This is a genomic window from Halomonas sp. TH-94, from assembly GCF_057473365.1.
Window position 1 is genome coordinate 1 of sequence record NZ_JBYCKL010000060.1, and the last position, 44,396, is coordinate 44,396.

The following is a 44,396-nucleotide window of genomic DNA, read 5'->3' on the forward strand; positions in this document are numbered from 1 at the left end:
ACAGGCGAAAAACAGGAGCTCTTGCGAAGGGCTTTTCTTGGCAGCAGCCATCATCACACAACTTGTTGACCCAAAGCCAACGACGCAACGCACGCTACAGTGTAAACTCGACTTGCAAAGGGTTTGGTAACTTCTTGTGATAAGCGGCAGGAGGAAAGGTGTCGGAGAGGAAAAGGCAAAGCTTGTCAGAGCGCCTAAAAGAGATTACATATCAGGATGTTGTGGATTTTTTTAATGACAGCCAGGTTGACCCAAGCTGTTCCGTCTGTGGCTCAGATCTCACACCCTTTCCGGCTATGGCATTCGAAGAAAATGGTGAAGGTGAGAGCACCATGCCCGTGCCTGACACAACCCATCCAGCCATAAAGGAATTGCTAGTGCATAGGTCGGCAGCACCCGCTGCCCAGTACACAGTTCCAGTGATCACTGTCTCATGTGTCAAATGCGGTCACATTATGCATTTTCTTGCCGATCGGATAACGACCTGGAAGACGCAGCATGGCAATAACGAAGAGTAAGCCAGCCGAGCCGCAAGGCCATAGCTTCATAGGCCATGAGCTCAGCTTGGTTGACCATGCTGGTAGGCCTTTGGGCATCGCTATGGTATCGAGCCATGTCGATGTCGCGTATATTGACGGTATGCAAGTAGAGGTCAATGGCAGCACCGTGAATATGAAGAAGGTGCCCAATCCTACAAGCGAAACCGAGACCATCAGCATGAGCAGTACCCAGGACCGCTACATCGACGCACGCCTAGCCGGGATCGAGAGCAAGCTCGATGCCCGTATGGAAGCTATACAGCGGTTCCAGGAGCAAGCTGAAAGCCGGTTTGAACGGGTTACTGAGCAGCTTCACACAGATTTCAAGGAAGCTCGAGCCGAGCTGGCGAAGGAATCGGAAGCTACTCGCCGCCATTCCACTCATGTAGCTATCGGCACTGTCGCCGGCGTTCTCGCTGCTGTGGGCTTGGTAATGGCTGTTGCGGTCAGCTGGATAGGTGATCAGAGCGCTTGGCTGCGCGACAGCGTGAACCGCATCGAGCAGAGAATCGAAGTGCCTCAAGCGGCACCGGCTACCACCAATACGCCTACACAGCAGCAGCCGGCCGAAACTGAGCAGCAGACGCCGGCTGAATAGCGGATCCATTGCCATATCCCCTAACCCGCCTTCATGGCGGGTTTTTTGCGTGCCCACCTTATGTGGCGGACGCATAATCCGCCCATATCCTTTGTATCATAAGGTCTCATCCCATATTGGCTATGCCAATCCTTCTATCTACCCATCAAAAAAGACGCTAATTAGCCCTTATCTCGGTAGTCTGTAACCAAATCCAGTGCCGAGACCCTTGCAATGATCGAGCAAGCTTTGGACCTGTTAGCCCGCAATGACTTGCCTACTTGGGAGCAGGATTGCGCAACCAGGCGTGAGCTTGAGCGGCTCAGAGAGGAAGTGTCCCGCTATCGAGTTGCCGCAGCTCACGACATCCAGAAGGCGAGGCGGGTCGCAGCTCAGGTTGAAGAGAGAGCCGAACGGATATCTGGATTCCTTCAGGGGCGCCGGTTTGGTGGCCGAGAAGCAAACAGCCGGGGGTTCGTGATCGGAGGTTACCGCTATGAAATCTGACCAGGAGAAACGGCTCAGGGGAAAGCAGGTGAAGCCGACCCAGCGACAGATCAAGGGCTATATGCGCCTGCTGCAAGATCGCGCTGAACAAGGGGACGTGAACGCCGCCGGCTGGCTTCTCCAATTGCACAACGCCGAGCAACTTTCGCTGAGGGGGTCGAGTAATGGGTGAGAAGATTCAGGAGCTCATGGTCGAGCTGGGTCTCGAGAGCGATGCCAAGGCTTTCCGAGAGGCCGAGGGGCTGTTCAACAGCTTGCGCTCCTCTGCCCTGCAGTTCGGTGCCGCGCTGGGTGGCGGCCTGAGCCTGCAGCAGCTCACCTTTGGCTTTGCTCAGAGCAAAGATGAGATGGCCCGCTTCGCCGACCAGATGGGCGTCAGCATCCAGCTTGTCGATGAGCTGGGGTTTGCGGCTCAGCGCAGCGGCGGTCGTGCCCGGGACGCCTTCGGCATCATCCAGCAGATGAACGAGCTGATGGATGGCGTAACGAAGGGTGATATCCCCGGTCTGGACGATGCGGCCTTCTGGGGGCTGGACCCCGCCGCCATCACTGAGGCCCGGGACGTTGCTGACCTAATCGAGCGGATCGCTGATGAAACGGCACGAATGGAAGACGACGCTCGCCGCGGAGCGCTCGGAGCCTTGGGTCTGGGATCGATTGCCGAGCATTCGCTGTTCACCGCCGGCGCCGACGCTATCCGGGCATACCGCCAGGAAGCCCGCGAGCTCTCTCAGATCACTGGCGAGATGGTAACCGTCAGCCAAGAATTTCTGGACGAGATGGCTCGAATGACTCGCCTGATGGGGCGCTTCACCAACGAGATCAGCACCGAGATACTGCCCAACCTTACCGCTGCCTCTCAGCAGTTCCGCGCCTTCCTGATGAACAACAGTGACGACATCATTACGCTGATGACACAGGGGCCGGAAGGCCTGGGCGCCAAGTACGGCGAGCAGGCGCGAGAGTGGCTTTCAGAGTATCTCGGCCAGATGCTGGATGGCATTGAGGTCAGGGGTGCAGAAGGCCCTATGTCATTGCGAGACGCTCTCCAGTCCCTGCCGAGCATGCCTCAGCTTCGCCCCGAGGATGTCGAGTGGCTGAATCAATTGCGCTTGATCCTTGGGGCGCGCCCCACCCAGATGTCGGCGCTTGATGTCCTAGTGGGCGGGGGCGATATCGGCGGCGATGATAGCAGCCCTGCCTCTCGACCCTCGCCAGCAGCACGTCTGCCGTGGTCCGACCTCTCCCGGTCCGGCATCGACCTGGGTGCCGATACCTGGATACCCGACGTTCACCCCGAGACCCTCGATACTATCCAGCAGATGCTGCGTAACGAGATCCCGGGTGGTATCGGCGGCGACCTTACGCCCGAGGAGCTCTACTACCAGCCTTCATCCGCCGAGCTGTTCCCGCAGGGCAATCGGACGGAGCTGCGTGAAGGCAACCGCCGGCAGCTGGAGCACCACTTCCCCGAGCAGTACCAGGGCAGCGTCACCTTCCACATTAACGGAGCGACTGACCCTGAGGCCGTGGCAGCCGCCGTAGATCGCCGGCTGAGCCAGCACGCGAGAACGGCCGCGCGCAGCTTCACCTGGCCCGAGGGTTCGGCATGAGCTTCATGGAAGAGCTCGATACCGGCGGGCAGCTGTTCGGCAGAGTCTACCGCCTCGAGATCGGCGACGAGGGCGAGACGCTGACCATCGACGGCTTTGACCCGGGGCGATTCGGTGGCGGCGTGGCCAGCGGCCCGGCACAGATCCGCTTTCGCGTGGCCAATACCATCTCCAGCAACTATGCAGTAGCTGAGATTACGGTCTATGGACTGGGCTACGCCAGCCGCATGAAGGCTTACACCCGCTACGACAAGGTGAGGCTTTACGCTGGGTACCGCTCCCGCCATGGCCTGATCTTCGCCGGCACGATCTACAACGTCGGGATCGGCAAGGAAGGCCCAGACAACTACATCACCCTGCTATGCACGACCACTGGCCGCGAATTCGACAGTGCCTTCCTCAATCGAGCTTTCGGCGTCGGCACGCCGCAGAAGGAGCTCATCCAGGCTGCCGCTGATTCCATGGGCCTGCCGGTAGAGTTCGTCGGCGACTTCGACGGACTGCCCAAGACAATGGGCGGTCGCACCATCAGCATGCCGCCCAAGCTGCTGCTGAACCAGATGGCTTTCACCTACGGCTTTACCTGGCACGTTGAGGACGGTCGGATCATCGCCGCCATCAACGGCGCAACCCGCGACGTCGAGCATCGATTCAGCGCCGAGACGGGCATGGTTGGCTCGCCTGTCATCCATGAGCGCGGCCTCGATGTCCGCGTGCTCATGGCCCCGAATGTTCGCCCACTGGACGAGGTGGTCATTGAAAACGCCACCGGCGACCTGGCCTTCGCCAGCCGGGTGGTTCGCTACCAGGGAACCATCGGCATCGGGCGCTACGACGCTCACGCCGTGATTCATACCGGCGACTACCACGGCGACAACTGGGCCACCACCATCGTCTGCTTCCGGCCTCGGATGCCCGAACGACAAGGGGGTGCCGCATGAGCAAGCGGGACGCCAAGGGAAGATTCCAGAAGGGAGCCACCGGTAACCCTGGGGGGCGGCCCCGCGAAGCCGACGAGCTGCGCCGGCTCCTCGCCGGGAGCGCCGAGAAGGTGGCCAAGAAAGTGCTGGAAGCAGCGGCCGAAGGCGACATGCAGGCGGCCCGCATCGTACTGGAGCGGCTGGTGCCGGCCATCAAGCCCGCTTCTGAGCCTGTCAGCTTCGAGCTCAAGGGCGACAGCCTGACTGAGCAGGCACAGAGCGTGCTCGCCTCGGTTGCTGCCGGCGAGCTGCCACCGGACCAGGGCAAGGCTCTGATCGATGCGATCGGCAGCCTAGTGAAGGTGGTGGAGCAAGACGAGATCCGTCGCCGCCTGGAACTACTGGAGGGAAAACGCGATGCCCAACCATAAGGCCCGGCTCCACGCCGACCAACACCGCTACCTCGGTACCGCCCTCGCCATTACCAAACCCCACCGCCTCGAGGTGGTAACTGGTAACCAGGTGATGGCCACGCTTTGCGGACAGTGCCCCGAGGCCCTGCAGACGAGAGCCCGGCGCTTTGCCGATGTGCTCCGCCTGCCGGCCGCAACCGTGAGGGCGCCCTCGTGAGAGTCACTTCCCGTATTCGTGGCGGACAAGGCTTCAGCCGCAAGATTCGCCAGCTGCAGGAGCGCCTGACCGAGAAGCACCGCGTCTATGTCGGTATCCCCCGGGACGCGGGCAACAGCGAGGACGGCACGCCCCTGGTGCAGATCGGGGCCATCCATGAGTTCGGCGGCAAGCACATTCCCGAGCGAAGCTTCCTGCGGGAGCCGCTGCTGGCCAAGCGGAAAGACCTGGCAATGGTCTTCAGGCAGCTGATGTCGAAGGTCGCCCGCGGTGAGCTGACCCTGCTGCAGGCTCTGGACCAAGTGGGCGCAAAAGCCGCCTCGATCAGCCAGGAAGCCATCAGCGCCGGCATCTCCCCTGCCAACGACCCGAAAACAGTGAAGCGCAAGGGCTCAAGCAAGCCGCTGATTGATACCGGCAGGCTCCGCCAGGCGATCACCTGGGAGATTCGCAACCCGAGGGACGTGGAATGAGAGCCGACCTGAAGCGCCGCCTGGAAGCGCTGGAGAAGGCTCGAGGGGCTGCCCTGGCCGACCAGAAAGCAGAGCTCACCGGTGATGAGGCCCAAGCCTTCATAGCCTTGTTCGCCTACGGCGCCGAGCGCCTGACTTGGAGCCGCTACGACAGCGACAACCCGCACCTGCCTGACGCGGTGAAGCGAGCGACCTACCTGATGGCCTATGAGTGCCGCGGCGGCATTCCTGGCCTGGAGGATCTCGATCTCGAGCCGGCGCCGTGGAGCCTGGCCGCCAAGAGGGTCGACGAAGAGGACCGCCACGATGAGACGTGACCTGATCAAGCGCCTGGAGCTGCTCGAAGCTGCTCGAGAGGCCTCCCGAAATATCTCAGAGATGGGCCAGGGGCTTGGCCACTTCTACAGCCTGGACAACGAAGAACGGGAGCAGCGTGTAGCCCACCTGTACCCCACCAACCGGCCCAGCCAGGGCCACCACTGAAACGAGGTACTAACCGTGAAGAACCAGACACCTGCCGAGATCGAAACCCGTATTGCCGAGATCGAAGCCGAAGAGAGCCGCCTGGCCGACATCGACCACGAGGCCCTGATGACACAGGCCGTCCTCGACGGCGACGACCTGGACGCCATCGAGCAGCAGCAGGCCGACGACGAGCGCCGCTTGAAGCGCCTGCGGGCCGAGCGCAGCGCCCTGATGAAGGTACTGCCGGAAGCCAAGAAGCGCGCGGCACAGCCCGAACTGGAGCGCCTCAAGGCTGAGCACGCCGTGCTGATGCAGGCGGCGGGCAAGCACGCCGCGTTCATGCTGGAGATCCTCGAGCGCCTGCCGGCCGAGATCGACGCCTTCGCCGACTTGGTCAGCCAGGCCAGCAACCTCACCGCTCAGGCAGTGCATATCGCAAAGGAAGCCGGTACCACGTGCCCCATCATGGGCGCGCCCCGCAGCCTTGCAATTCGCCGCGTCCTATCGGGTAGCCCGGCCTTCCATAACCAGCTCAGCCGACTTGAGCGGATCTCGAATATCAACGACTACCAGGGCCATCCCGGGGAGATCGTGGACGCACAGAAGGAGCAGGCAGCATGACCAGTACCTATGATGCCAAGGTCCAAGCGACCCGGGACGAGATCTACCAGGCGTACAAGGACCGTCGCTATGGCAGAACTACCGACGAGCACCCGCTTGAGCCTAAGCCAGGCGAAGCCCTGGCCGATGCCACGAAGCGCCAGATCCAAGAGGTGGGGACTGGAGAGCAGTCTGTCGAACGCTTCCAGGGAGAGGATGAGGCTTCCGCCATCAAGCGGCGAATGGGAGAGCTGCGCAATCAACTGCGCGAGCTAGGCGAGGAAGAAACCGACGACGAACCTGAGACCGACAAGACCGACAAGACCGACAAGACCGAGAAGGCTCAGGCGGCACGTGACTCCGCCTACGAGGCATTCATGAAGCGCCGTCACAGCCAGGTGCCCACGATGGACCGGGGGCGTGTCGAAGGCGCCCGGCTGGATATGGCCAAGGCGCAACGCATCGACGCCTTCGGGAAACCGATGGAGTGGAAATCATGAGCCACGGACGAGTGCGTGAGGTGCAGGCTGCCGCCATTACCCGCCAGCAAGCACGCCAGCGGCAGCTCCACCAAGGCCGCCGTCACCCGAACGACAGACGTGAGCCCAGCGAAGCCTTGAAGCGTCACGCTGCCAGGATGCAAAAGATCTGCAGTTGATCCGGCAGGGTCAGGGGGATCAGTCGGCGAGTGCCCTATCCAAAACCCCGACAGCCCGCGCGTCTCCGGCCTCACGGCAGTCTCCTGGCGGTGGCGGGTATCTTTACCAAAGAAGTCTAGAAGACTGGACATGGCGAAACGCTCTCACCTCCCTTATGATTCCCCCATTGGAAATAAAATCGCGTGGGGGGGATATGAGTAAAGCAACCAAACAGAGCGACAATGAGGTCAACTCGACTGAAGAGCAAAAAGAGAAATGCGGCATTGTCATGCCAATATCCGAAATAGATGGATGTGGTGAAAGCCACTGGCAGGAAGTTCTAAACATAGTCAAAGACTCTGTTTCCTTGGCAGGGTTTGAGGGCGATCTTGTAAGTTTGTCGGCGGACGTGGGAGTTATACAGCGGCGAATAGTAAAAAACCTGTACGAGAACCCTGTTGTAGTTTGTGATGTCAGCGGAAAGAACCCGAACGTAATGTTCGAACTGGGTTTAAGGCTGGCTTTCGACAAGCCCACTATTATAATAAAAGATGACATGACCGCTTATTCCTTCGACACTTCGCCGATCGAGCACCTAGAATACCCAAGAAGCCTTCGCCACCCTAGCATAGTGGAATTCAAGGCACAGCTTGCCAGCAAAATCATTGCAACCTATCAAAAGTCAATCGATGATCGTGATTACTCACCTTTCTTGAAGCACTTTGGCGATTTCACAGTAGCCAAGATTAATAACACGGAAGTAACACCGCAGGAGTTCCTTATAAAAGAGCTTCGAGAAATTAAGGAGTTCATGTTTCGTCAGGAGTTCCTTAATAATAAGGTAAGCTCTTTTTTAAGTTCAAGCAACCATTCAAAGATTACGCTTATTCACACCGAAGAGTTTGACGACTTGGAGCAGGCAAAATATTTTGTCGATACGATAACTGGGCTTCGAGGGGTTCGTGACATCGACATAAACTCTGATGGCTCAAAATTCTCTGTCAATATAAAGCATTCAACAGAGGTAAAGTCCATGGAACTACGCAGACTCAGAGAGTTGACTATAAAAAAGTATGAGAAAGAAACTGGTGAATGATGGTTCAATGTTACGGCCTGAGTGGGCGATTTAACCCGCCTATGGACACCGAATGAAGGCGTTCTTGTTCGTCGTATGTACGCTGGCCTTCAGTCTGGTCATGGCCGATGCAGGCGAGCGTTATTTTCAGTTTGGAACGATTCACTTCCCTCGCCAGGCTGACCCACACACTCTCTGAAGAGTGCCAGAGAAACATGGGCTCAGGCCCCGAATACCCAGCCTGCCAACGGATGGAGACGGCCCTGGTGGAAGCTAAGCGGCTGCTGGAAGAGAACTTGGGGGAGTTCGTGGACAACCAAGAGCTGCAGCAAGCCTTCCACGAGGATCCTGAAGCGATCGGTCGCATTCGTGAGCGGCTGGTGGCCGGCATCCAGCTGCTGGCCCACGCTGAGGCAACAGTGGAGCTGCTCGACCAGCACCGGGCCACATTCGGCGAGAGGTGAGATACCTGCCATGACCGATCGGCTGATGACTGCAAAGGATGTCGCTGAGCTGCTGGCCATCAGCCCTCGCAAGGTCTACGCCATCAAGAGCGAGATCGGTTATGTCGAGCTGGGTGGCAATGTCAGGTTCGAGCGCGCGGCTGTTGAAGCCTACATCGCCAAATGCCGGCGAGAGTCGGTCATCAGATCCCACGCTGTGCAGGTGCACGGCAATGATCGGTGGAGTGAGTCGCAGCGAAAGATCACTGCCGCAGACATCGCCCAGCTGCTTGAGAAGAAGCGCCGGGACAGGAATTGAGGCGGGTTCTTGGTAGCCAAGGCCAAACCGATTTGGTTCCCCCCCTTTCCCTCAATGGGAGTAAAAGCTATCAACTCTCAACCATGCCATCCTGATTGCACTCGGCATGCCGCCAGGGGTGGTCAATTTGGCCACCCTTCCATTCGCCTGAGCATCCACTCCTCGACCTCATGTTCCACCCAGTAGATGGGCGCCTGGCGAGTGTCGCCGTCCTTGCGGGGCCGTGGAAAGGTGTCGTCCTGGTCAAGCAGCTCATAAAGCCGTGATCTTGAGCAGGCGATCTTCTCGCAGACGTCTTTTGTTCGTAGGAACTTCAGCGGGCGCTGCTCTGTGCGGCCCTGTAGGTAGGCCTCGACAGCCTGGCGTGCCAGTAGGCGAATGATGGCCTGGTGTCCCTCGGAGAGGCCGCTGTAATCGTCAGAATCCGTCATGCTATGACCACGAGCTGGTGGGGTAGAGGAAGAGTATTGCTGGTCACAGCCAAAAAAACCGCCTCATCTATACCGTTTCCGGATCGATGGGCGGTTCGTTGGGTAGCTTAGCTAAGCGCTGCTAAGTTACTGAAAAATAAGGGTGAGTGGCGGAGGGACAGGGACTATCCGATTCGCCACCCAAGCCTTTGAAATCCTTGACATACAGCGGATTTCTGCTATTTTGGGACAAATCTTTGGGACAAATTAGCGGGAATCGCATGGCTGACAATCTGGTTTTGAAAGGTTCCACTTGGCATGTTCGCCTCGAACTGCCTGCTGATGTGCGACATGCATTTGGAAATCGTAGGAAGCTAACGAAATCGCTCAAGACTGGAAACAAAGTAGAAGCACACATCAGAAAGCTACCTGTCCTGAGTGAGTGGAAGGCACGGGTCCGCCAAGCCAGACGAGGTGTTGAGCAAGACATTCTTGATAATGAGTTGTATTCGTATCACTCGGCAGGTCTGGGGCTGAGAAGAATATATCAAGATATTCTTATGAATCACATTTATGGCAAGATCGACTTTAACAAGAAAATTGTCAAAAACAACAACGAGCTGAATAAAAAACATCTTGTATATATTTTTGAAAATGATGCGGATGGTCTTAAAAAGTGGAATGATAAGCTAGATGATATAGAAAACCGCTTCCCTGAAAATGAGCGGGCTAGTGCTGAGCTTGTGCTTGAATATCAGCAGATCAGCCAAGATATCCGCAACCTCATTAACCACTGGGGCTTCAAAGATAAGGGATTCAGTGAAAAGCAGGCTGACGAGTTAATCAGCACAATAAACAATCCTGAAGACTTTAAGCCGAAATCCCCTTTCACTTCGCAACGGCTCGATGCTTTCGCTAAACATCAAGTCGAAATTAAAGGGCTGGCTCAAAAAACTGTTGACACTTTTAGATCCAAACTGAAAGTGCTTAAAAATTATCTTGAAAAAGAAGGGATTGAATTATCATTTGAAAGCTACCAGCAGTTTTTAGACAGCTTGAATGTAAGCACAAGCACAAAGAAAAACCACATCCATGCTGGCTCAAGCTTTCACAAGTGGGCTTCAAAATACGACAAAGACTATAAAAGTCGATATGACACAAGAGACAACCCGTTCTTAGGGCACGAGTTGCCAAATGATAAGAAGAAAGGCAAAAAGAAGGAAGAGAAACGACTAGCCTTCAAAACTGAAGAGGTCAAGAAATTGTATGAGTTCGCTATATCGAAGCGAAAGCATCAGGTCGCTTATGCTATAAAAATCGCCGGTTTAACAGGTTGTCGTATCGAAGAAATATGTAGGCTAACAAAAAACCATATTGTGGCTGAAAATGGGGTTTTAAGCCTGTATATTGAGGAAGGCAAGACAGATGCGAGCATCAGAAAAATTCCAATCCATCCAAGCCTTAAATCGCTGATTGATCAGTTAGTTAAAAATGCCGACGATGGTGGTTATTTAATCCATAGCTCTGGGGGTAATCAATACGGCATCCGCTCGGACTCAATCAGTAAGGCATTTGGACGAATCAAGCGAGACCTTGGCTATGATACTCGCTATGTATTTCACAGTATCCGAAAAACTGTCATCACGTCATTACAGCATAACGACGTTAAGCCCCTTGTTATTGCATCAATAGTTGGTCACGAAACGGGCACTGTCACATTTGATATATATAGCGAAGGGGCGAGTGCCAAACAAAAGCGGGATGCAATAGAAACTCTACCAAACCTATAACTCGCCCATTGTATAATCTGGTCGGCTTTTAACTTTTTTCATTTTCAATCATATGAAGAGAAAGCTCGTCAAATAGTAATCGTGATTTTTCATCAAGGCTTCTGTATTTATTTAACAGTGGTATGGTTTTGTAATTAAACAGGTAGCGGTCAAGCCAGCCGGCAGGGATGAGCAATCTCTTTTCTATCTCCCTCGTAATTTTATTAGAAAAGCTTTTCTGGCCACAGACCACATAGCTTATATAACGTTGGTCTATGCCAGGGATGTCGATTTTTTTAGCTAGGCACTCTTGGGTGGGAACGGCTAATTTATTTATGTTTTTCTGCAAAGTGGTTGTATTCATAATATTGACTCGGTTATTTTTTATTTTCCGCATTATCTTTTGAGAACTTAGGGTATTTTACTAGGCCCTTATAGACGAGAGCCCCATAGCACATACAACAAAGCGAGAGAAGTATCATATACTTTGCTTTTACGATTAAAGAAAAACAGTCAGGGCGAAAGCTTGAAGTGTCGCATAGAAAAGTTTCATGGAAAAAAGGGCGATCAAAGTTAATCGAAAGCAAGTCCATACCATAATAAAGGCTAGCTAACAATCCAATGTCAGGATAATAATTTGAAGAAAGAAGCAACCAAGCAAAAATCGAAAAACCTGAAACAATAATTATTATCAAGCCCACTCTTTTGTTATCTGACATTGGCCACACCCTCCAGTTTTGATTAGTAAATATACCATTGACCAAACCTCAAGTCCACTGAGAGATACTTAACAGGCTTATAATTAAGTTGTATGTTATAATGTAGTTATTGGTGAGTGGTTTTAAGCCAGCACACCGCTCCGTCCCCTCCGGGGACTACACTGCTGGTGAGGGGGCAAGCCCCCTTCAATCCCCCAAAACCAAAAAAATAATAAAGGAGAAATGACATGGACGTTATTGATAAAAACAAAAACCAACTAAAGCGAACCATTGAAATGAAGGTTCGTGTGAATGATATTGAGTATAAAAAAATTAAAGAACTGGCTTACCTATACGGTAAACCTATGGCTGACATTTTTAGGGAGTCAGCCTTAACTGTTTCAAAATCACATAAGGGTGGTCGAAAAACTCAAAGAGCGGACCCTGCTTTAATAAGGGGTATAGCAAGAATCGGCAACAACTTAAATCAAATTGCCAAACAAGTTAATAGCACAGCTAAAGCTGGAGATGCTATTAACGTATTGGAATTGATTGATGTTCTTCACGGCATAAGAGCAGAAACAGAAAAACTCAAGGAGCAACAGCAACACAAGGAAGTGTCAAATGATAGTTAAGTTTAGAAAACAAAAGCGAGGTGTCCCTAAAAACCCGCTCAGGGCGGCGAAAGGTGCCACAGGCTATCTGCTAGGCAACAAAGACCATAAAGGCCGTGAGCGAGCTTTTAAGCCCCTTCTGCTAGCTGGTTCGCCCGATGAATTCGAGCAGATTGTGGGTTTTGGCAATAGAGCCGGTCAGTATACGAGCGGTGGCTTGTATTTCGAGGAAACGAGAGAACAGCTAGTTGAGAAGCACGGAAGTAATCAAGCAGTAGATAAAATACTTAAAGATATAATGGAAAGATTTGAAGAAACCCTTTTCCCAGGTCTCGACAAGGACCAGTATTGCGGTGTTTGGATTCTTCATGAAGACAAAAGCAATATTGAATTAAACTTCATATTTGCAAAAGAAGAACTTAGAAGCGGAAAGCGATTAAATCCTTATTTTCATAAAGACGACCTACAGCGAGTCAATGCTTTTAAAAACATAATCAACCACGAGTATGATTTAAGCGACCCTGGGACCCCAGACAAGAAAAGGGCATCAACACCTGAGTTTTTTAATGAATACAAGCCAGTTGATGGAGCCAGCCCAGAGAGTAGCAGAAGGCATTTCAAAAAGGCTTTGACTGAATATATTTCCCAACTTGTTGAAGACGGATTTTACAAAAACAGGGACGAACTTATCGACTCGCTAAACACGACAGAATATAAAGTTTCAAGAGCCACAAAGAAGTCTATTTCAGTTATAAATCCCGAAACTGGCAAACCTGCAAGACTTGCAGGGGCTATCTTCGAAGAGGGAGCGGACTACAAGCACTTTTCAAGCGAAGATTACAGAAATGAACTCATGAGAAGATACGAAGAAGAGCGACTTGAAAAAATAAACAAACAAAAAGAAATATACGAAGAGAAAATGGATGAAAAAAGAAAATACCTTATAAGCAAATATAACAAGGAGAATGGCTATGGAACAGCACATCAAAGAAATGATTTCAAACTTCATAATGAATCAAGAAGCGAGAATGAAGAAACTAGAAGAAGAGAATCAAGCATTGAGTCAAGAATTGACAGAAACGAACGAGCTTTTCTCGAAAGCCACAATGCTTTACGAGAACAAGCTGAACGACTTCAAAATGGCAGTTTCAAAAGATTTGAACGAAATGTCGAGAAGTTTAGAAGCACATCTAACCCATTCAACCTATTTGTTGAACTAATTAGAGAGATTAACGACTCGCTTAAAATAAAGGCCAAGAAGAAAAGCCTAAAAAACGACAAAGGCTTTTCAATGTAAAAGGGGCATTATTCGCCCCTTATGTTAAGTATTTCCGCTTTCAATAACTCATTTTTGCTTTCAAGAATGGCTTGCTTGTTGTAATACACGAAGCCATTACCTTCCACCTTCAGCACTATACCGCCCTCTATGACTTTGGCGGTATCGCTTGGATTTCCACTGAATAAATCGCAAAGCATATTTTCCATATCGCCCTCCTATGCTGCTTTCTTTTTTTCAGGTGGCTTCAAATAGTCTGAATCAACATCAAACGGGTCTTTTCTAAAATTAGCATTCCCGCCAAAGTTGTCTAATTCCCCAATCACTTTTCTGTGGAAATTAACATCCTTCTTCCACAAAATGCGAGGAGAAATTTCAATTCTTTCAAAAGCTGAACCAGATTTTTTAAAGTCTATTATATGTAATTCCTTTAGTTTTTTGAAAGACTTTGAAACCACTGTTGCATCAAGCCCCAACTCTTCAGCTATTGCTTTTTGTGTTTTTTTAACTCTATTCATATTAACTACATTATGCTTGCTTACCCTATTTGTTAAGTAGTTATAAACTGCATTATCAGTATTGTTGATGAGCTTTGTTTTTAAAAACAAAATCTCTTTTTCAATTCTGTTTTTTTGCTTATCGTCTTCTGTGCTTTTCTTTTCAGATTTTAGTTGAAGTATTCTTTTTCTGATTTTTGTCTCATATTGTTCTAATCCCATAGTGTAACTCCCCTTGTTCTGTCCGTGAAGAAAAAAGCCACGGTAAAAACCACCTATTTTATTGTTGCTTTCATCTTCACTATTGTTATTTTCTAGTTCTGTGTTATAATTGTCCATATAAAAGGATCTCCTTTTTACTCAGATTAAAGTTAAAAGCACTCTTGCAGGAGTGCTTTTTTATTATAACACAAAAAGGTTTATATTGAAAGACTTTCAAGATATATTGAAAGTCTTTCAAGTAATGATTTTCATATGTCCCGCAAAAATGCTTGAAGAATGACTTTTTTTAAAAACGACCTATTTATATGGTCTTCTATGCTGTGATTATCCTGTAAATCTTTCAAGAGAACTTGAAAGTCTTTCAAGCCTTGATTTTCATATTTCCTATAGAAGTGCTCAAAGAATGACTTTTTTCAAAAACGACCTATTTATATAGTCTTTTATGAGCCATTTTTTTTATTGAAAACCACACCAAGCCCGCTCTCGCGGGCATCTCTTTGTTTTCGACCCTACCGCCCTATCGGGCTCTCGTTCGCTTCGCTCACTCACCTCCCGCCCTTCGGTTGGGGCTATTGAGTAAGGAGGAATTGGCTTTCTCTATCGTTAGCCTTCCGGTTTCGTGGTGGTAGCGACCAAGCCGGGCTTCGGCTAGAAGCCTCCAGAAGCTCGCCTGAGCGGTTTTGTGTGTGAAGGTATGGAAGAAGCGGGCAGGGTTGGGTTAGGAAACGGCTCAGAACCGCTTTTAGACGGGGGAGATTTTGGGACAAAAGGTTGGGACAAATCGAAAAAGAAAAAGCCCCGCAACCTGTTGATTTGCGGGGCTTTTTCAGATCTGGCGGAGGGACAGGGATTCGAACCCTGGGTAGGCTCTCACCTACGCCGGTTTTCAAGACCGGTGCATTCAACCGCTCTGCCATCCCTCCGGCTCACGGGGGCGAATATTACCAGTTATGCGCATAAGGTCAAGGGTAACGGCGAGGTACCTGCCGGGTAATCGCGACCCGCAACGTTGCAGCCCCAAATGTCGAAAGTTTTCACGCTTTCTTCGCGGGGGTGGCAGGGGAGCAACTGGAACCGAACGGTGCGTTGCGCTAGCCCGGCTAGAGGCCGGTCGGCCGGAAGCAACCGGCAATGTCGCGATGAAGCTTCGTTGAGCCTTGCAGAACTAAGGACTTGCGTCGGGAACCAACCGACGGCATCCTTGGTCCACTGCTGAGATCAACCAAGATCAACTACAGGGAGCTCTGGATCAATGGCCTATCACGATACACATGTGGCCCAGCATTCGACCCAAGCCGTCAGTGCCAACAAGGTACTGCGCAATACTTATGCGCTGCTGGCGATGACCCTGCTGTTCTCCGCCGTGACGGCGGGTGCCGCCATGGCCATGGGCGTCGAACGGATGAACATCTTCGTGTTCTTCATCGGCGCGTACGGCTTGATGTTCCTGGTCCACAAGACTGCCAACTCGGCTACCGGTCTGCTGGCGACGTTTGCCTTCACCGGATTCATGGGCTTCACTCTCGGGCCTATTCTCAGTGCCTATCTGGCTCTGCCCAACGGCGCCGCACTGATCATGAACGCTCTGGCCATGACCGGCCTGACCTTCATCGGTCTCTCTGCTGTGGCACTGGTAACCAAGAAGGACTTCAGCTTCCTGGGCAACTTCCTGATGGCAGGCGCCATTGTGCTGATCCTTGCCATGGTCGCGGGACTGATCTTCCAGATCCCGGCGCTGATGCTGATGGTGTCGGCCGGCTTCGTGCTGTTCGCCTCGGCCGCCATCCTGTATCAAACCAGCGAGATCGTTCATCGCGCCGGCGAGACCAACTACATTCTTGCCACCATCACGCTGTATGTCTCAATCTACAACCTGTTCGTCAGTCTTCTGGCACTGCTTGGTATCATGAGCAACGACTGATAACCGAACACGAGGGTATCGCCAGGCCCCGCTCATGCGGGGCCTGTGCGTTTGCATAGCAGGAACCGTTACATGCGCTATGGTCTACTCGTCAACGGGGCGCCCTACAGTAGCCAGGCCGCCCACTCCGCCCTGCGCTTCGCCTCGGCGCTGCTGGCTCGGGGGCACCGCCTCGAGCGTGTCTTCTTCTATCATGATGGTGTCTTCAATGCGGCACGCCTCGCCGCGCCGCCTCAGGACGAGCCACACCTTTACGATGCCTGGTGCGCGCTGAATGCCGAGCACGGCACGCAGTTGCAGGTTTGCATTGCCGCAGCCCTGCGGCGGGGGATGCTCGATGCCCGCGAGGCCGACCGGCATGGCAAGTCCGGTCACTGCGTGGAGCCGCCATTCGAGCTCACCGGCCTCGGCCAGCTGATCGACCTGGGGCAGGAGGTCGACCGCCTCGTGACTTTTGCGCCATGATCGTTGCATCTGGAGGAGAGCGAGCGATGACGACACCTGTCCCTGTAGAAGGCGACCTGCTGGTCATCCTGCGCCATTCGCCTCACGGCAGCAGCTGGTTGCGTGAGGGACTCGACGCGGCGCTGGTGGCTGCCGCCTTCGGTCAGTCGGTGACGCTGTTGTTCATGGCCAATGGAGTCCTGGCTCTGGCCAAGGGGCAGCAGGCCGGTCCGTTGGGACAGAAGGGTACGGCGGCAACCATGGACATGCTGGCCATGTACGATATCGAGTCGCTGTTCGTGGCCAACGACGCCCTCGCGGAATTCGGGCTCGCCCAGCAAGACCTCATGCTTGCCGCCGCTGGGCTCGAGGCCGAGGCGATTGCCGAGCTGATGGCCGGACATCGGCAGATACTGACGTTCTGAAGGCTTCGATACCACTGCGAGAGTGCTCATGATACTGCATATTCTCAACCGACCGCCCAGTACGAGCCTGGTGTACCGCGAGGCTCTCGCGGCCATGGGAAGTACCGACCGGCTGTTGCTGATCGAGGATGGCGTGCTCGGGGCGCTGACGTCTCAGGTGCGCCATTTCCAGCAGGTGGGTGGCCGTCTTTTCGCCCTGCGCGAAGACCTGGTCGCCCGCGGTCTCGACGGTCAATGCGATGCCTCTGTTCAGGTCGTCGATGTGGATGGCTTCGTGACTCTTACCGAAGAGGCAGACAAGACGGTGAGCTGGTTCTGATGGCTTCTGCCGAAATTGCGCGTTACATGAGCATCGGCGACAGGCGTATCGCTCTGGATCCCGAAGGCTATCTCATTGAGCTCTCCGACTGGACGCCGGGCGTGGCCGAGGCCCTGGCTGCTGAAGAGGGCCGGGAGCTGGGTGAAGAGCATTGGGAAGTGATCGAGGTGCTTCGCGACTTCTATGCTCGCTATCAGGCCTCGCCGGCCATGCGTCCGCTGGTCAAGGCGGTGGGGCAGAGATTGGGATCGGAGAAGGGGCGCTCGTTGCATCTGATGCGCCTTTTTCCCGACAGTCCCGCCAAGGTGGCGGCGCGCCTGGCGGGCCTGCCAAAGCCCGCCAATTGTCTGTGAAGGGGTCGGCATGAACTTCCTGGCTCATGCCTGGCTTGCCCGTGGCGGCAGCGACGAATTCTTGTACGGCAATCTGATCGCCGATGGCGTGAAGGGCAGCGACCTCTCTGCCTGGCCTGCCGAGGTGGCGCTGGGCATTCGCCATCATCGCCGGGTCGATGCCTTCGTCGACGCTCACCCGGTCGTGCTGTCGGCACGCAGACGTGCGCCTGCCGAGCATCGCCGCTACGCCGGCATTGCGCTTGATCTGGTGTGGGATCACTTCGTTGCGCGAGAACTCGACCTGGGGCGACAGCAATCTCTTCTGGTACTGCGTAGCTACGAGGTGCTCAGCCACAGGCCTGCCCCAGCCCGCCTGGAAAGCATGATACCGGCCCTGGTCGCCCAGGACTGGCTGCATCGCTATGCCGACTTTTCCTTCACCTGCGATGCAATATCCGGCATTGGTCGGCGGTTGTCGGGCCCCAATCGTCTGGCGGCATCGGTGCCCTGGCTCAAGGCGGACTATGCCGGCCTGGAAGCGGACTTCCACCGACTGTGGCCGGCCGTCGTGCATGCCCTGGAAGTCCCTCGCATGGAGTGACTCCGCTGCCTCAATCGGCCCTGAGCCACAGGCAGTCGATCCAGTCGCCCTCGCTGACTTGCGTATCGGCCGGTATCACCGCCAGCGCATCAGCATATACGCAGGATGAGAGAACGCCGGAGCCCTGATTGGCAAAAGCGTGTGCGCGCAAGCCGTCTTGCTGCATGGCGAGCGAGACTCGCATGTAGTGCCGCCGCGGCCCGGTGCTGGTAGCGAAGCAGGCCCGTGCCCTCAACTTCGGCAGGCTCGCCAGGCCGGGGCAGGCGAGCAGGGCGCCCATCAGCGGGCGCAGGAAAAGCCAGGCGGCAACGAAACTGGAAACGGGATTGCCGGGCAAGCCGACGAAGCGCACCTCGCGTCCGCCACTGGCAAGGAGTCGGCCCAGGGCCAGCGGCTTGCCCGGTTTGAGCGCCAGGCGCCAGACATCCAGTTGACCTATGGCCTCGATGGCGGCTTTGACGTGGTCCTCTTCGCCGACGCTGACACCGCCCGTTGTCACCACCACATCGACCTGCTCAGCGGCACGTGCCAGCACGTCCCGGGTGCTGCCGGCATCGTCGGGCAGCGAGGCGATGAAGGAAACCTCGGCGCCGAATCTTTCCAGCAGCTCCTTCAGCATGGGGCGGTTGCTGTTGTAGATCTGCCCAGCCGCCAGCGGCTGGCCCGGTTCGACGATTTCATCGCCACTGGTCAGCAAAGCAACCCTTGGCCGCCGACGTACCGCTACGTCGACGATTCCCTGGCTGGCCAGATGCCCCAGCGCAGCACCATCCAGGCGGTGGCCGGCGTTGAGCAGCACTGCGCCTGCGGTAACGTCGTCGCCACGGTGGCGCACGTTGTCGTGTACCGTCACTTGCCCCGGAATCTCGGCCTCGTCACCGCAGACCTCGACTTTCTCCTGCATGACGACGCAGTCGGCGCCTTCCGGCAGTTCGGCACCGGTGAAAATGCGAGCGCAGGTACCACGCGCGAGCGGTCGCGCCTTGACCCCGGCGGCGATACGCTGGGCGATCGGCAGGCGTCGGCCGGCATCCTCGTGATGCAAGGCGTAACCGTCCATGGCGCTGTTGTCGAAGGGGGGCACATCGAGCCGCGCGATGATGTCGTCGGCCAATACCCGGCCCCCGGCCTCGCTGCAGCTGACGAGGTGTGCTTCGACGGCATCGACGCCCTGGAGCAGAGCGGTCAGCGCGGATTCGACGGACTGCAGCTCAGCCATGCTGGCCTCTTCCGGGGATGACCAGGTTGGCGAAATTGCACGGTTTGTGGCGACTGTCGAGCTGCTCGGCAAGCAGGCCGTCCCAGGCGGTGCGGCAGGCGCCGCTCGACCCGGGCAGGCAGAAGATCGCAGTGGCATTGGCAAGGCCGGCCAAGCAACGGCTCTGGATGGTCGAGCTGCCTATCTCCTGCCAGGAGAGCTGGCGAAATTGCTCGCCGAATCCCTCTATCCGCTTGTCCAGCAGCACCGATACCGCCTCTGGGGTGGAATCTCGGCCGGTGAAGCCGGTCCCGCCGGTGGTCAGAATCACCTGCACATCGGAAGCGGCGATCCACTCGGAAACCGCGGCACGAATGCGGTATATATCGTCGACCACGATGCGGCGCTCGGCCAGCTCATGCCCGGACTCGGTAAGTCGCTCGGCGAGCAGGGCGCCGCTGCGGTCGCTGTTGAAGTCACGGGTATCGGAAATGGTCAGCACCGCGATTTTCAGCGGGATCATCGACTCACTCATGAGCCCGACTCCCGCTTGCGGGCCTGGCGCTGCTCGAAGGCGGCAAGCTGCTCCGGCGTAGCCTTGGCCTGGTACTTGTCCTTCCACTCCCCGTAAGGCATGCCATAGACGTATTCGCGTGCCGCCTCGTAATCGAGCTCGGCCCCGTGCTCGTCGGCAGCGGATACAAGCCACTTGGAAAGACAGTTACGGCAGAAGTCGGCAAGAATCATCAGGTCGATGTTCTGCACTTCCTTGTGGGCATCCAGATGCTGAAGCAGGCGACGGAAGGCGGCGGCCTCGAGCTGGGTGCGTGTGGCGTCGTCGAGATGCTGCATACGTTGGCTCCTGGTTGTGTCGCCTCAGGATAACAAAAAAGACATAACTGGTTGACGGCTCAGACGACTTCGCCACGGGTGCAGACCGATAATACGACCGCGTCGTCATCGCTGATGGAGACGAGCGCATGCCCCATGTCGCTGTCGAAATAGATACTGTCGCCGCGTGACAGCTGCAACGGCTCGTAAAACTCGGTATAGAGACGAATCTCGCCCTCCAGCACCATCAGGAACTCTTCGCCATCGTGGCGTACCCACTCGCTGAATTCATCGAAGCTGCGGGCACGAACGATGGTCTTGAACGGGATCATGCGCTTCTGAGCCAGCTCGCAGCTGAGCAATTCGTGTTCGTAGGTGGGTGTCGGGTGACGCTGGCCTTCGCCTTGGCGAGTCAGGTCGCGGCGACCCATGGTGCGCGGCTGGATCTTGGGTGGCGTCAGCAATTGAGGCAGGTCGATGCCAAGGCCGTTGATCAGTTTCTGCACGGCGGTGAACGTCGGTGATATCTGATCGTTCTCGATCTTGGAGAGCGTGGAGCGCGCCAATCCCGTACGTTGGCTGACATCCTCGAGCGTCCACTGGTTGGAGAGGCGAATCTCCTTGAGTCGTTCGCCGAGACGCAGGGGCTCGACGAACGGCTTGCGTCCCGAGGCGATGCGCAGCGCGGCCTGCTGATCGGTGTTGGCGGGCATTGATGAGTTCACTATCGGAAACAGAGTTTCCAAAGCGTACCACAGAAGGCGCTCCCTGCATTGCTTGGGGCGCCTCTGACGTGCGCGACGACGACGACCTTTTCAGCCTTCGAAAGGCAGTCCGAGAAGTGCCTTGATATGGGCCTCGGCGCTACGCCCCAGGGAATCCAGGTCGTAGCCGCCCTCCAGCACCGACACCAGGCGGTTGTCGGCATAGAGTGTGGCAATGTCCAGCGCCAGGCGTGTGACCCAGTAATAATCCTCGTCTTCCAGGCACAGCTCGGCCATGGGGTCTTCGCGATGGGCATCGAAACCGGCCGAAATCAGCACCAGCTCGGGCTTGAAGGCGTGCAGGGCGGGTAGCCAGTCGTCCTCGATCGCCTTGCGAAACGCAACGCTGTCGGTGCCGGCTTCCAGCGGGGTATTGACCACGTTTTGCCACTCGCTGCGCAGGTAGCGCCACGGGTAGAAGGGGAACTGAAAGCTGGTGCAGATCAGAATGTTCGGGTCGTCCTTGAAGATATCGATGGTGCCATTGCACTGGTGTACGTCGAAATCGAGGATGGCGATGCGTTTGACGCCATGGCGGGAGCGGGCGTGAGCGGCCCCTACGGCGACGTTGTTGTAGAAGCAGAATCCCATGGCATCGGTGGCTTCCGCGTGATGGCCGGGGGGGCGAACGGCACAGAACACGTTGTCTGCCTGGCCGCGATACACCTGGTCGACCCCACGGATCACGGCACCAGCCGCCACGCGAGCGGCGCTCAGGCTGTCCGGATTCATCATGGTGTCACTGTCCAGCGTGACGATACCGGCCTCGGGGACGCATTTGTCCAAGGCACGCAGGTGTCGCAGTGGATGGACCCTTGCCAACTCCTCTTCACTGGCGGGGCGTGCTTCCGACTGCATCGTCTGCTGCAGGAGGCCGCTGAGGGCGAGACGAGCTTTGATGGCTTCAAGGCGCAGGGGGCTTTCTGGATGCTCCGGACCCATATGGTGAAGATCGCAGTCAGGATGCGAGATGAATGACGTGATCATACGGATCTCCAGAGTGACTGGGGTCACCTTAATGCGCCTAAGCCCTTGCACAACAGTGTCAATAAGTCGTACACAGGGAAGCATATTCTTCTGGTGGAGGTAACGCTTTGAGTACCCGGTTCCTGCGCCACTTCTTCGAACCGCGCACCATCGCGGTGATAGGCGCCTCCGAAAAGCCCCACTCCATTGGCGGCATCGTGATTCGCAACCTGCAGGAGGCGGGCTTCCCGGGAACGCTGTGGGCCGTCAATCGCAAGGGCTATGAGTCGGTCTTCGAGCAGCCCTGTTTCCCGCGAATAGCGGAACTGCCGGAAACGCCGGACCTGGCGGTCGTGTGTACGCCGGCCGACACGCTTCCCAAGGTGATCTCTCGGCTAGGACGGATTGGCGTCAAGGCGGCCCTGGTGCTGACCGGGGGAGCGCATCTGGACGATGTGGAAAACGACTCGGGCTCTATACGCGAGCGCATGCTGACCGCCGCTCGAGAATCGGGCATACGGGTACTCGGACCGGAGTGCATGGGCCTGATCGTGCCGGGGCGCCGTATCAATGCCTCCTATTCCAGCCAGCCGGTCAAGGCCGGCAAGGTCGCCTATCTGGGGCAGTCGGGCATGCTCGGCAACGCCATGATCGACTGGGCGGCAGGGCGGGGCATCGGTTTTTCGCACCTGATCACGGTAGGCGACAGCGTCGACGTGATGCTTCCCGATCTCATCGACTACATCAACCAGTTCGCTCCCACCCAGGCCATCCTGCTGCACCTCGAACGAATAAACGATTCCCAGCACTTCATGACCGCCCTGCGCGACGCATCACGCCACCGTCTGGTACTGGCTATCAAGAGCGGGCGAACGCCGCAGTCGGACCTGTCCGGAATGCCGCCGACCCCCGGCATCGCCAATCGCGACGTGGTCTTCGATGCCGCGTTGTCACGCGCCGGGGTAGTGAGGGTGAACGATTCCGACGAGTTGTTCGATGCGCTGATGACCCTGTCGCAGATGCGCCCGCTGAAAGGCGACCGTCTCGCCATCGTCTCCAACGGGCTGGGACCTGCCATGCTTGCCATCGACAAGCTGGTCAGTGCGGGCGGCACGCTGGCTAAATTCAACGAAGAGACACGCAATGCACTGCGCAAGGGTGTCTTCGACATGAGCAAGCCTGGCGAGAACCCGGTAGATCTTGGCGGCAATGCCACGCCGGAACGCTTCGTCGATGCGTTGGAAATCGTCGCTGCCGACCCCGGGGTCGACGCTGTGCTGGTGGTACACGCCCCCACGCGCCTGGCTCCTTCGAAGGTCACGGCCCAGGCACTGATTGCCAATCGCAAGCGTTTCAAGCGCAACCTGCTGACCAGCTGGATGGGGCTGGAGGGCGCGCTCTACGCCCGCCATGAATGCAGCATGGCGGGAATACCGACCTACGTCTCACCGGAGAAAGCGGTCAAGGCGTTCATGCACATGGTCGACTATCAACGTGTGCAAGCACTGCTGCAGGAAACGCCACCGAGCTTGCCGTTCAGCACCACGGCGGACATTCGAGCGCGCTGCCACACCCTGATCGAACAGGCGCGGGCAGAGGGACGCGAGACCCTCTCGCACTCCGAGGCTGCTCAGGTACTCGAAGCCTACGGTATTCCGGTGGCATCCAGTCGCTACGTTCATACGCCTGACGAGGCCGCCGCCGCGGCGCAGGAGCTTGAAGGCCCCTGGGCCCTCAAGGTGGTACACGACGGCAACTGCCGCCCATTTCGCTATCGCAAGCATCCCCATCGCCTCTCGGCCGGGTTGCTCCAGGATCTTCATGAACCGCACCAGGTGGCGGAGGGGCTGACCCGGCTCGGCCACAAGATTCACGAGAAATTCCCGCCGGTGAAAATTCGCGAGTACTGCCTGCAGTCGATGCAGCGCGGCAAGCACTCGATGCAGATCTGTGCCGGGATCACGCGAGACCCGGTATTCGGTCCCTTGATCGTGTTCGGCATCGGCGGCTACAAGGTCAATATTCTGGCCGACCGGCAGGTGGCGCTACCGCCGCTGAACATGACCCTGGCAGCCGATGTGGTCGGCCGTACCCATGCCGCCCGGCTGATTCGCGAACACTCCAGCGAGCCCGAGCGCGACCTCAAGAGACTGTGCCAGCTATTGGTCAAACTGTCGCAGATGGCCACGGACCTGCTTGAACTACGTGGCCTGGAGCTCAACCCGCTGCTGCTCAACCGGGACGGCATGGTGGCGGTGGATTTTGCCCTCGATCTCGGCACCCCGGCACGGTTTGCCATCATGCCGTACCCGGAGGAGCTGCGGGAGTGGGTAACGCTAAACAATGGCATGCGGGTCGAAGTGCGCCCCATCCGCGCCGAAGATGCACCCTTGATCACAAGCTTCCACAGCCAGCTGTCGGAAGAGAGCATTCGCTTTCGCTATTTTCACAACAAATCCGATCTCAGCCAGCGAGACCTGTCGATCCTTTCGCACATCAACTACGACCGTCAGATGGCCTTCATCGCGGAGCACCAGAAGGATGACGGCAGCAAGGAAATGCTCGGCGTGGTGCGGGTATGGAACGACCCCGATAACATCCGCACCGAATTCTCCATCATCGTGCGTGACGACATGGCAGGGCAGGGGCTTGGCAGTCTGCTGATGAAGAAGATGATCGGTTACTGCCGCAGCGTGGGTACGCTGGAAATGATCGGCAAAATCATGGTCGACAACCACCCCATGCGGGCGCTGATGAAGCATCTCGGCTTCCGTTGCCGCTACAACATGGAGGAGCAGGTAGTCGATGCGGTACTGCGCCTCAACGAACCGGAAAGCGAGTGGCAGCGCCACCGGCTGGAGAGTCTCCCCGACTAAGGCGGACAATCGACAGGCGCCGATGTGGCATCGGCGCCTGCGCAGAATCGATTAGAGACGACTCACGGGGCCAGGCGGAAAGAGCGCCAGGCCTCGTCGCGGAATTCGTAGCGGATGCGGTCATGCAACCGGCTCGGCTGGCCCTGCCAGAACTCGAGCATGTCCGGCACTACCCGATAGCCGCCCCAATGCCCAGGACGCGGGATCTCCTGACCCTCATAGGCCTGCTCGAAGCGATGCTGACGCTCTTCGATCCAGTGCCGATCGGGAATCACGACGCTCTGAGTCGCGACCCAGGCCCCCAGCTGACTGGCGCGAGGGCGGCTGTTGAAATAGGCATCCGATTCGGCTTCACCGACCTGTTCCACGCGCCCCTCGATACGCACCTGGCGCCCCAGGCTGGGCCACCAGAAAACCAGTGCGGCCTGAGGAACATTGGCCAGTTCGCTGCCCTTGTGGCTGTGGTAGTTGGTGTAGAACACCATGCCGCGCTCATCGAAGCCCTTCAACAGCACGACGCGTGCGTGGGGCAGGCCCTGGCTGTCGACCGTGGCCAGCGTCATCACATTGCCGTCCTGGCCTTCGGCATCCAATGCCAGCGTCAGCCACTCGTCGAACAGCACCATGGGCTCGCCGGGCACCATGCCTTCCTCGAGCCGGCCACCCTCGTAGTCCCGCCTTATATCGGCAATGTTGCGTGTCATGGCGTACTCCTCGTCTTTTCATTCTATGGTCGCCGTAGAAGGGAAGCAGCACAACACCCACGGCAAAATCGGTAACGTTCAATCCGTGGCCACCCCCAGGGGCTGGATTGGCGCAGCCCCTTCGAGTGCTCGCCCTGAGACAGCGCGCGTTTCACCCGCTATGGTCCCACCTTCATCTGGCGGCTACGGAAGCGGGCGTAGAACATACAGCCGGTGAACAGTCCGAGAGCGGTCAGCGCTTCGGCAACGCCTAGAATCCCCTGGCCGGGAAGCGTTGCCACCATGACGCCTTGAACGAAATAGAGCAGGCTGACGAAGGCGAGCCAGGCATGCCCTCTGGGGCGCTTGCTCAGTATCGAAGGAAGAAAGAGGATCAGCGGCAGACCGCGAATCAGAATGGGCATCAGCGGATTGGTGCCGGCCTCCATCGCCAGACCGCTCCAGGCCAGCAGCCCCAGCAGCACGACATAGCTGCCCAGTACCAACTGTCGGCTGCGCTCCGTAAGGTTGTCAACGCCGTGACGCGCCTCGAGATCCTCCACCCAACGCCTCATGCAGACTCCCTCAGGTTGCCAAGTGCCAGGGCCAGCCGAGCCAGGCGCTTGCCCTGGGCGCGAACCAGGCGACGCTCGGCATCGCTGAGAGGCTGATCGCTGCGTTGACCCGCCACGTGACTGGCCCCGTAGGGCGTACCACCCCCCGTGGTGGTCATCAGGTCGGTCTCGCTGTAGGGCAAGCCGGCATAAACCATGCCGTGATGCAGCAAGGGCAGCAGCATGGACACCAGGGTGGTTTCCTGGCCCCCATGCAGGCTGGACGTGGAAGTGAACGCCGTGGCCGGCTTGTCGATCAAGGCACCGTTGAGCCACAGCGCACTGGTCGAGTCGATGAAGTGCTTGAGCGGCGCGGCCATGTTGCCAAAACGGGTCGGGCTGCCCAGCGCCAGGCCGGCACATTGGCGCAGGTCGTCCAGGTCGGCATAGACGGCCCCCTCGGCGGGAATCTCGGGGTCGACGGCTTCACAGGTGGGCGACACCGGCGGCACGGTACGCAGCCGCGCCTCGATGCCGGGACATGATTCGACTCCGGCAGCCAGTTGCTCGGCCATGCTGCGCGTTGCGCCATGTCGGGAATAGTAAAGGATCAGCACATAGGGAATGGAATCGCGCATCGTGGCTCCAGTTCGAGGGAGTGCAGGTATCAGTCTTGAGCGTGGACGAGCGCCAGCACATCTTCTGGGGGACGCCCGATAACGGCACGCTTGCCGTCATCGGCGATGGGGCGTTCCATCAGCTTGGGGTACTTGACGAGGGCGCGGATGACCTGTTCCTGATCCTGCAGGTTGGTCTCCTCGACTTCGCGCCACTCTGCCTCCTGAGTCCTCACCAGCGCCTCCCCGTCGGCGTCCAGGCGTGACATGAGGTCGCGCAGCTCATCTTCGCTGAGGGGGTCGTCGAGATAGCGACGTACCGTCACCTCGACACCTCGCTCCTCAAGCAACGCCAGGGCCTGTCGCGACTTCGAGCAGCGGGGGTTGTGGTAGAGCGTAATGGCCATGTGAGACTCCTCGATCCTTGGAAGGCTGGTCAGTATTGTAGAAGGCGCGCCAGGGTCGCCACAACCGTGGCCCGCGGAAATGTCCGCTTCGATCAGTCGCTTGCATCGGCCTGGGGGGAGTGAGCGGTCTCGTTCAAGCGGCGGTAGACCCAGGCCACGCGGCCATCCGTCAGCCGCATGGGCTCCCGCTGGTAGCGAATGCCAAGGCGTTCATAGCGATCGAGGCGCTCGAGCTCGTCGGCATCGACTACGATGACCTCGCCCGCCACTCGCTCACCGGGGGCCTCGGTGAGATCGAGGCCCTCGCGACGAAATCCATCGAGCAAGGCCGCTTCCGTAACTCCGGCTCGGCCCATGACCACCCACCTTACGGGAGCGAAGCGCAGCGTGCCGTAGACGAATACCGCATGCTCGCCCTGCTCGATGGGGGGCAGGTGGGCAGGGCGGTCGTAGGTGAGGGGGCTAAGCATGGTGAACCAGAGCCAACTCAGTATGACTACCAGGGCAACGAGCACACCGAGAACGCAATGACGCAGGCGCATGTCTACTCCATCGGATGCGTAGATGCACATCCTGCCACGGCAAAGAGCCTGTGTCCGGTTCTCCGCCGCCACTGGGCTCTGATAGGATGAAGTCGAGGCTCGACCACAGCGGAGGGTTGCCATGACTCACTCAGCACATGAGGATCAGGACTTCAGCGCACTGATGGGGGATGTGAGACCGCTGCGCAGGAGCACCAATCGGGCCAACCCGGGGGCGCGCCGCAGTCGGCCGACCGAGGCTCAACTGGCGCGGCGAGAAAGTGCCCAGGCCGAGCTCGCTCAGGACAGCTTTCTATCGGACGATTTCGTCGAACTGCTGCCACCCTACGATCCTGTCGCGTTTCGCCGCGACGGCATCCAGCAGGGCGTCGTCGACCGTCTGCGCCACGGTGGCTACTCAGCCCAGTCGCGGCTGCACCTGCTGCGCCGCCCCTTGGCGGAATGTCGCCGCATGCTGCCGCCTTTCATTCACGAGGCCTATGCCCACGACTTGCGTTCGGTGCTCATCGTGCACGGCCGCGGGCAGGAGATCGATAGCCCCGCCAACGTGTTGCGCTCCTACCTGGCCAAATGGCTCGCTCAGTTTCAGGAAGTGCAGGCGTACGTTTCCGCCCAGCAGGCAGACGGCGGGCTAGGGGCAACGTGGGTCATGCTGCGCAAGAGCGAGCGCGCCAAGGCGGCAAATCGTGAACGCCAACAGAAGCGACGTGGCTGAAGCGTAACCGTGAAAAAGCCGGCACGAGGCCGGCTTTTAGCGTTTGGCTGGCAACCTCAGCCGCTGTCTAGACCAGCGCCGGCTGGACGTGCTTCACGCTTTCACGCATGCGATGGCGAAACAGCGGCTCGTCCACGTCGACGGCGGGCTGATAGGCACGACTGAAGGTATTCAAGGCGCGCAGAGCGTCTTCCAGCCACTGATCCTCACGCAGCGACAGGGCATCGAAGCCGCAGCGGGTAAGAAAGAATACCTGGTCGACCAGCACGTCCCCGATAGCGCGAATTTCACCCTCGTAGCCGTAACGCTCGCGCAGCAAGCGCGCCAGGCTGTAGCCGCGGCCATCGGTGAACTTGGGAAAGTCGATGGCAATCAGCGGGGCGCCGCCAAGTTCCTCGGCCAGCTCAGGCGTGAGCTCGGTATGGCTGGGCAGCCACGGTGCCAGCTCACGGCTGCCTTCCAACTCCTGCCAGCGTGCCAGGGACACGATGGCGGGGCTGTCCGGAAGCGGGGCGTCGTCTTCGCGTACCAGTACCCAACGGTCTTCGGCCGGCTTGCCGCCACGAATGAAGGGGGGCAGGGTGGTGGTCTGATCAGGCATATACCCGCTCCTTGAATGGCTTGAGGCCGATACGGCGATAGGTCTCGATGAAGGTCTCACCGTCGGCACGCTCGCCGACATAGACCTGCAACACCTTGTCGATGACCTCGGGAACGCTCTCGCGGTCGAACGAGGGGCCGAGTATCTTGCCCAGCGATGAGTCGTTGCCCTGAGCGCCGCCGAGGGAGATCTGGTACCACTCCTCGCCTTTCTTGTCGACGCCGAGAATACCGATGTGGCCCACATGGTGATGACCGCAGGCATTCATGCAGCCGGAAATATTGAGATCGAGCGGCCCCAGATCGTAGAGGAAGTCGATGTCTTCGAAGCGCTCCTGGATGGCGTGGGCCACCGGGATCGACTTGGCATTGGCCAAGGCGCAGTAATCGCCTCCCGGGCAGCAGATCAGATCGGCGAGGGTCCCGACGGTAGGGTTGGCCAGGCCGAGCTCATCGAGGCGCTGCCAGAGCTCTGCCAGCCGGTCCACCGCCACATCGGCCAACACCAGGTTCTGCTCATGGGTGACGCGGATCTCACCGTAGCTGAACTCCTCGGCCAGATCGGCCACCTGGTGCATCTGCTCCCAGGTGAGGTCGCCCGGCGAGTGGCCGCTGCGCTTTAGCGAAAGGGTGACGGCCTTGTAGCCCGGCACCTTGTGGCCATGCACGTTGTTGGTGACGAAACGGGAGAAGGCCCGGTTCTCGCTACGCAGGCGCTCGAACTCGGCGACCGCCTCCTCGCTGACGGGGCGGCGATCGGGGTCGATGAAGTGGGCCTGCATCGCCTCGACGGCTTCACGCGTCAACGTTTGCGGTCCATCCTTGAGGTGCGCCCACTCAGCATCGACGCGGCGGCGGAACTCATCGACACCCAGTGCCTTGACGAGGATCTTGATTCGCGCCTTGAACTTGTTGTCGCGGCGGCCGAACTGGTTGTAGACGCGAACCAGAGCCTCCAGGTAGGTCAACAGGTGCTGCCAATGCAGGTCGTCTCGTACCACCTCACCGATCATCGGCGTGCGGCCAAGGCCACCGCCAGCCAGTACCTTGACGCGCACTTCGCCGTGGTCGTCGCGCCAGAAGCGCAGGCCTACATCGTGCACCTGGATGGCGGCGCGGTCCTCGGAAGCGCCGGTCACGGCGATCTTGAACTTGCGCGGCAGATAGGTGAATTCGGGGTGGAACGTCGACCACTGGCGGATCAGTTCGCACCAGGGCCGCGGATCTACCTCCTCGTCTTCGGAAATACCGGCGAACTGGTCGGTGGAGGTGTTGCGAATATCGTTGCCGCTGGTCTGAATGCCGTGCATCTGCACGCTGGCGAGCTCGGCCAGCATGTCGGGTACGGTTTCCAGCTTCGGCCAGTTCAGCTGCAAATTGGTGCGCGTGGTGAAGTGGCCATAGCCGCGATCGTAATCGCGGGCCAGGTCGCCCAGCTTGCGCAGCTGGTAGGAGGCCAGCATGCCGTAGGGGATGGCGATACGCAGCATGGGCGCGTAGCGCTGGACATAGAGACCGTTCTGCACGCGTAGCGGCAGAAACTCTTCGTCGCTCAGTCTTCCAGCCAGATAACGGTCCATCTGGTCGCGAAACTGGGCGACGCGTTCATTGACCAGAGCCTGGTCATGGGTGTCATAGCGATACATTCAGCCGGTCCTGCTGCTGGGGGAATGGCGAAGCGTCAGGGGGCACCATAACGCCCCGAGCATATTCTTTGAAAGAATAAATATTCATATTTTTTATACATAAAGACATATAAGGGTCAAGGCTAGGCCCGTTAGCGCTGCCATGAGACACGACAGGGGCTGGCTGCCGGTGCCTCCGGCCGTGCCCGTAACGGCGCACGGCCGGCCATGACCTCAGGTCGGGTCGTATGAAAGCACCGGTGAGAGCCAGCGCTCCATCTCGACGAGATTCATGCCCTTGCGCTCGGCCAGCGCCTCGACTTGGTCGCGAGTGATCTTGCCGGTTGAGAAGTATTTCGACTGCGGATGGGAGAAGTACCACCCCGATACCGCAGCAGCCGGCCACATGGCAAAGTTCTCGGTCAGCTCGATGCCGGCATTCGCGGTGGCGTCGAGGAGTTGAAACAGCGTGCGTTTCTCGGTGTGATCGGGGCAGGCGGGATAACCCGGGGCAGGCCTGATGCCCTGATATTTCTCGGCAATCAGAGAATCGTTGTCGAGAGTCTCGTCAGGTACGTAGCCCCAGAACTCCTTGCGCACCCGCTCGTGCATGCGCTCGGCGAAGGCTTCGGCCAGGCGGTCGGTCAGCGCCTGGACCATGATCGCGCTGTAGTCGTCCCCGGCGGCCTTGTAGCGCTCCGCCAGCGCCTCGACGCCGTGACCCGTGGTCACGGCAAAGCCGCCGATCCAGTCGGCCTTGCCGCTGCTCTTGGGAGCCACGAAGTCGGCCAGGCTGTAGCAGATGCCGTCGCGATTCTTGGTGGTCTGCTGACGGATATGATGAAGACGTTCCACCACTTCGCTGCGCGACTCGTCGGCATAGACTTCGATGACATCGTCATCGACGCTGTTGGCAGGCCACAGGCCGATGACGCCACGTGCTTCCACATGCTTCTCGTCGAGAAGCTTGCGCAGCATCTCCTGGCCATCGGCAAACAGGCTGCGAGCAGCTTCGCCGACGACGGCATCATCCAGGATGCGAGGATACTTGCCCGCCAGCTCCCAGCTCATGAAGAAGGGGGTCCAATCGATTCGCTCGATGAGCTCCTCGATATCGTAGTCATGGAAGACTTTGAGGCCGGTGAAGGTGGGCGGCGGTGGCGTATAGCTCGCCCAGTCGATGGGCAGCTTGCGCTGGCGGGCCTCGGCATAGCTCAGGTCCGCCGCCTTGGGCCGGCGCTTGGCATTGCGCTCGCGTACCAGTTCGTACTCTGCCTTTATTTCGGCCACGTAGGCAGGCTTCAACGCCGGCGAGAGCAGCTTGCCGGCCACCCCGACCGCACGTGAGGCATCGGTGACGTAGATCACCGGCTCATCGTACTGGGGTTCCACCTTGACCGCCGTGTGGGCCTTCGACGTCGTGGCGCCGCCGATCAGCAGCGGCAGCGTGAAGCCCTGCCGCTTCATCTCCTTGGCCACGTGGACCATCTCGTCCAGCGAGGGGGTGATCAGCCCCGACAGGCCGATGATGTCGGCATTGGCCTCTCGGGCCGCCTGCAGGATTTTCTCGGCAGGCACCATCACGCCGAGGTCGATCACCTCGTAGTTGTTGCACTGCAGGACAACGCCGACGATGTTCTTGCCGATGTCGTGAACATCGCCCTTGACGGTAGCCATGACGATCTTGCCCTTGGCCTGCTGATCCTCTGCGGCGAGCGCGTTCTTTTCTGCCTCGATATACGGGATGAGATAGGCCACCGCCTGCTTCATCACGCGCGCCGACTTGACCACCTGGGGCAGGAACATCTTGCCGGCGCCGAACAGGTCGCCGACCACGTTCATGCCATCCATCAGGGGGCCTTCGATCACTTCGATGGGCCGCGCGACCCGTTGACGAGCGAGCTCGGTATCCTCTTCTATGAACGCGGTAATACCCTTGACCAGGGCATGCTGGATGCGCTTCTCCACCGGCCAGCTGCGCCACTCCAGATCTTCCTTCTTCGCCGCGCCGCTGCCGTCGCCCTTGTATTTCTCGGCCAGGTCGACCAGACGCTCGGTGCCGTCAGGGCGACGGTTGAGCACCACGTCCTCGACCGCTTCGCGCAGCTCAGTCGGCAGGTCATCGTAGACCGCCAGCTGTCCGGCATTGACGATACCCATGGTCAGGCCGGCACGGATGGCGTGGTAAAGGAATACCGAGTGGATCGCTTCGCGTACCGGGTCGTTGCCGCGAAACGAGAACGACACGTTGGAGACACCGCCGGAAACCATGGCGTGGGGCAGGTGTTCGCGAATCCAGCGGGTAGCCTCGATGAAATCGACGGCGTAGTTGTCGTGCTCCTCGATCCCGGTGGCGATGGCGAAGATGTTGGGGTCGAAGATGATGTCTTCCGGCGGAAAGCCAATCTCCTCCACCAGCAAGGTATAGGCGCGCTGACAGATCTCGGTCTTGCGCGCGAAGGTGTCGGCCTGGCCGGTCTCGTCGAAGGCCATGACCACCACGGCAGCGCCGTAGCGGCGGCACAGAGTCGCCTGTTCGCGGAAAGAGGCCTCGCCTTCCTTGAGCGAGATGGAGTTGACCACCGCCTTGCCCTGAACGCACTTGAGCCCGGCCTCGATGATCTCCCATTTGGAGGAGTCGATCATGATCGGCACACGGGCGATGTCGGGCTCGCCGGCGATCAGGTTGAGGAAGCGCACCATCGCTTCCTGCGACTCCAGCATCCCTTCGTCCATGTTGATGTCGATGATCTGGGCACCGTTCTCGACCTGGTCGAGCGCCACCTCCAGCGCCGTCGTGAAGTCTTCCTCGACGATCAGACGCTTGAAGCGCGCCGAACCGGTGACGTTGGTGCGCTCGCCGACGTTGACGAAGAGCGAGCCCTTTTCGATGTTGAACGGTTCCAGCCCAGACAGACGACAGGCACGCGGCCGCTCGGGTACCTTGCGTGGCGGCAGGTCCCGAATGGCGGCGTGGATCGCGGCGATATGCTCCGGGGTGCTGCCACAGCAGCCGCCGATGATGTTCACCAGGCCGCTCGAGGCAAATTCGGCAACGATGGCCGCCATTTCTTCCGGCGTCTGGTCATACTCGCCGAACTCGTTGGGCAGGCCGGCGTTGGGATGCGCCGAAACGTAGGTGTCGGCTTTGGTGGAAAGCTCTTCCAGATAAGGCCGCAGCTCTTCCGCACCCAGCGCACAGTTCAGACCGATGGAGAGCGGCTGGGCATGGCGCACCGAATTCCAGAAAGCCTCGGTGGTCTGGCCGGAAAGGGTGCGGCCGGATGCGTCGGTGATGGTGCCGGAAATCATGACGGGCAGGCGTTCACCGCGGTCTTCGAACAGCGTTTCCAAGGCGAAGATGGCGGCCTTGGCATTGAGCGTGTCGAAGATGGTCTCGATCAGGATCAGATCGGCGCCACCCTCGATCAGCGCTTCGGCGGCTTCGTAATAGTTCTCGCGCAACTGGTCGAAGGTGACGTTGCGCTTGGCCGGGTCATTGACATCAGGAGAGAGCGAAGCCGTGCGCGACGTCGGCCCCAGGACGCCGGCCACATAGCGCGGCACACCGGTTTCGGCAGCCACCGCGTCACACACTTCACGCGCCAGACGGGTCGACTCGCGATTGAGCTCCGGCACCAGCTCTTCCATGCCGTAATCGGCCTGGGAAAGGCGCGTGCTGTTGAAGGTGTTGGTCTCGATGATGTCGGCACCGGCCTCGAGGTACTGGCGGTGAATACGGGTGACCAGTTCGGGGCAGGTCAGCGCCAGCAGGTCGTTGTTACCCTTCAGGTCCGAGGGCCAGTCACGGAAGCGCTCGCCGCGAAAGTCAGCTTCGTCGAGGCGGGCATTCTGCAACATGGTGCCCATGCCGCCATCCAGCATGAGGATGCGCTCACCGAGCCGTTCGGTGAGGGTGGCGGTCAGTGCAGGGGGTAGGGCGGCCATGGGTCGGGTCGGTCTCCAGCGAAAGTCACGTCCAGGAATCTATGCCGCCCCGTTGATTCTTGTCGGCTTCTGGGCAGGGCGGTCGTATCGGGCTCGACATGGTAGCAAAACCAGCGGCTTGAGGGCAGGGTTGGTCAAAAACCGACCAAAACAGTCGGGATTGTCTCGGAGCGGGCTTTTGCTTACCATGATGACATGTCACATATGGACGGCCAAACGCCGTGCCCGACCAGCGAGAACACCATGAGCGAGAGCATCCGGATTACCGACAGCGCCCAGGACTACCTTGCCGAGCTGCTCGAGAAGCAGAACGTCGAAGGTATCGCGGTGCGTATCTTCATTACCCAGCCGGGTACGCCCTATGCCGAGACCTGCCTGGCCTATTGCCGGCCCGGTGAGGAAGAGCCCACCGACGAGCGCCTGGAACTCGACAAGTTTGCCGTGCTGCTGGACAAGAACAGCCTGCCTTTCCTCGAAGAGGCAGTGGTCGACTTCAATGCCGACCGCATGGGTGGCCAGCTCACCATCAAGGCACCCAACGCCAAGATGCCCAAGGTCAACGCCGACAGTCCGCTGGAAGATCGCATCAACTATATCCTCTACAGCGAAATCAATCCTGGCCTGGCTGCCCACGGCGGGGAGATCAAGCTGGTTGAGCTGACCGACAAACAGGTGGCGGTGCTGGCGTTCGGCGGCGGCTGCCAAGGCTGCGCAGCCGTCGACCTGACGCTCAAGGAAGGTGTGGAAAAGACGCTGATGGAGCGTATCCCCGAACTGGCCGGCATCCGCGATGTGACCGACCACACCGACACGACGAATGCCTATTACCGCTGAACGCAACGCTTTGCACACGAGCAGAGTAGGTGACGCGACCGGGTAGACGCGTCACACCTCGCTAAGCGCGGCCTCTGTTCAGCGCGCACCCTCGGAAGGCTCCGCCGCGGAGCCTTCCTGCATTTCCGGCCTGGCCTCCCTGCTCGCGCGACGCGCTTCGGCGTGTTCTTCGCCTGGCTGCCAGGTGCGGCGCATCATTTCCGCCTCCAGCGTGCGCAGCCGCGCTGCCTGCTCCTCGATGTGGCGTTTCTGGTCATCGATACGCGCCTGCAGCAGTGACTGCTCGTGACGCAGCGTATCGATACGCTCTTCGGCACGGCTTCGGGCCCACTGGGTCTCGCGATGCTGCTTTTCCTCACGCGCCAACGCCGCCTGAGTCTCGTTAAGCTGCCGCTGCTGGTTTTCGTGTCGCTTGTCGAGCTGCTGCAGCGTGGCACTGTGTCGCTTCTCGGCCGACACGCGCTCCTGCCTCGCTTCGTCGAGCAACGCCATCAGCCGTGCCTCGGCTGCTTCATGGCGCTGCTCTTCCTGGTTCAGGCGAGCCAAATGCTGAGCCTCGCGCTCTGCCAGCACCTGCTGCTGCGTCTGAGCCTGTAATTCGTTCTCCTGCTGCAGTTTGTCGAGCTGTTGCAGGGCGCGCGCCAGCCGTTCCTCGAACTGGCGTGCGCGCTCCTGCAATTGATCGCGCTCGCTCTCGATACGTGCCAGCGCAGCACTGCGGGACTCGAGGCGCTGCTCGGTGCCTGCCAGGTGGGCCGACAAGGCGGTTTCCCGCTGCTCGGCATCCTCGACCTGCCGCTGGGCATCCTGCATCGCGTGCAAGGCCTCGGCAATACGCTGGTCGGCCTGCTCCCGATAGCTCGCCAACGCCTCGCCAGCCGCCTCTCGAGCCTTGTGCCAGAGGTTTTCAGCCAGGCGCAGTACCGGGTCGGGCATGGCCTGCGAGGCAGGAAGCTCTCGGCTGTGCTCACGCCGAAAACGCCACTCTCGTAGATGATCGCTGATCGTGGTGAAACTGCCGGTGCCCAGCACTTCGCGAATTTTTTGAACGCTGGGTGCTTCTCCCTTGGCTTGAAGGGCCTCGATGGCGCTCTGAACATCCTCGTATTGCACACCGCTGCGTGCCATGTCGTTTCTCCCTGAGGGTGTGGCGGCTGCTCCATGCTCACGCGGCGGGCGACACTTGTTCTTGCTATGCCTTGCGCCCGCTAGTTTGCTTAGCATAGCCGGTTTGCAGGCCTTGAGAAAGTAAATTACGTTATGTGTATTACGTAATTTACGATACACTTATATTGATAAATTCATGATTACCCGCATTATCTTGAACTTTTACTTCCCACGTCCGACACTTCTCCTTCATGACGCGCCGAAGTCAGGATCGAGGAGTGCAGGGCATGAGCGGTGCCAAAGAGGTCAGCGTAGTAACGGAAACACGGCTCGCGCAGCAAAAGCACACGGCAATGCCCATCGAGGCCACCATTGCCGCGACGAACGATGCCGAGGCCGTTGCGAGCTGGCTTAGCGAATACCGAGGCAGCCCGCAAACTCTGCGCGCCTATCGTCGAGAGGCCGAACGACTGCTGCTGTGGCTGGAGCACCAAGGGCGGGACCTTGCCCAGCTACGCCGTCGCGATCTCGACGCCTACGAGTCATTTCTCGCCTTCCCCTCGCCGCGGGAGCAATGGATAGGGCCGCCGCGCCCGCGTCACTCGTCGGATTGGCGTCCCTTTCGCGGCCCGCTGTCGCCCAGCAGCCGTCGTCAGAGCCTGATCATTCTGCAAGGCATGTTCGCTTGGCTGGTGGAGGCGGGGTGGGTCGCGCACAATCCTTTCCGCCTGATGCGCGACAAGCGACGGCGTTTGGACAATCGACAGGTCGGCATAGAGCGCTACCTGGAGCGCCCGCTGTGGGAGTGGCTCTGGGAGTGGCTGACTCAACCGCTGGGCAACGACGCCACTCGCCGCGAGCGCTTCCTCTGGCAGCGTCGGCGCATGATTTTTGGCTTCGCCTATCTGATGGCCCCGCGTATCAGTGAAATGGCCGCTGCGCGAATGAGCGACTTCTTCCAGCGTGAAGGTCGCTGGTGGTGGCGAGTGGTAGGGAAGGGCGACAAGCTGGCTCGCATTCCGGTCCCGCCCGATCTGGTAACGCTGCTATGTCACTGGCGACAGACCTTGGGCCTGCCGGCAGAACCACAGGCCCTTGAGGAGAGCCCGCTGCTGCGCGGTCTGGATGCGAAGCGCCAGCTGGGCGCCAACCAGCTTTACCGTCTGATCCGCGCTACCTTTCATGAGGCGGCGGATGCTCTGGAAGCTCAGGCCGGTGACCACGCTATCGCTCAGGCGGCGCGTCTCCGAGCCGCTACACCGCACTGGCTGCGGCACACCTCGCTGACTCACCAGGCCCAGGCCGGGGTCGAGCTGCGTTACCTGGCAAGCACCGCACGTCATGCGCGACTCGACACCACGGCGCGCTATCTGCACAACGAGGACGAAGAGTGGCATCGTCAGCAGTCAATACACGGTTTACCCGGCAGGGCCCCGGAGCCGGTATAATGAAGGCCATGTCATCACGGGAGGCAACATGACCACCGAAGCCACGGCCGAGCAGGCGCAGCAGGCATTGCGGGAAGAGTTCGAGATGTTCGACAACTGGATGGACCGCTACCAGTACATCATCGACATGGGCAAGCAGCTGCCGGCATTTCCCGAGGCGTGGAAAACGCCGGAACTCAAGATACAGGGCTGCCAATCGAACGTCTGGATGCACCACCGCTGCGAAAGCGGAGTGCTGCACTTCGATGCGGTATCGGATGCCGCCATCGTTTCCGGGCTGATTGCCGTACTGATGCGAATCTACAACGACCGTCCGCCCGCTGAAATACGCGCGACCAGCCCGCATTTCATGCAGGACCTGGGGCTCGACAAGCATTTATCGCCTACGCGCAGCAACGGCCTGCATGCCATGCTGGCGAAGATCTACGAAGTTGCCGAAAGGGAAGCCGCCTGACGTCGGGCCCCGGGGCGGCTGGCAATCTGCCTGCGCCGCTCTCTCTCGAGTATCGCTGCGGCATCGAGGCTGGCTATGGCCACATCCTGCGCTACCGGAATATCGCCTGCCAGCTGCAGCGCTTGATAGCGCCCGCAGCAGACCCGGAGAAAGGAAGCGAAGTTCGTGGGGTCGTGCCCGGCTTCGGCGGACTCCCTGGCTAGCTTCGATACCAGCTGAGCGAGGGTCAGGCCATCACGCTTGCCCACCTCCTCGAGCACTTCCCAGAAAAACCGCTCCAGACGCACGCTGGTGGAAACCCCGTCGAGGCGCATGGAACGAGTCTGAGGCTCCCAAAGCTCCGGCTCGGCGCCGATGAACAGTCTGCACATGCCTCTCCCCTCCCTCGAATGGCCCGGCCGACACTTTATCCATCATGGCGTCGGCCGCGGCCTACGGCAAGGCGGCCGTACAGTGAGGTCACAGCTCGATGCGCGTACCCAGCACCACGAGGAACTGAGACAGCCAGGCAGGGTGAGCGGGCCAGGCGGGGGCCGTAACCAGGTTGCCATCGGTGATGGCGTCGTCCACCGCGATGTCGGCGTAACGACCACCGGCAAGCTCGACCTCCGGGCGGCAGGCCGGGTAGGCGGAGCACGTACGCCCCTCCAGTACGCGAGCTGCTGCCAGCAGTTGAGCGCCATGGCAGATCGCTGCCACCGGCTTGTCGTTGCCGAAGAAGTGTTGCACGACCTCGATCACCCGTGAGTTCAGGCGCAGGTATTCAGGAGCGCGTCCGCCGGCGATCACCAGGCCGTCATAGTCGGACGGGTCGACCTCGGCGAAATCGGCGTTGAGCGTAAAGCGGTGCCCGGGCTTCTCGCTGTAGGTTTGGTCGCCTTCGAAGTCGTGAATGGCGGTGGCAATGCTCTCTCCGGCCCGCTTGTCGGGACACACCGCATCTACGCGGTGGCCGACGGCTTGAAGGGCCTGAAAGGGCACCATGGTTTCGTAGTCTTCGGCGAAGTCGCCGCACAGCAAAAGCAGTCGCTTGGCGGACATGGCGTGTCTCCTCATCGGCTCGTTATGTTGGAATGTGCCTTTTGCACTCTGGCATGGCTTGGCCGAAAGAGGGTGGTAGCGGGCTACTACAGACGAGCTGACAAAGAAAAAACAGGGGGGCAGAGAGGTGACGCGAAACCGTCGTGGTTCGAGCACGGGCGGCGGGGAAGGGTTCAGTGTTTGCTGCAGCTTCCTTCACGGCAGCGAAAGTGTTCATCGAGTTCGGGGTCTTCGCGGCACAGCTGCTCGCTTGGCCCGCCCGGCACGGGGTCGATGCCGCCATCGCTGCCGGGATGGCAGCGCACGATACGCCTGAAGGCCAGCCAACCCCCATGCAGGGGACCGTGAACCTGAATGGCTTCCACCGTATAGTGTGAGCAACTGGGCCAGTAGCGGCAGCGAGGTCCCAGCAGGGGACTCACCACCAGCTGGTAGAGCTTGACGAGTCCAATCAATGCCATGCTCAGGGCGCCACGCAGCAGCCTGACAGGGCGTCGCAGCCACAGCGTGAGCGAACCCACGCCTCAGCGCTCCACGGAAGACTTGCGGTAGAGCGTGTCGGGGTCGAGCAGCGGCTCGCTGCTGATCCTCGCCTCACCCTCCTCGAGCGCCACATAGAAGCAGCTACGGCGTCCGGTATGACAGGCCGGCCCCTGCTGATCTACCTGCAGCAGCAGGGTGTCGCCGTCACAGTCCAGACTGGCGCTGCGCAGCAGCTGCTGCTGACCGGACGTCTCTCCCTTGCGCCAGAGTTTTCCCCGTGAGCGAGACCAGTAGCAGACACGACGGCTGCTCAGCGTCTCTTCGATCGACTCGCGATTCATCCAGGCCATCATCAGCACTTCGCCGGTATCGTGCTGCTGAGCGATGGCCGGGATAAGACCGTCGGCATTGTAGCGCACCGCGGCGAGCACCCGCTCGATGGGCAGGCGGCTATCGAGTTCGGCGCGTTCGAGCTCCTTGAAGGTATCGGTCATGGCGTTTCCGTTGTGGCAGGCTTGGCTTGCGGCGGAGCGCAAAGACAGATGTCGCAGCTGCCCAGCAGTTCGATGGTCTGACGCTCGACGCGAAACCCCAGGTCGCGCGCCTTGGCACTGAGCTGAGCGTTGACGTCGTCCAGGTGCAGCTCCTCAACGCGCCCGCAGTGGCGACAGATCAATAGCTGAAAGCCGTGGGCATGCTCGGGGCAGGGGCAAGCCACGTAGGCATTGAGCGACTCGATACGATGGACGAGGCCCTGTTCGATCAAGAATTCGAGGGCGCGATAAATGGTCGGCGGGCGGGCCGCGGCATGCTCGAGGGCCAGCCGGTCAAGCAGCTCGTAAGCTTTCAGGCCGCCACTGGTCCCCGCAATCATCTCGAGAACTCGTCGCCTTATCGGAGTGAATCGAACACCGCGAAGTTGGCATTGTCGTTCAGCCTGCGCAAGCAGGGCGTTAGCGTCGGACATGGTTGGGCCGATAAGTATGGAACAGCGTTCATTCTACGTGCTGAGGCTGGACGGAGCCAGCTTGGGGTTCCGACCGGTTCTTGAGTACGCCCCGACGAGCGAAATGGCGTTGTGCAAAGGCGACCCGCTGCTTGACGTCAAGACCTTCGGGCTGCTTCTCCACCAGGTCCAGACGCGGCCGCAATCCCTCCCCGTTGGCCATCTGTATGGCCAGGCCGGGACGCGCGTTGAGTTCGAGCAGCATGGGGCCAAGATTGCGGTCGATGACCATGTCGGTGCCAAGATAGCCCAGACCGGTCATCTCGTAGCAGCCTGCGGCCAGCTCCAGCAGGCCGCTCCAGTCGGGAATCAGCAGGCTGGATAGTTCATGGCCGGTATCCGGATGATCGAGACGTGAGCGGTCGAATTGAACGCCGCGTACCGCGGTCCCCGTGGCGATGTCGAGTCCCACCCCGACGGCTCCCTGATGCAAGTTGGCCTTGCCGTCCGAGGCGGCCGTGGAGAGACGCATCATCGCCATTACCGGATACCCGCGGAAGATGATCACGCGAATGTCGGGCACGCCCTCGTAGGTGTATTCGGAGAGCTTTTCGTCGAAATTGATCAGTGCCTCGATCATCGCCACGTCCGGGGTTCCCCCCAGCGAGTAGAGCCCCGAGAGGATATTGGAAATGTGGCGATGCAGATCCGTCAGGCTGAGACGGGCGCCACTGGGCTTGATGAAGGCATCGCCGTCGACGCGCTCGATGACCAGGATACCCTTGCCACCGCTACCCTTGGCAGGCTTGATGACGAAACCGTCGTGCCCGGCAATCATCTCATCGACATGCTTGACCTCGAACTGGGTGGTAACCGTGCCGATCAGCGCCGGGGTGGTGATGCCATACTTCTCCGCCAGCAGTTTGGTCTTCAACTTGTCGTCCACCAGTGGGTAGAGGCGACGGTTGTTGTAACGCCCGATGTAGCGAATGTTACGCCGGTTCATGCCGATGATGCCGCGACTACTCAGCTGGCTTGGCCATGCCCACATGGTGCTCAATCCTCGGTGACCGGCTTGAAGCGCCGCAGCTCGAGCAGACGATAGCCCGTGTAGTTACCCAGCAGCATGATCAGAGCCATGATTATGAGTTGAACGCCCAGGAAGTTGAAGGTGATGTGCCGTATCCAGGGATTGTTCATGGCCAGATACGCCAGCACCGCCGTTAGGAGACTGCCACCGCCCTGAATCAAGACCTGCTTGGGTCCTTCCTCTTCCCACAGGATCGACATCCGTTCTATGGTCCAGGCCAGGATGATCATCGGGAAGAAGGTGATCGTCAGTCCGGCGTTCAGGCCCACACGGTAAGAGAGGACGGAGAAGATTGAAATGATGGCGATGACGGTGATGATGACCGCCGATACTCGCGCCACGAGCAGCAGGTTCAAGTAAGAGAGATAGTTTCGGATCACCAGTCCCACGGCGACGATCAGCAAAAAGCCTATCAACCCGGTCGCCAGCGTCGTCTGTATGAAGGCCAGGGCGATCAAAACGGGCATGAAGGTACCCGATGTCTTGATACCCACCATGATGCGCAGAAATACCACCACCAGCGCCCCGATGGGAATCAGCAGAATGGTCTGGAAAATGGCCTGCTCTTCGAGGGGCAAGCTGTGGATCGAGAAGTTGAGCAGGGTGTCCTCGGCCAGTTGGCTACGCACGGCGGCGGCCGCCGGCTGACTGCGCGACAGCATGGAGAACGTCACCCGTGAGTTGGTTCCCCCTTGAACTTCGAGCACGGCGCGCCCGCCAGCCTCCCACAGCAGCAGGTTTTCCGGCTGGCCCTGATCGGCAGTGCGCGGATTGAACAGCGCCCAGTTTTCCTCGTCGTGGAATACCATGATCCAGGATGTCAGCGTCTGGCGCCGGCGGCCATCCTCCAGCACGAGGCCGCTGACCTCGCGTGCATGCACGCCGGCTTGATTGAGCAGCCGGACCAGTAGGGGGGTTCGCTCGAACTGAGTCAGCAACAGGCGTGCATTCTCGCCCTGACGATCCTCGCTGAAGTCATGAATCAGCTCGCGGGCGAAGGTATAGGGATCGGAGCTCCGCATCCAGGCGCGTTCGATGACCTGAGCCGCGGCGGTATCGTAGGGTCGATCCCAGCTCACTTCACGCAGCGCAGGGCGAACCATCTGGCGCTGACGTCGATCCTCGGTTGCCTGGAGACGAACCGAGTAGTAGAGCTGCTGGCTGCCCGTTGCATTGCGAATGGACCACTGGGCCCGCCGCCCCGACTCGTCCTGAAGGAACGACAGGCCATAGCCCGGAGAAGCGGTATTCTCGGTCAGGATACGGTAGCCACGCTGGTGTGTGGGCAGTGCCAGGTCGACGCGTACGGGATTGCCGAGCGCGGTGAAGTCGACAATGGCTTCAACCTCCCATATCTGCCGCTGCTCTCCCGGTGTCCATGGCACCTCCATCTGAATGTGCCGATGCAGGCTGGTACCGATGCCAAGCGCCATCAGCAGACCCACGAGGAGATAGAAGGGCAGTCGTGACATGTTTCTTCCTTGCAGACAGGGCAACAGGCTGGAGATCAGCCTTCATCTTCATCGCGATCGTTGATTTCATCCTCCGCCGCCTCGGCGGCAGGACGTCCGCCAGGGAATTCGGGGCGAGGATGGATGTAGTTTTCGGCAACGTCGATCAGCGCAATATCCATGAGAAAGCGGCGTCCGAGCAGCACCGGATAATCGAGATGCGTGCGATCGCTGAGGGTGAATTCCACCGTTTCTCGAATGGGGCCCATTGTCATCAGCAGGCTGACCACCGGGCGCGATTCGCTGCCGGCGGCCTGCAGGATGCGTACGCGACGCTCGACAGGGCGCTCGATCCACTCGTCACGCACGTTCTCGACGACGATGTCGTCATCGGTGAGGCCCAGCTTGAAGCGAACCCAGTCCTCACCGTCGCGCTCGAAGCGGGTAACGTCCGTGGCACTCAGTGAGGAGGTATTGGCGCCGGAATCGACCCGTGCACGAAGATAGGTGCCGATTTCCGGCAGGCCTATCCACTCGGCGCGACCGACCAATTCCTTTGAGGAAAGCGACTCGTCCAGTTCGTTATTGCACTCGGCGGGAACCACGACCGGTTCTTCGCCACGCTGCTCGAGCCGTTCGATGTCTCCCCGCAGGTGACGCAACGTCAGGCCCATGTCGCGCATTTCCGAAAGAAACTCGGCTTGGCGTTGATCCTGACGCATCAAGTGGGAGTCGGCTCGATCGCAGCGCAAGGCCATCTGGTCTTCGAGCTGCCCCATACGAGCCTCGAAGGCCTCAGGACTCAGTGAAGGCTCAGGGGCAGATTGAGAGGCGGGGTCAAGGGCGCAACCGCTGATCAGCAACGAGCCCAGCAACCAGGCGAGGG

Annotated in this window: 56 protein-coding genes and 1 tRNA gene; 29 read left to right on the top strand and 28 right to left on the bottom strand. The window is 58.9% G+C overall.

The window, feature by feature from the left end:
• Positions 1 to 498 precede the first annotated feature (498 nt).
• The 15 genes from AC2VNO_RS11730 (at position 499) to AC2VNO_RS11800 (ending at position 8,799) form a co-directional block, all read left to right on the top strand.
• Entirely contained in the window at positions 499 to 1,137 is a 639-nt protein-coding gene (locus AC2VNO_RS11730; protein ID WP_486934292.1) for a hypothetical protein, read from the top strand.
• Between the two features lie 475 nt (positions 1,138 to 1,612).
• Entirely contained in the window at positions 1,613 to 1,795 is a 183-nt protein-coding gene (locus AC2VNO_RS11735) for a hypothetical protein (protein ID WP_486934293.1), read from the top strand.
• On the top strand, positions 1,788 to 3,236 hold the full coding sequence (locus AC2VNO_RS11740; protein ID WP_486934294.1) for a hypothetical protein: 1,449 nt from the start codon (positions 1,788 to 1,790) through the stop codon (positions 3,234 to 3,236). Before AC2VNO_RS11735 ends, AC2VNO_RS11740 begins: the two co-directional genes overlap by 8 nt.
• A complete protein-coding gene (locus AC2VNO_RS11745; protein ID WP_486934295.1) occupies positions 3,233 to 4,177 on the top strand; it encodes a baseplate hub protein in 945 nt (314 codons plus the stop codon). Before AC2VNO_RS11740 ends, AC2VNO_RS11745 begins: the two co-directional genes overlap by 4 nt.
• Positions 4,174 to 4,587: a DUF5681 domain-containing protein gene (locus AC2VNO_RS11750; protein ID WP_486934296.1), complete on the top strand. Its 414-nt coding sequence runs from the start codon at positions 4,174 to 4,176 to the stop codon at positions 4,585 to 4,587. Before AC2VNO_RS11745 ends, AC2VNO_RS11750 begins: the two co-directional genes overlap by 4 nt.
• A complete protein-coding gene (locus AC2VNO_RS11755) occupies positions 4,574 to 4,786 on the top strand; it encodes a hypothetical protein (protein ID WP_486934297.1) in 213 nt (70 codons plus the stop codon). The genes AC2VNO_RS11750 and AC2VNO_RS11755 overlap by 14 nt, the downstream gene beginning before the upstream one ends.
• The gene (locus AC2VNO_RS11760) at positions 4,783 to 5,259 is read left to right on the top strand and encodes a hypothetical protein (RefSeq protein WP_486934298.1); all 477 of its coding nucleotides are present in this window, start codon (positions 4,783 to 4,785) and stop codon (positions 5,257 to 5,259) included. Before AC2VNO_RS11755 ends, AC2VNO_RS11760 begins: the two co-directional genes overlap by 4 nt.
• Positions 5,256 to 5,576 (top strand): hypothetical protein, encoded by a 321-nt coding sequence (locus tag AC2VNO_RS11765; RefSeq protein WP_486934299.1) that lies wholly within the window; start codon positions 5,256 to 5,258, stop codon positions 5,574 to 5,576. The genes AC2VNO_RS11760 and AC2VNO_RS11765 overlap by 4 nt, the downstream gene beginning before the upstream one ends.
• The gene (locus AC2VNO_RS11770) at positions 5,566 to 5,742 is read left to right on the top strand and encodes a hypothetical protein (protein WP_486934300.1); all 177 of its coding nucleotides are present in this window, start codon (positions 5,566 to 5,568) and stop codon (positions 5,740 to 5,742) included. The genes AC2VNO_RS11765 and AC2VNO_RS11770 overlap by 11 nt, the downstream gene beginning before the upstream one ends.
• Before the next feature lie 15 nt (positions 5,743 to 5,757).
• Complete coding sequence (locus AC2VNO_RS11775; RefSeq protein ID WP_486934301.1) at positions 5,758 to 6,345, top strand: hypothetical protein; 588 nt, start codon at positions 5,758 to 5,760, stop codon at positions 6,343 to 6,345.
• Positions 6,342 to 6,824: a hypothetical protein gene (locus AC2VNO_RS11780; protein ID WP_486934302.1), complete on the top strand. Its 483-nt coding sequence runs from the start codon at positions 6,342 to 6,344 to the stop codon at positions 6,822 to 6,824. The genes AC2VNO_RS11775 and AC2VNO_RS11780 overlap by 4 nt, the downstream gene beginning before the upstream one ends.
• On the top strand, positions 6,821 to 6,982 hold the full coding sequence (locus AC2VNO_RS11785) for a hypothetical protein (RefSeq protein WP_486934303.1): 162 nt from the start codon (positions 6,821 to 6,823) through the stop codon (positions 6,980 to 6,982). Before AC2VNO_RS11780 ends, AC2VNO_RS11785 begins: the two co-directional genes overlap by 4 nt.
• A gap of 194 nt (positions 6,983 to 7,176) precedes the next feature.
• Entirely contained in the window at positions 7,177 to 8,058 is an 882-nt protein-coding gene (locus tag AC2VNO_RS11790; RefSeq protein WP_486934304.1) for a hypothetical protein, read from the top strand.
• A 245-nt stretch (positions 8,059 to 8,303) separates the two neighbouring features.
• A complete protein-coding gene (locus tag AC2VNO_RS11795; RefSeq protein ID WP_486934305.1) occupies positions 8,304 to 8,501 on the top strand; it encodes a hypothetical protein in 198 nt (65 codons plus the stop codon).
• Positions 8,502 to 8,511: 10 nt separating this feature from the next.
• A complete protein-coding gene (locus AC2VNO_RS11800; RefSeq protein WP_486934306.1) occupies positions 8,512 to 8,799 on the top strand; it encodes a helix-turn-helix domain-containing protein in 288 nt (95 codons plus the stop codon).
• A gap of 122 nt (positions 8,800 to 8,921) precedes the next feature.
• Here the strand turns inward: AC2VNO_RS11800 and AC2VNO_RS11805 are convergent, their stop codons facing one another.
• Positions 8,922 to 9,230, bottom strand: coding sequence for a helix-turn-helix transcriptional regulator (locus AC2VNO_RS11805; protein ID WP_486934307.1), 309 nt, complete (start codon positions 9,228 to 9,230; stop codon positions 8,922 to 8,924).
• 260 nt (positions 9,231 to 9,490) lie between these two features.
• Between AC2VNO_RS11805 and AC2VNO_RS11810 the strand changes: the two genes are divergently transcribed.
• On the top strand, positions 9,491 to 10,999 hold the full coding sequence (locus AC2VNO_RS11810) for a tyrosine-type recombinase/integrase (RefSeq protein ID WP_081135687.1): 1,509 nt from the start codon (positions 9,491 to 9,493) through the stop codon (positions 10,997 to 10,999).
• 28 nt (positions 11,000 to 11,027) lie between these two features.
• Here AC2VNO_RS11810 and AC2VNO_RS11815 read toward each other — a convergent pair whose 3' ends face one another.
• Entirely contained in the window at positions 11,028 to 11,342 is a 315-nt protein-coding gene (locus AC2VNO_RS11815; RefSeq protein WP_081135690.1) for a hypothetical protein, read from the bottom strand.
• 13 nt (positions 11,343 to 11,355) lie between these two features.
• Positions 11,356 to 11,697, bottom strand: a complete 342-nt coding sequence (locus AC2VNO_RS11820) for a hypothetical protein (protein ID WP_139790019.1) — start codon at positions 11,695 to 11,697, stop codon at positions 11,356 to 11,358.
• A 227-nt stretch (positions 11,698 to 11,924) separates the two neighbouring features.
• On the opposite strand from AC2VNO_RS11820, the gene AC2VNO_RS11825 reads away from it, so the two are divergent.
• Both AC2VNO_RS11825 and AC2VNO_RS11830 read left to right on the top strand, forming a co-directional pair.
• Positions 11,925 to 12,311 (top strand): plasmid mobilization protein, encoded by a 387-nt coding sequence (locus AC2VNO_RS11825; RefSeq protein ID WP_486934308.1) that lies wholly within the window; start codon positions 11,925 to 11,927, stop codon positions 12,309 to 12,311.
• Complete coding sequence (locus AC2VNO_RS11830; protein ID WP_486934309.1) at positions 12,301 to 13,587, top strand: relaxase family protein; 1,287 nt, start codon at positions 12,301 to 12,303, stop codon at positions 13,585 to 13,587. Before AC2VNO_RS11825 ends, AC2VNO_RS11830 begins: the two co-directional genes overlap by 11 nt.
• 8 nt (positions 13,588 to 13,595) lie before the next feature.
• Here AC2VNO_RS11830 and AC2VNO_RS11835 read toward each other — a convergent pair whose 3' ends face one another.
• The 3 genes from AC2VNO_RS11835 to AC2VNO_RS11845 form a co-directional block, all read right to left on the bottom strand.
• Positions 13,596 to 13,775: a hypothetical protein gene (locus tag AC2VNO_RS11835; RefSeq protein ID WP_081135697.1), complete on the bottom strand. Its 180-nt coding sequence runs from the start codon at positions 13,773 to 13,775 to the stop codon at positions 13,596 to 13,598.
• A 9-nt stretch (positions 13,776 to 13,784) separates the two neighbouring features.
• A complete protein-coding gene (locus AC2VNO_RS11840) occupies positions 13,785 to 14,402 on the bottom strand; it encodes a replication/maintenance protein RepL (RefSeq protein ID WP_486934310.1) in 618 nt (205 codons plus the stop codon).
• 716 nt (positions 14,403 to 15,118) lie between these two features.
• Positions 15,119 to 15,208: transfer RNA gene (locus AC2VNO_RS11845), tRNA-Ser, on the bottom strand.
• Positions 15,209 to 15,537: 329 nt separating this feature from the next.
• On the opposite strand from AC2VNO_RS11845, the gene AC2VNO_RS11850 reads away from it, so the two are divergent.
• From AC2VNO_RS11850 to AC2VNO_RS11875, 6 genes are all read left to right on the top strand, one after another.
• Complete coding sequence (locus AC2VNO_RS11850) at positions 15,538 to 16,206, top strand: Bax inhibitor-1/YccA family protein (protein WP_228578792.1); 669 nt, start codon at positions 15,538 to 15,540, stop codon at positions 16,204 to 16,206.
• A gap of 72 nt (positions 16,207 to 16,278) precedes the next feature.
• Positions 16,279 to 16,671: a sulfurtransferase complex subunit TusD gene (tusD, locus tag AC2VNO_RS11855; RefSeq protein WP_486934311.1), complete on the top strand. Its 393-nt coding sequence runs from the start codon at positions 16,279 to 16,281 to the stop codon at positions 16,669 to 16,671.
• Positions 16,672 to 16,697: 26 nt separating this feature from the next.
• Positions 16,698 to 17,075 carry a sulfurtransferase complex subunit TusC gene (gene tusC, locus AC2VNO_RS11860; protein ID WP_486934312.1) on the top strand — a complete coding sequence of 126 codons (378 nt, stop codon included), beginning with the start codon at positions 16,698 to 16,700 and terminating at the stop codon, positions 17,073 to 17,075.
• Between the two features lie 28 nt (positions 17,076 to 17,103).
• Complete coding sequence (gene tusB, locus AC2VNO_RS11865; protein WP_486934313.1) at positions 17,104 to 17,394, top strand: sulfurtransferase complex subunit TusB; 291 nt, start codon at positions 17,104 to 17,106, stop codon at positions 17,392 to 17,394.
• A complete protein-coding gene (locus AC2VNO_RS11870) occupies positions 17,394 to 17,747 on the top strand; it encodes a TusE/DsrC/DsvC family sulfur relay protein (RefSeq protein WP_486934314.1) in 354 nt (117 codons plus the stop codon). Before tusB ends, AC2VNO_RS11870 begins: the two co-directional genes overlap by 1 nt.
• 10 nt (positions 17,748 to 17,757) lie before the next feature.
• Positions 17,758 to 18,330, top strand: coding sequence for an acyl carrier protein phosphodiesterase (locus tag AC2VNO_RS11875; protein WP_486934315.1), 573 nt, complete (start codon positions 17,758 to 17,760; stop codon positions 18,328 to 18,330).
• A 10-nt stretch (positions 18,331 to 18,340) separates the two neighbouring features.
• On the opposite strand, the gene AC2VNO_RS11880 is transcribed toward AC2VNO_RS11875, so the two are convergent.
• From AC2VNO_RS11880 to AC2VNO_RS11900, 5 genes are all read right to left on the bottom strand, one after another.
• Positions 18,341 to 19,549 carry a molybdopterin molybdotransferase MoeA gene (locus AC2VNO_RS11880; RefSeq protein WP_486934316.1) on the bottom strand — a complete coding sequence of 403 codons (1,209 nt, stop codon included), beginning with the start codon at positions 19,547 to 19,549 and terminating at the stop codon, positions 18,341 to 18,343.
• Positions 19,542 to 20,063, bottom strand: a complete 522-nt coding sequence (moaB, locus tag AC2VNO_RS11885) for a molybdenum cofactor biosynthesis protein B (RefSeq protein WP_486934317.1) — start codon at positions 20,061 to 20,063, stop codon at positions 19,542 to 19,544. The genes AC2VNO_RS11880 and moaB overlap by 8 nt, the downstream gene beginning before the upstream one ends.
• Entirely contained in the window at positions 20,060 to 20,380 is a 321-nt protein-coding gene (locus AC2VNO_RS11890) for a DUF1244 domain-containing protein (protein ID WP_486934318.1), read from the bottom strand. Before AC2VNO_RS11890 ends, moaB begins: the two co-directional genes overlap by 4 nt.
• A 59-nt stretch (positions 20,381 to 20,439) precedes the next feature.
• Entirely contained in the window at positions 20,440 to 21,072 is a 633-nt protein-coding gene (locus AC2VNO_RS11895) for a helix-turn-helix domain-containing protein (protein WP_228578783.1), read from the bottom strand.
• Positions 21,073 to 21,174: 102 nt separating this feature from the next.
• Positions 21,175 to 22,110, bottom strand: a complete 936-nt coding sequence (locus tag AC2VNO_RS11900) for a histone deacetylase family protein (RefSeq protein ID WP_486934319.1) — start codon at positions 22,108 to 22,110, stop codon at positions 21,175 to 21,177.
• 107 nt (positions 22,111 to 22,217) lie between these two features.
• Between AC2VNO_RS11900 and AC2VNO_RS11905 the strand changes: the two genes are divergently transcribed.
• Positions 22,218 to 24,965, top strand: a complete 2,748-nt coding sequence (locus AC2VNO_RS11905) for a bifunctional acetate--CoA ligase family protein/GNAT family N-acetyltransferase (protein WP_486934320.1) — start codon at positions 22,218 to 22,220, stop codon at positions 24,963 to 24,965.
• Between the two features lie 62 nt (positions 24,966 to 25,027).
• Here the strand turns inward: AC2VNO_RS11905 and pdxH are convergent, their stop codons facing one another.
• The 5 genes from pdxH to AC2VNO_RS11930 all read right to left on the bottom strand — a co-directional run bounded on the left by pdxH (position 25,028) and on the right by AC2VNO_RS11930 (position 27,768).
• A complete protein-coding gene (gene pdxH, locus AC2VNO_RS11910) occupies positions 25,028 to 25,669 on the bottom strand; it encodes a pyridoxamine 5'-phosphate oxidase (protein ID WP_486934321.1) in 642 nt (213 codons plus the stop codon).
• 158 nt (positions 25,670 to 25,827) lie between these two features.
• Positions 25,828 to 26,223, bottom strand: coding sequence for a DUF2069 domain-containing protein (locus AC2VNO_RS11915; protein ID WP_486934322.1), 396 nt, complete (start codon positions 26,221 to 26,223; stop codon positions 25,828 to 25,830).
• Positions 26,220 to 26,840: an NAD(P)H:quinone oxidoreductase gene (gene wrbA, locus AC2VNO_RS11920; RefSeq protein ID WP_228578778.1), complete on the bottom strand. Its 621-nt coding sequence runs from the start codon at positions 26,838 to 26,840 to the stop codon at positions 26,220 to 26,222. The genes AC2VNO_RS11915 and wrbA overlap by 4 nt, the downstream gene beginning before the upstream one ends.
• A 29-nt stretch (positions 26,841 to 26,869) precedes the next feature.
• Positions 26,870 to 27,226: an arsenate reductase (glutaredoxin) gene (arsC, locus tag AC2VNO_RS11925; protein ID WP_228578777.1), complete on the bottom strand. Its 357-nt coding sequence runs from the start codon at positions 27,224 to 27,226 to the stop codon at positions 26,870 to 26,872.
• A gap of 92 nt (positions 27,227 to 27,318) precedes the next feature.
• Positions 27,319 to 27,768 carry a gamma-glutamylcyclotransferase family protein gene (locus tag AC2VNO_RS11930; protein WP_486934323.1) on the bottom strand — a complete coding sequence of 150 codons (450 nt, stop codon included), beginning with the start codon at positions 27,766 to 27,768 and terminating at the stop codon, positions 27,319 to 27,321.
• 121 nt (positions 27,769 to 27,889) lie between these two features.
• Between AC2VNO_RS11930 and smrA the strand changes: the two genes are divergently transcribed.
• Complete coding sequence (gene smrA / locus AC2VNO_RS11935) at positions 27,890 to 28,483, top strand: DNA endonuclease SmrA (RefSeq protein ID WP_486934324.1); 594 nt, start codon at positions 27,890 to 27,892, stop codon at positions 28,481 to 28,483.
• A gap of 67 nt (positions 28,484 to 28,550) precedes the next feature.
• Here smrA and AC2VNO_RS11940 read toward each other — a convergent pair whose 3' ends face one another.
• From AC2VNO_RS11940 to metH, 3 genes are all read right to left on the bottom strand, one after another.
• A complete protein-coding gene (locus AC2VNO_RS11940; protein ID WP_486934325.1) occupies positions 28,551 to 29,084 on the bottom strand; it encodes a DUF934 domain-containing protein in 534 nt (177 codons plus the stop codon).
• Complete coding sequence (locus tag AC2VNO_RS11945; protein ID WP_486934326.1) at positions 29,077 to 30,729, bottom strand: nitrite/sulfite reductase; 1,653 nt, start codon at positions 30,727 to 30,729, stop codon at positions 29,077 to 29,079. The genes AC2VNO_RS11940 and AC2VNO_RS11945 overlap by 8 nt, the downstream gene beginning before the upstream one ends.
• 213 nt (positions 30,730 to 30,942) lie before the next feature.
• Positions 30,943 to 34,656 carry a methionine synthase gene (metH, locus tag AC2VNO_RS11950; protein WP_486934327.1) on the bottom strand — a complete coding sequence of 1,238 codons (3,714 nt, stop codon included), beginning with the start codon at positions 34,654 to 34,656 and terminating at the stop codon, positions 30,943 to 30,945.
• 243 nt (positions 34,657 to 34,899) lie between these two features.
• Here metH and nfuA point away from each other — a divergent pair, with 243 nt between their 5' ends.
• Positions 34,900 to 35,490, top strand: a complete 591-nt coding sequence (gene nfuA / locus AC2VNO_RS11955) for a Fe-S biogenesis protein NfuA (protein ID WP_486934328.1) — start codon at positions 34,900 to 34,902, stop codon at positions 35,488 to 35,490.
• 78 nt (positions 35,491 to 35,568) lie between these two features.
• Here nfuA and AC2VNO_RS11960 read toward each other — a convergent pair whose 3' ends face one another.
• Positions 35,569 to 36,618 (bottom strand): DNA-binding protein, encoded by a 1,050-nt coding sequence (locus AC2VNO_RS11960; RefSeq protein WP_486934329.1) that lies wholly within the window; start codon positions 36,616 to 36,618, stop codon positions 35,569 to 35,571.
• Positions 36,619 to 36,950: 332 nt separating this feature from the next.
• Here AC2VNO_RS11960 and AC2VNO_RS11965 point away from each other — a divergent pair, with 332 nt between their 5' ends.
• Both AC2VNO_RS11965 and AC2VNO_RS11970 read left to right on the top strand, forming a co-directional pair.
• Positions 36,951 to 38,045 carry a tyrosine-type recombinase/integrase gene (locus AC2VNO_RS11965; protein ID WP_486934337.1) on the top strand — a complete coding sequence of 365 codons (1,095 nt, stop codon included), beginning with the start codon at positions 36,951 to 36,953 and terminating at the stop codon, positions 38,043 to 38,045.
• A gap of 28 nt (positions 38,046 to 38,073) precedes the next feature.
• On the top strand, positions 38,074 to 38,499 hold the full coding sequence (locus AC2VNO_RS11970; RefSeq protein ID WP_486934330.1) for a SufE family protein: 426 nt from the start codon (positions 38,074 to 38,076) through the stop codon (positions 38,497 to 38,499).
• Here the strand turns inward: AC2VNO_RS11970 and AC2VNO_RS11975 are convergent.
• The 8 genes from AC2VNO_RS11975 to AC2VNO_RS12010 all read right to left on the bottom strand — a co-directional run bounded on the left by AC2VNO_RS11975 (position 38,469) and on the right by AC2VNO_RS12010 (position 44,385).
• The gene (locus AC2VNO_RS11975) at positions 38,469 to 38,870 is read right to left on the bottom strand and encodes a ribbon-helix-helix domain-containing protein (protein ID WP_486934331.1); all 402 of its coding nucleotides are present in this window, start codon (positions 38,868 to 38,870) and stop codon (positions 38,469 to 38,471) included. The genes AC2VNO_RS11970 and AC2VNO_RS11975 overlap by 31 nt on opposite strands.
• Before the next feature lie 88 nt (positions 38,871 to 38,958).
• Complete coding sequence (locus tag AC2VNO_RS11980) at positions 38,959 to 39,540, bottom strand: DJ-1/PfpI family protein (RefSeq protein WP_486934332.1); 582 nt, start codon at positions 39,538 to 39,540, stop codon at positions 38,959 to 38,961.
• 173 nt (positions 39,541 to 39,713) lie between these two features.
• A complete protein-coding gene (gene yidD, locus AC2VNO_RS11985) occupies positions 39,714 to 40,001 on the bottom strand; it encodes a membrane protein insertion efficiency factor YidD (protein ID WP_486934338.1) in 288 nt (95 codons plus the stop codon).
• A gap of 63 nt (positions 40,002 to 40,064) precedes the next feature.
• On the bottom strand, positions 40,065 to 40,517 hold the full coding sequence (gene hisI / locus AC2VNO_RS11990; protein WP_486934333.1) for a phosphoribosyl-AMP cyclohydrolase: 453 nt from the start codon (positions 40,515 to 40,517) through the stop codon (positions 40,065 to 40,067).
• Entirely contained in the window at positions 40,514 to 40,990 is a 477-nt protein-coding gene (locus AC2VNO_RS11995) for a transcriptional repressor (RefSeq protein WP_486934334.1), read from the bottom strand. The genes hisI and AC2VNO_RS11995 overlap by 4 nt, the downstream gene beginning before the upstream one ends.
• Before the next feature lie 28 nt (positions 40,991 to 41,018).
• The gene (locus AC2VNO_RS12000; RefSeq protein ID WP_486934335.1) at positions 41,019 to 42,020 is read right to left on the bottom strand and encodes an alpha-L-glutamate ligase-like protein; all 1,002 of its coding nucleotides are present in this window, start codon (positions 42,018 to 42,020) and stop codon (positions 41,019 to 41,021) included.
• Between the two features lie 5 nt (positions 42,021 to 42,025).
• A complete protein-coding gene (locus AC2VNO_RS12005) occupies positions 42,026 to 43,531 on the bottom strand; it encodes an inactive transglutaminase family protein (RefSeq protein WP_486934336.1) in 1,506 nt (501 codons plus the stop codon).
• A gap of 35 nt (positions 43,532 to 43,566) precedes the next feature.
• Positions 43,567 to 44,385: an ATP-dependent zinc protease family protein gene (locus AC2VNO_RS12010; protein ID WP_486934339.1), complete on the bottom strand. Its 819-nt coding sequence runs from the start codon at positions 44,383 to 44,385 to the stop codon at positions 43,567 to 43,569.
• Positions 44,386 to 44,396 lie beyond the last annotated feature (11 nt).

Excerpts from the sequence above, each read along its gene's own strand:
- AC2VNO_RS11730 (WP_486934292.1), top strand. The coding sequence starts at position 499 with ATGGCAATAACGAAGAGTAAGCCAGCCGAGCCGCAAGGCCATAGCTTC.
- AC2VNO_RS11735 (WP_486934293.1), top strand. The coding sequence starts at position 1,613 with ATGAAATCTGACCAGGAGAAACGGCTCAGGGGAAAGCAGGTGAAGCCG.
- AC2VNO_RS11740 (WP_486934294.1), top strand. The coding sequence starts at position 1,788 with ATGGGTGAGAAGATTCAGGAGCTCATGGTCGAGCTGGGTCTCGAGAGC.
- AC2VNO_RS11745 (WP_486934295.1), top strand. The coding sequence starts at position 3,233 with ATGAGCTTCATGGAAGAGCTCGATACCGGCGGGCAGCTGTTCGGCAGA.
- AC2VNO_RS11750 (WP_486934296.1), top strand. The coding sequence starts at position 4,174 with ATGAGCAAGCGGGACGCCAAGGGAAGATTCCAGAAGGGAGCCACCGGT.
- AC2VNO_RS11755 (WP_486934297.1), top strand. The coding sequence starts at position 4,574 with ATGCCCAACCATAAGGCCCGGCTCCACGCCGACCAACACCGCTACCTC.
- AC2VNO_RS11765 (WP_486934299.1), top strand. The coding sequence starts at position 5,256 with ATGAGAGCCGACCTGAAGCGCCGCCTGGAAGCGCTGGAGAAGGCTCGA.
- AC2VNO_RS11770 (WP_486934300.1), top strand. The coding sequence starts at position 5,566 with ATGAGACGTGACCTGATCAAGCGCCTGGAGCTGCTCGAAGCTGCTCGA.
- AC2VNO_RS11780 (WP_486934302.1), top strand. The coding sequence starts at position 6,342 with ATGACCAGTACCTATGATGCCAAGGTCCAAGCGACCCGGGACGAGATC.
- AC2VNO_RS11785 (WP_486934303.1), top strand. The coding sequence starts at position 6,821 with ATGAGCCACGGACGAGTGCGTGAGGTGCAGGCTGCCGCCATTACCCGC.
- AC2VNO_RS11790 (WP_486934304.1), top strand. The coding sequence starts at position 7,177 with ATGAGTAAAGCAACCAAACAGAGCGACAATGAGGTCAACTCGACTGAA.
- AC2VNO_RS11800 (WP_486934306.1), top strand. The coding sequence starts at position 8,512 with ATGACCGATCGGCTGATGACTGCAAAGGATGTCGCTGAGCTGCTGGCC.
- AC2VNO_RS11805 (WP_486934307.1), bottom strand. The coding sequence starts at position 9,230 with ATGACGGATTCTGACGATTACAGCGGCCTCTCCGAGGGACACCAGGCC.
- AC2VNO_RS11810 (WP_081135687.1), top strand. The coding sequence starts at position 9,491 with ATGGCTGACAATCTGGTTTTGAAAGGTTCCACTTGGCATGTTCGCCTC.
- AC2VNO_RS11815 (WP_081135690.1), bottom strand. The coding sequence starts at position 11,342 with ATGAATACAACCACTTTGCAGAAAAACATAAATAAATTAGCCGTTCCC.
- AC2VNO_RS11820 (WP_139790019.1), bottom strand. The coding sequence starts at position 11,697 with ATGTCAGATAACAAAAGAGTGGGCTTGATAATAATTATTGTTTCAGGT.
- AC2VNO_RS11825 (WP_486934308.1), top strand. The coding sequence starts at position 11,925 with ATGGACGTTATTGATAAAAACAAAAACCAACTAAAGCGAACCATTGAA.
- AC2VNO_RS11830 (WP_486934309.1), top strand. The coding sequence starts at position 12,301 with ATGATAGTTAAGTTTAGAAAACAAAAGCGAGGTGTCCCTAAAAACCCG.
- AC2VNO_RS11835 (WP_081135697.1), bottom strand. The coding sequence starts at position 13,775 with ATGGAAAATATGCTTTGCGATTTATTCAGTGGAAATCCAAGCGATACC.
- AC2VNO_RS11840 (WP_486934310.1), bottom strand. The coding sequence starts at position 14,402 with ATGGACAATTATAACACAGAACTAGAAAATAACAATAGTGAAGATGAA.
- AC2VNO_RS11850 (WP_228578792.1), top strand. The coding sequence starts at position 15,538 with ATGGCCTATCACGATACACATGTGGCCCAGCATTCGACCCAAGCCGTC.
- tusD (WP_486934311.1), top strand. The coding sequence starts at position 16,279 with ATGCGCTATGGTCTACTCGTCAACGGGGCGCCCTACAGTAGCCAGGCC.
- tusC (WP_486934312.1), top strand. The coding sequence starts at position 16,698 with ATGACGACACCTGTCCCTGTAGAAGGCGACCTGCTGGTCATCCTGCGC.
- tusB (WP_486934313.1), top strand. The coding sequence starts at position 17,104 with ATGATACTGCATATTCTCAACCGACCGCCCAGTACGAGCCTGGTGTAC.
- AC2VNO_RS11870 (WP_486934314.1), top strand. The coding sequence starts at position 17,394 with ATGGCTTCTGCCGAAATTGCGCGTTACATGAGCATCGGCGACAGGCGT.
- AC2VNO_RS11875 (WP_486934315.1), top strand. The coding sequence starts at position 17,758 with ATGAACTTCCTGGCTCATGCCTGGCTTGCCCGTGGCGGCAGCGACGAA.
- AC2VNO_RS11880 (WP_486934316.1), bottom strand. The coding sequence starts at position 19,549 with ATGGCTGAGCTGCAGTCCGTCGAATCCGCGCTGACCGCTCTGCTCCAG.
- moaB (WP_486934317.1), bottom strand. The coding sequence starts at position 20,063 with ATGAGTGAGTCGATGATCCCGCTGAAAATCGCGGTGCTGACCATTTCC.
- AC2VNO_RS11890 (WP_486934318.1), bottom strand. The coding sequence starts at position 20,380 with ATGCAGCATCTCGACGACGCCACACGCACCCAGCTCGAGGCCGCCGCC.
- AC2VNO_RS11895 (WP_228578783.1), bottom strand. The coding sequence starts at position 21,072 with ATGCCCGCCAACACCGATCAGCAGGCCGCGCTGCGCATCGCCTCGGGA.
- AC2VNO_RS11900 (WP_486934319.1), bottom strand. The coding sequence starts at position 22,110 with ATGATCACGTCATTCATCTCGCATCCTGACTGCGATCTTCACCATATG.
- pdxH (WP_486934321.1), bottom strand. The coding sequence starts at position 25,669 with ATGACACGCAACATTGCCGATATAAGGCGGGACTACGAGGGTGGCCGG.
- AC2VNO_RS11915 (WP_486934322.1), bottom strand. The coding sequence starts at position 26,223 with ATGAGGCGTTGGGTGGAGGATCTCGAGGCGCGTCACGGCGTTGACAAC.
- wrbA (WP_228578778.1), bottom strand. The coding sequence starts at position 26,840 with ATGCGCGATTCCATTCCCTATGTGCTGATCCTTTACTATTCCCGACAT.
- arsC (WP_228578777.1), bottom strand. The coding sequence starts at position 27,226 with ATGGCCATTACGCTCTACCACAACCCCCGCTGCTCGAAGTCGCGACAG.
- AC2VNO_RS11930 (WP_486934323.1), bottom strand. The coding sequence starts at position 27,768 with ATGCGCCTGCGTCATTGCGTTCTCGGTGTGCTCGTTGCCCTGGTAGTC.
- smrA (WP_486934324.1), top strand. The coding sequence starts at position 27,890 with ATGACTCACTCAGCACATGAGGATCAGGACTTCAGCGCACTGATGGGG.
- AC2VNO_RS11940 (WP_486934325.1), bottom strand. The coding sequence starts at position 29,084 with ATGCCTGATCAGACCACCACCCTGCCCCCCTTCATTCGTGGCGGCAAG.
- AC2VNO_RS11945 (WP_486934326.1), bottom strand. The coding sequence starts at position 30,729 with ATGTATCGCTATGACACCCATGACCAGGCTCTGGTCAATGAACGCGTC.
- metH (WP_486934327.1), bottom strand. The coding sequence starts at position 34,656 with ATGGCCGCCCTACCCCCTGCACTGACCGCCACCCTCACCGAACGGCTC.
- nfuA (WP_486934328.1), top strand. The coding sequence starts at position 34,900 with ATGAGCGAGAGCATCCGGATTACCGACAGCGCCCAGGACTACCTTGCC.
- AC2VNO_RS11960 (WP_486934329.1), bottom strand. The coding sequence starts at position 36,618 with ATGGCACGCAGCGGTGTGCAATACGAGGATGTTCAGAGCGCCATCGAG.
- AC2VNO_RS11965 (WP_486934337.1), top strand. The coding sequence starts at position 36,951 with ATGCCCATCGAGGCCACCATTGCCGCGACGAACGATGCCGAGGCCGTT.
- AC2VNO_RS11970 (WP_486934330.1), top strand. The coding sequence starts at position 38,074 with ATGACCACCGAAGCCACGGCCGAGCAGGCGCAGCAGGCATTGCGGGAA.
- AC2VNO_RS11975 (WP_486934331.1), bottom strand. The coding sequence starts at position 38,870 with ATGTGCAGACTGTTCATCGGCGCCGAGCCGGAGCTTTGGGAGCCTCAG.
- AC2VNO_RS11980 (WP_486934332.1), bottom strand. The coding sequence starts at position 39,540 with ATGTCCGCCAAGCGACTGCTTTTGCTGTGCGGCGACTTCGCCGAAGAC.
- yidD (WP_486934338.1), bottom strand. The coding sequence starts at position 40,001 with ATGGCATTGATTGGACTCGTCAAGCTCTACCAGCTGGTGGTGAGTCCC.
- hisI (WP_486934333.1), bottom strand. The coding sequence starts at position 40,517 with ATGACCGATACCTTCAAGGAGCTCGAACGCGCCGAACTCGATAGCCGC.
- AC2VNO_RS11995 (WP_486934334.1), bottom strand. The coding sequence starts at position 40,990 with ATGTCCGACGCTAACGCCCTGCTTGCGCAGGCTGAACGACAATGCCAA.
- AC2VNO_RS12000 (WP_486934335.1), bottom strand. The coding sequence starts at position 42,020 with ATGTGGGCATGGCCAAGCCAGCTGAGTAGTCGCGGCATCATCGGCATG.
- AC2VNO_RS12005 (WP_486934336.1), bottom strand. The coding sequence starts at position 43,531 with ATGTCACGACTGCCCTTCTATCTCCTCGTGGGTCTGCTGATGGCGCTT.